The organism is Micromonospora sp. NPDC023644 (assembly GCF_040640115.1).
Lineage (GTDB): Bacteria > Actinomycetota > Actinomycetes > Mycobacteriales > Micromonosporaceae > Micromonospora.
This window is the reverse complement of sequence record NZ_JBFABA010000049.1, coordinates 1-42,243: the sequence shown is the minus strand read 5'-3', so window position 1 is coordinate 42,243 and position 42,243 is coordinate 1. Positions and strand designations below refer to the sequence as shown.

33 protein-coding genes are annotated in these 42,243 nt (G+C 69.0%); 10 read left to right on the top strand and 23 right to left on the bottom strand.

Features of this window, described 5'->3' with window-relative positions:
• Positions 1–398: 398 nt before the first annotated feature.
• Both AB0G08_RS25190 and AB0G08_RS25185 read left to right on the top strand, forming a co-directional pair.
• Positions 399–719, top strand: a complete 321-nt coding sequence (locus tag AB0G08_RS25190) for a WXG100 family type VII secretion target (protein WP_357872766.1) — start codon at positions 399–401, stop codon at positions 717–719.
• Positions 720–745: 26 nt separating this feature from the next.
• The gene (locus AB0G08_RS25185; protein WP_358092035.1) at positions 746–1,039 is read left to right on the top strand and encodes a WXG100 family type VII secretion target; all 294 of its coding nucleotides are present in this window, start codon (positions 746–748) and stop codon (positions 1,037–1,039) included.
• A gap of 157 nt (positions 1,040–1,196) precedes the next feature.
• On the opposite strand, the gene mycP is transcribed toward AB0G08_RS25185, so the two are convergent.
• Positions 1,197–2,468, bottom strand: coding sequence for a type VII secretion-associated serine protease mycosin (mycP, locus tag AB0G08_RS25180; RefSeq protein WP_358092033.1), 1,272 nt, complete (start codon positions 2,466–2,468; stop codon positions 1,197–1,199).
• 128 nt (positions 2,469–2,596) lie between these two features.
• Here mycP and AB0G08_RS25175 point away from each other — a divergent pair, with 128 nt between their 5' ends.
• Entirely contained in the window at positions 2,597–5,635 is a 3,039-nt protein-coding gene (locus AB0G08_RS25175) for an SseB family protein (RefSeq protein ID WP_358092031.1), read from the top strand.
• Positions 5,632–5,997, top strand: a complete 366-nt coding sequence (locus AB0G08_RS25170) for a hypothetical protein (protein WP_358092029.1) — start codon at positions 5,632–5,634, stop codon at positions 5,995–5,997. Before AB0G08_RS25175 ends, AB0G08_RS25170 begins: the two co-directional genes overlap by 4 nt.
• Position 5,998: 1 nt before the next feature.
• Here the strand turns inward: AB0G08_RS25170 and AB0G08_RS25165 are convergent, their stop codons facing one another.
• The 5 genes from AB0G08_RS25165 to acs form a co-directional block, all read right to left on the bottom strand.
• Complete coding sequence (locus AB0G08_RS25165) at positions 5,999–6,931, bottom strand: alpha/beta hydrolase (RefSeq protein WP_357869496.1); 933 nt, start codon at positions 6,929–6,931, stop codon at positions 5,999–6,001.
• Positions 6,932–7,142: 211 nt separating this feature from the next.
• Positions 7,143–9,539 (bottom strand): immune inhibitor A domain-containing protein, encoded by a 2,397-nt coding sequence (locus AB0G08_RS25160; protein WP_358092037.1) that lies wholly within the window; start codon positions 9,537–9,539, stop codon positions 7,143–7,145.
• A gap of 321 nt (positions 9,540–9,860) precedes the next feature.
• Complete coding sequence (locus AB0G08_RS25155) at positions 9,861–12,167, bottom strand: immune inhibitor A domain-containing protein (RefSeq protein WP_358092027.1); 2,307 nt, start codon at positions 12,165–12,167, stop codon at positions 9,861–9,863.
• A gap of 382 nt (positions 12,168–12,549) precedes the next feature.
• Positions 12,550–15,342: an immune inhibitor A domain-containing protein gene (locus tag AB0G08_RS25150; RefSeq protein WP_358092025.1), complete on the bottom strand. Its 2,793-nt coding sequence runs from the start codon at positions 15,340–15,342 to the stop codon at positions 12,550–12,552.
• Between the two features lie 268 nt (positions 15,343–15,610).
• The gene (acs, locus tag AB0G08_RS25145; protein WP_358092023.1) at positions 15,611–17,575 is read right to left on the bottom strand and encodes an acetate--CoA ligase; all 1,965 of its coding nucleotides are present in this window, start codon (positions 17,573–17,575) and stop codon (positions 15,611–15,613) included.
• A 253-nt stretch (positions 17,576–17,828) separates the two neighbouring features.
• Between acs and AB0G08_RS25140 the strand changes: the two genes are divergently transcribed.
• Entirely contained in the window at positions 17,829–18,575 is a 747-nt protein-coding gene (locus AB0G08_RS25140; protein WP_358092021.1) for an oxidoreductase, read from the top strand.
• Between the two features lie 189 nt (positions 18,576–18,764).
• Here the strand turns inward: AB0G08_RS25140 and AB0G08_RS25135 are convergent, their stop codons facing one another.
• The 6 genes from AB0G08_RS25135 to AB0G08_RS25110 all read right to left on the bottom strand — a co-directional run bounded on the left by AB0G08_RS25135 (position 18,765) and on the right by AB0G08_RS25110 (position 25,401).
• Complete coding sequence (locus tag AB0G08_RS25135; RefSeq protein ID WP_358092019.1) at positions 18,765–19,571, bottom strand: HAD-IB family hydrolase; 807 nt, start codon at positions 19,569–19,571, stop codon at positions 18,765–18,767.
• A gap of 172 nt (positions 19,572–19,743) precedes the next feature.
• Positions 19,744–21,162, bottom strand: coding sequence for a site-specific integrase (locus AB0G08_RS25130; protein ID WP_358092017.1), 1,419 nt, complete (start codon positions 21,160–21,162; stop codon positions 19,744–19,746).
• Positions 21,163–21,173: 11 nt separating this feature from the next.
• The gene (locus AB0G08_RS25125) at positions 21,174–21,467 is read right to left on the bottom strand and encodes a helix-turn-helix domain-containing protein (protein WP_358092015.1); all 294 of its coding nucleotides are present in this window, start codon (positions 21,465–21,467) and stop codon (positions 21,174–21,176) included.
• Positions 21,468–21,485: 18 nt separating this feature from the next.
• A complete protein-coding gene (locus AB0G08_RS25120) occupies positions 21,486–23,198 on the bottom strand; it encodes a replication initiator (protein ID WP_358092013.1) in 1,713 nt (570 codons plus the stop codon).
• Positions 23,199–23,263: 65 nt separating this feature from the next.
• Positions 23,264–23,971 (bottom strand): DUF2637 domain-containing protein, encoded by a 708-nt coding sequence (locus AB0G08_RS25115; RefSeq protein WP_358092011.1) that lies wholly within the window; start codon positions 23,969–23,971, stop codon positions 23,264–23,266.
• The gene (locus AB0G08_RS25110) at positions 23,968–25,401 is read right to left on the bottom strand and encodes an FtsK/SpoIIIE domain-containing protein (protein ID WP_358092009.1); all 1,434 of its coding nucleotides are present in this window, start codon (positions 25,399–25,401) and stop codon (positions 23,968–23,970) included. The genes AB0G08_RS25115 and AB0G08_RS25110 overlap by 4 nt, the downstream gene beginning before the upstream one ends.
• 54 nt (positions 25,402–25,455) lie before the next feature.
• On the opposite strand from AB0G08_RS25110, the gene AB0G08_RS25105 reads away from it, so the two are divergent.
• A complete protein-coding gene (locus AB0G08_RS25105; protein ID WP_358092007.1) occupies positions 25,456–25,584 on the top strand; it encodes a hypothetical protein in 129 nt (42 codons plus the stop codon).
• Between the two features lie 200 nt (positions 25,585–25,784).
• On the opposite strand, the gene AB0G08_RS25100 is transcribed toward AB0G08_RS25105, so the two are convergent.
• Positions 25,785–26,213 carry a hypothetical protein gene (locus tag AB0G08_RS25100; protein ID WP_358092005.1) on the bottom strand — a complete coding sequence of 143 codons (429 nt, stop codon included), beginning with the start codon at positions 26,211–26,213 and terminating at the stop codon, positions 25,785–25,787.
• A 150-nt stretch (positions 26,214–26,363) separates the two neighbouring features.
• Between AB0G08_RS25100 and AB0G08_RS25095 the strand changes: the two genes are divergently transcribed.
• On the top strand, positions 26,364–26,831 hold the full coding sequence (locus AB0G08_RS25095; protein WP_358092003.1) for a hypothetical protein: 468 nt from the start codon (positions 26,364–26,366) through the stop codon (positions 26,829–26,831).
• On the opposite strand, the gene AB0G08_RS25090 is transcribed toward AB0G08_RS25095, so the two are convergent.
• The 3 genes from AB0G08_RS25090 to AB0G08_RS25080 form a co-directional block, all read right to left on the bottom strand.
• Positions 26,832–27,557: a GntR family transcriptional regulator gene (locus AB0G08_RS25090; protein ID WP_117668737.1), complete on the bottom strand. Its 726-nt coding sequence runs from the start codon at positions 27,555–27,557 to the stop codon at positions 26,832–26,834. It lies immediately after the preceding gene.
• A 348-nt stretch (positions 27,558–27,905) separates the two neighbouring features.
• Positions 27,906–28,070, bottom strand: a complete 165-nt coding sequence (locus AB0G08_RS25085) for a hypothetical protein (RefSeq protein WP_358092001.1) — start codon at positions 28,068–28,070, stop codon at positions 27,906–27,908.
• Between the two features lie 70 nt (positions 28,071–28,140).
• Positions 28,141–28,398, bottom strand: coding sequence for a hypothetical protein (locus AB0G08_RS25080; RefSeq protein WP_358091999.1), 258 nt, complete (start codon positions 28,396–28,398; stop codon positions 28,141–28,143).
• Positions 28,399–28,781: 383 nt separating this feature from the next.
• Here AB0G08_RS25080 and AB0G08_RS25075 point away from each other — a divergent pair, with 383 nt between their 5' ends.
• Both AB0G08_RS25075 and AB0G08_RS25070 read left to right on the top strand, forming a co-directional pair.
• On the top strand, positions 28,782–30,005 hold the full coding sequence (locus AB0G08_RS25075) for a helix-turn-helix transcriptional regulator (RefSeq protein WP_358091997.1): 1,224 nt from the start codon (positions 28,782–28,784) through the stop codon (positions 30,003–30,005).
• Positions 30,006–30,029: 24 nt separating this feature from the next.
• The gene (locus tag AB0G08_RS25070; protein ID WP_358091995.1) at positions 30,030–30,497 is read left to right on the top strand and encodes an NUDIX hydrolase; all 468 of its coding nucleotides are present in this window, start codon (positions 30,030–30,032) and stop codon (positions 30,495–30,497) included.
• Between the two features lie 458 nt (positions 30,498–30,955).
• On the opposite strand, the gene AB0G08_RS25065 is transcribed toward AB0G08_RS25070, so the two are convergent.
• The 6 genes from AB0G08_RS25065 to AB0G08_RS25040 all read right to left on the bottom strand — a co-directional run bounded on the left by AB0G08_RS25065 (position 30,956) and on the right by AB0G08_RS25040 (position 38,656).
• On the bottom strand, positions 30,956–31,447 hold the full coding sequence (locus AB0G08_RS25065; protein ID WP_358091993.1) for a GNAT family N-acetyltransferase: 492 nt from the start codon (positions 31,445–31,447) through the stop codon (positions 30,956–30,958).
• A gap of 6 nt (positions 31,448–31,453) precedes the next feature.
• Complete coding sequence (locus AB0G08_RS25060; RefSeq protein WP_358091991.1) at positions 31,454–32,353, bottom strand: hypothetical protein; 900 nt, start codon at positions 32,351–32,353, stop codon at positions 31,454–31,456.
• Positions 32,354–32,558: 205 nt separating this feature from the next.
• Positions 32,559–33,068, bottom strand: a complete 510-nt coding sequence (locus AB0G08_RS25055; RefSeq protein WP_358091989.1) for a hypothetical protein — start codon at positions 33,066–33,068, stop codon at positions 32,559–32,561.
• Between the two features lie 1,687 nt (positions 33,069–34,755).
• Positions 34,756–35,823: an MBL fold metallo-hydrolase gene (locus AB0G08_RS25050; RefSeq protein ID WP_358091987.1), complete on the bottom strand. Its 1,068-nt coding sequence runs from the start codon at positions 35,821–35,823 to the stop codon at positions 34,756–34,758.
• Positions 35,814–36,515 carry a hypothetical protein gene (locus tag AB0G08_RS25045; protein WP_358091985.1) on the bottom strand — a complete coding sequence of 234 codons (702 nt, stop codon included), beginning with the start codon at positions 36,513–36,515 and terminating at the stop codon, positions 35,814–35,816. Before AB0G08_RS25045 ends, AB0G08_RS25050 begins: the two co-directional genes overlap by 10 nt.
• Positions 36,516–36,559: 44 nt before the next feature.
• Positions 36,560–38,656, bottom strand: a complete 2,097-nt coding sequence (locus tag AB0G08_RS25040; protein WP_358091983.1) for an ATP-binding protein — start codon at positions 38,654–38,656, stop codon at positions 36,560–36,562.
• Positions 38,657–39,067: 411 nt separating this feature from the next.
• On the opposite strand from AB0G08_RS25040, the gene AB0G08_RS25035 reads away from it, so the two are divergent.
• Complete coding sequence (locus AB0G08_RS25035; protein WP_358091981.1) at positions 39,068–39,961, top strand: hypothetical protein; 894 nt, start codon at positions 39,068–39,070, stop codon at positions 39,959–39,961.
• Here AB0G08_RS25035 and AB0G08_RS25030 read toward each other — a convergent pair.
• Entirely contained in the window at positions 39,958–41,397 is a 1,440-nt protein-coding gene (locus AB0G08_RS25030) for an N-6 DNA methylase (protein WP_358091979.1), read from the bottom strand. The two genes, AB0G08_RS25035 and AB0G08_RS25030, sit on opposite strands and share 4 nt — an antisense overlap.
• Positions 41,398–42,243 lie beyond the last annotated feature (846 nt).

The following is a 42,243-nucleotide window of genomic DNA, read 5'->3' as shown; positions in this document are numbered from 1 at the left end:
GGCGAACCGGGACGCCGCCGCGCCCGCCGGGCCGGGCAGTCCCACCGGGCCGGGCGGCGCCGGCACGAGGGCCGCGGCGGGTGGGCCGGGATCGTGGCCCGGGGCCGGCCGGTGCGGGCCCGCGCCGGTGGTCACCGTCACCGCGCCTCCTCGACCGGTCACTCGCCGCGACATCGACGCCGCCCATCGTAAGGGGCCTGCCCGGCGGGGTGGGGACCGCGGTCGTCCACAGGGGATCGCCACGGGGTAGCAGAACCGCGACCGGGCCGCTACCGTCAGCGACGAGTTTGCTGAGCCCGCGCCCGCCGTGCTCGACCTCCGGGCGGCGCGAGCGACGCGCCCGGTGAGCGGGCGCGCCGACGGCCAGCCACGACCGAGGAGACGAGGTGACGTCCCGGGTGTCCCAGACCCAGGCAGAAGCAGCGGTGATGCAGCAGACCGCCGCGAAGTTCGAGCAGGTCGACCAGTCCCTGCAGTCCATGCTGAGCAGCCTGATGGCCGAGTTGGAGGTGTTGCAGCAGGCCTGGCGCGGTGCCGGCGGGCGCTCGTTCGAGCAGGTCAAGCAGCAGTGGGCACAGGACCAGGCGGCGCTGCAGCGGGCGCTGCGGGAGACCGCCGGCGCCATCCGCACGGCCGGCCAGCAGTACGACGTCTCGGACGCCGAGGCCGCCAGCCGGGTGTCCACCACCAACCGCGGCGGCATCCAGCTGCCGCTCTGACCCGGTCTCGGGGGAGGAGACATCCGATGGACCACGGTGTACTGGTCGTCAACTTCGCCGCCCTGCAACAGGCGGGCGCCGACATCCAGAAGGCGCTGAACGCGCTCGACTCGCAGCTCGGGCAGCTCGAACGCGACGCCGCCCCGCTCGTGGCGAGCTGGTCCGGCGAGGCCCGACAGGCCTACGAGCAGCGGCAGGCCCGCTGGCGTTCCGCCTCGCAGGACCTCCAGGCCATGCTGCGCGAGATCAAGTTCGCGGTGCACGACTCCGCCGCCGACTACCTCGACACGGAGAAGAAGAACGTCGGCCTGTTCCAGTGAGCCTTCGCCCGGTGGTGGCGTCGACCTGACCCGGTCGGCGCCACCGTCGGCATTCGCGGGCCGTGCGCGACCGACGCGACCGGCCGAACCGTCGGGCGGGGTCACCGGGCCGAGCAGGGCGCCGGCGTGGTGACCGGGCCCGCGCGCGCCGGCCGGGTCAGGCGGGGCCGGCCGGCCGCCAGCGGCGGCGGGCGCCGCGCGGCACGACGAGCGCCAGCAGCGCCGCCACGGCCACCACCGCCCCGCTGACCCCCGCCACCAGCAGCGCCCGGTCCCGGGCCGTCGCCCGCCTGGCCCGCTGCGCCACCAACGCCGGTTCGGCCCGGTCGTCCGCGAGCGCGGTGGCCCGGTGCGCCCGCTCCGGCGTCCCGCCCCCGGTCTCGGTGACCGCCCGGTACGGGTTCAGCACCCCCGCGCCGTACCCGCCACCCCGCCCGTCGCCCGGGGCCGGATCGGCGGTCGCCACGATCCGCCGCGCCACCTGCGCCGCGGTCAGCTCCGGCCGGTACTGGCGCAGCAGCGCGGCGGTGGCCGCCACGAAGGGCGCCGCGTAGCTGGTGCCCTCGGCCCGGTGATGGCCCTGGCCGGGGGCGGCCATCAGCACGTCGCCGCCCGGGGCGACCAGGTCGACGTACGAGCCGGTCTGGGAGAACGGGGCGCGTGCCCCGTCCGCCCCGATCGCGCCCACCCCGAGCACCCCGTCGTACGCGGCCGGATAGGGCCGGGGATCACCGGCGTCGTGCAGGTTCCCGGCGGCGGCCACCACGACCACGTCCCGGTCGACCGCGTAGCCGATCGCGGCCCGCACCGCCGGGTCGTCCGCGTACAGGACGACGGAGAGGTTGAGCACGTCGGCGTCGTGGTCGACCGCCCAGCGGACGGCGCGGGCGAAGTCCTCGGCGCTGACCGTGCGCCCCGACTCCCGCCCCTCGACCACCTGCTGCTCGCTGACCCGTACCGGCAGGATCCGGGCGCCCGGGGCCAGCCCGCGGAACGCCACCCCGTCGCGGGGGGCGGCGGCGATGATGCTCGCCACGCCGGTGCCGTGGCCGGCGCAGTCCCGGCTGCCGTCGCCGCCTGGGTCGAGCAGGTCGGTGCCGTCGAGCACCCGGCCGGTCAACTGCGGGTGTCGCCGGTCCACCCCGGAGTCGATCACCGCGACCGTCACCCCGGCGCCGGTGGCCAGCGGCGCCAGCCGCTCCGGGGCGTACCGCTGCTGGGGCCAGGGACGGGCGGACACCGGCCGGACCGGGGCGAGGGGCGAGGCGCAGCCGGGGGCCGCACGCGCGGCGCTCGGCGCGAGTGCGGACCGGCCCGCCGGCACCGGGCCGGGGGCGGGTCCGGCCGGGCGGCCGGCGACCGTGGGGACGGCGGTCAGCAACGCCGCCGTCAGGACGGCGAGGAGCGGGCGCGCGGGGGACCGGGACATCGACCGCCTCCGTATCGTGTCGACTCCGGAACGGGATGTTAGCGCCTCCGGCCAGCGATTGTGGTCACGCTTCCACCTTGTAGGTTGTACGCGATACCTATGGCCTGTTCGCGGGAGGAGGGGTGGCCGTGACCGAGTGGGAGCCGGCCACCGACGCCGAGGCGGCGATGCGGGACGCGCTGCGCGCCAGCGACCAACAGCTCTACTTCCGCGTCCTGGCCCGGACCGAACTGCTGCTGCCGGTCTCCGCCGAGGCCCTCGCGGGCACGGCGCCGATGGGCTGGGGCACCTGGACCACCGGCGGGCGCACCCACGTGTTGGCGTTCACCTCCGCGGCGGCCGTACGCGCCTGTCTCGGGGAGAACGGCGGCGCCGTCCGACGCACCTCGTACGCCGAACTGGCCGACGGCTGGCCCAACCACGAGTGGTGGCTGGCGGTCAACCCCGGCCTGCCCATCGAGGGCTACCTGCCGGCCTGGTTCGTCGCCCAGCTCTCCCGGGGCGACGTCCGGCTGCCCGGCCGCACCATGGGCGCGCGGGCCCGGCTGGAACGGGTGGAGACGGCGGCCCGGGCGCGGGCCCAGGCAACCGGTCACGGCACGCCGGCGGGGCCGGAGACCCGGCCGACCACCGGTGTGGCCCGGTCCGACGGCACGCTCCGGCCCGAGCCCACGACCGCACCGATCACCGGCCGGATCCCCGCTCCCGCCCGACCCGCCGCGTCGGCGGAGCCGGCCCACCCGGCCGTCCCGCCCACGTTTCCGGCCGAACACCTCGACCCGCGACGTGGCGACCCGACGGCCGGCGGGCCAGCGCGGTTCGACGGCGTGGCGGCCCCCGACCGGCTCCCGCCGTCGCGTCCCGCGCCGCTCACCGAGCGCCCGAGGGGCCTGCCCACGCCCGACGCCCACCCCTCGCCGTCGACCAACGGCCGCCCGGCCGGGGAGGCCCCGGAGCGGCCGAACCGGTCGTTCTTCGAGCCGGCCTCCGGTCGCGCGGCCGCCTTCCGGCAGGAGGCGCTGCGCTCCGGCGAGCGGGCGGCCCCGCCGTCCCGCATCGCCCCCGGCAGCCAGCCGTTTCCCCGCCGCCGGCCGCTCGGGGAGCCGGTGCCGGAGGAGCCGACCCGGCCGATCCCGAGCGCCCCGGCCGACGGTGAGGCGACCCGGGCCTTCCCGGTGTCCGCGAGCGAGCCGACCCGGGCCTTCGCGATGCCCGGCGGGGAACCGACCCGGGCCTTCGCGGTGCCCGACGGCGAGCCGACCCGGGCCTTTACCGTGTCCGACGGGGAACCGACCCGGGCCTTCGCGACGCCCGGGGGCGAGGCCACGCAGGTGTTGCCGCCGCGTGGGCCCGACGAGGACGCCACTCGGGACCTCCGGGCCCCCGCTGCGGAGCCCGCCGCGCCACCACCGGCGTACGGCGGACCCCGGCCGGCGCCGGCCGAGGACGTCACCCAGGCGCTGCCACGCCGGGGGCCCGCTCCGGAGCCGGTCGAGCCCGAGCCGGTGGCGGCGTCGGACGCCGAGCCGGTGTCCGGACCGCCGTCTTCCCGGCGTGGGTTCACGCCGATCGTCATCGAGGGCACCGTCATCGAGTCGCGGGACCTCACCAGGCCGGCCGCCGCCGAGCCCGCCCCGGCCGCCGAAGAGACCGTCTCGCTGTTCGAGCCGGTCCGGCGTCGGCGGGAGCCGGTGGCCGGGTCCGCGTCCGCCGACCCGAACGAGGCCGCGCCCGCGCCGAGCCCGCCGACCGCGCCCGGTGTCCCGGTGGCGCCCGCCGGCCCGGGGTGGTCCCCTCCGGCGGCCACCGGGGATGCGACCGTCCCCATGAACCCGGCCTGGCCGGGCGACCCGACGGCGCCCGTCGACCCGGCCGCGCCCGTCGCCCCCGCGCCGCCCCGCGAGCCGGCGGCGCCCGTCGGTTCGGCGTGGCTCGGCAACCGGACGGCGCAGAAGGCGCCGGCGACCGTCGCCGCACCCGCACCGGCACCCTCACCCGCACCCGCACCCGCACCCGATGGTGCCGCCCCGGAGCCGGCCCCGCAGGCCCCGCAGGCCCCGCCGGCGTCGGCCGATGCCGGCGTTCCCGACGTCGCGCCGGTCGCGGTCGCGGAGGACCCCGGGCCGCCGGTCGCCGACGAGCCGACGACCGGGCCCGTCGCCGGGGACGTGCCGCCGGACGCCGGTTCCGGGCCGGTCGGCTTCCAGCCGGCCAACGAGGTCGAGGAGAACCTTCTCGACGCCGCCGGCGCCGGCAGCACCGACACGTTCCTGTCCACCCTGTTGCTGGCCCGCGTGCTGCTGCCGGTGGCGGCCGACTCCGCGCCGGGCAGCAGGCCCGGCGAGCCCGGCTTCGTCTGGCGTACGGAGGAACTGGACGGCGAGACGTTCGTCGTGGTGCACACGTCGCCGGAGCGGCTCGCCGACCACACCGACGCGACGGTCGAGACCATCGAGGTCAAGTTCGTCCAGTTGATCCGCCGCTGGCCGGACGAGTCCTGGTCGTTCGCGGTCAACCCGGGCACCCCGGTCGGGGCGAAGCTGCCCGGCGAGCAGATCGTCGGGCTGGCCAACTGGGCGGCCGAGGTGGGGCTCGGCGACGACACCGGGGCCGAGGCCGAGCCGCCCGCCGCCGAGGAGCCGGTCAGCCGCCCCCGCTACGACCCGCCCGCGCCCGACCCGGCGCGCCCGATCGTGATGCAGAAGGCGGTCGCCCCCAGCCAGCTCGCGTACTACCTGGAGCGGGGCTACGACCGGGTCTCCGGCTTCGTGCACCGGGCCGGCGAGCTGGCCCACCTCACCACCCCCGCCCAGCTGCACGACGCGCTCGGCCTGGGCTACCCGGACTCCCCCTTCGCCCGGGACGCCGGCGAGATCTACGTGCTGCGCTGGCCCGCGCACCGGCCGAGCCTCTACCGGATCCCGTACGGCGGGCAGAACGAGGCCGCCATGCGGGCCATGGAGGGCTGGGTCATCGAGCGCCCGCCGTTCCGGGGCAACGGGTTCGCGCCGGGCGAGAGCAGCGACGTGGTGGCGGAGTTCAAGGTGGACAGCGCCCGGCTGCCGCACGGCGCGCAGCTGTGGCGGATCGGCGCGGACGGCACCGAACGGGTGGTCGCCATCCTCGACACGGACGCGCTGCGGTGGCGACAGGTCGGTGAGCAGTGACGCGCGACGGTTACGTGGCCCGCTGGCAGGGCCGGGAGTACCAGGCGAGCCCGGACGGCGACGACGTCCGGCTCTACCAGCCGGAGCCGGGCGAGGGCTTCGAGGAGATCCGCCCCGGCCGGTACGTCCGGGTGCTGCCGGCCACCGAGCTCGACGACCTGGCGTACGTGCGGACCACCTGCACCTGGCAGGGGCAGCCGTTCATCGTCCTCGGCGAGCACGACGGCTGGCTGCGGGTGGAGTACACCGGCGGACGCTGGCCGGTGGCCCGGGCGATGGGGCTGGAGGTCTTCGACTTCGGCGTCTACCAGGGCTGGGCGCCCGCCGCGGAGGTCGCCGACCTGCGCGAGCAGCGGGTCTGAGTCAGGACTTCGCCCAGCGCAGGATCTCGCCCAGCACCACGTCGCCGGCCTCCACGTGCGGAAAGTGCCCGACGCCGTCCAGGAGCCGCCACTCGTAGGGCGCGACCACGTACCGACCGGAGCCCTGGGCGGTACGCGGCAGGGAGGCCTCGTCCAGCGCGCCGTGCAGCTGGAGGGTCGGCGTGACGAGCGGCTTCTGCATCAGCCGGACGAAGCGGTAACCGTGCAGGCGGAGCACCGAGCGGAACGCCCAGCGGTAGCCCTCCAGCGCGCAGAACGCCGCCTGCGGGATGCGCATGGCCTCCCGGCACCGCCCCGCGTACGCCTCGAAGCCCGGCCCGTGGACCCAGCGCGGCCCGCCCCAGCGGCGCAGCATCTCCTCCACGGCCGCCGCGTCGTCGCGGGTCAGCACGTGCTCGTAGCGGGGCAGCTGGAACTTGAGGGTGGGCGTGGCGGCGGCGAACTGCCCGCGCGGGTCGGCGAAGATGGCGGCCCGGAGCCGGAGCGGGTGGGGAGCGCCGAGCACCACCAGCCGGCGGACCAGGGACGGGTGGAACGACGCCACCGTCCACGCGATCATGCCGCCGACGCCGGTGCCCACCACGGTGGCGGAGCGCTCGCCGAGGGCCCGGATCAGCCCGGCGACGTCGGCGGCCAGCGTGTAGCCGTCGTACCCCCGGGGCGGCTTGTCGCTGGCGCCGTAGCCACGCAGGTCGACGGCGACGGCCCGGAAGCCGGCGTCGGCGATTGCCGGCAGCATCTCGTGCCAGGCCCACCAGTGCTCCGGGAAGCCGTGCAGGAAGAGCACCATCGGGCCGGTGCCGGCCTCCACGACGTGGAAGCGGCTGCCGTTGGCGCCGACGAAGCGGTGCGTCCACGGCCCCTCGGTGAGGACGCAGGACTCGTCGACGGGCCCGCCGCGCTGCTCGGTCATGGCAACAGCCTAGGACCCCGACACCGGTCGGTTCCGTCGCCGACCCGTGAGGTGGCCGGGATCGCTCGACGTAACTCCCCGACCCGGCTGCGCTCTGAAGCCGCCGTGCCGGGGCGCGGGTGCCGGCGGGCGGCCGGCGTGGAGACGGGCGATGCCCGGGCAGGAGACCTGCCCGGGCATCGCGTGGTGCGGGTGGTGCGGGATCAGCGGCTCAGGAGATGCGGATCTTGGTGTAGACGCCGTCCTTCTCCAGGACCTTGATCTTGGTGCCGGTGGCCGGGAGCTTGACGCCGTGGTTCGGCAGCTCCGGGAACCAGTACTGCTGGGTGTCGTCGAACAGCGGCTGCGCGGCCTGGCCACGGATGTACTGCGGTTGGCTGTTCAGGTGCAGCGTGAACGAGTCGGCCTTCTTCAGGCTGAACGGCGCGTCGTAGACCTGGACGCGGGCCCGCCAGGGCTGGCCGGTCAGGTTGTAGATCGGCCGCGGGTGCGCGTCGATGATCAGGTTGCGACCCTCACCCGGGTGCACGAACGTGTCGTTGTCCGCCCACCGGGTGTTCCAGTAGGAGATCAGCAGGCCCTCCTGGTACGCGTAGTGGTCCACGTAGTCCGGGCGGGTGTTCGAGTAGCCGAAGAAGTACGGGCCGGTCTTCAGGTACTTGTCGTACGAGATGTACTGCCGGGTGCCCGCGATGTAGTAGTTGTCGTACGCCTTGGTGTAGCTCTCCTCGGCGACCTCGAAGCCACCGGCGAGCGTCCAGCCCTGGGCGCCGGCCTCGGCACCGTCGGAGAGGACGGTCTGACCGTCGGCCGTCACGGTGATCGCGTCACCGTAGAAGCCACCCTCGGAGACGCCACCGTCGGTCTGGTAGCGCAGCCGGAACTGCGCGACCTTGCCCGCCGCCACGTCCATGGGGATGGCGACGTCGACCCACTCGCCGCCGCTGCTGCCGTCCAGCGCGTAGCGGCCGGCCGAGATCTCCTTCAGCGGCTGGCCGTTGGCCGTGCCGGGCAGGGTCACCCAGGACTGGCCGCCGTCCAGCGACGCCTCGAAGAACAGGTAGTCGTAGTCGGCCTCGATGTTGTAGCGGCCCTTCATCGACAGCGACGCCGACGACTTCCCGGTGAAGTCCAGGGTCCGGGTCATCGTGCTGTTGAGGTCGTCCTGGTTGCCGGAGAAGAACTGCTTGGTGCCCTCGAACGGCGCGCCGTGCTCGAACGTGTAGTCACGCTTCGGGAGCACCACGACGACGGCCTGCGCCTCGTCGCTGTTGTACTCCTGCGGGCCGAGGGTCATGGTCCGCTTCTGCCCCGCGACGACCACCTCGTAGTCGAGCCAGCCGAGCTGGAGCTTGTTCCAGGCGCCGAGGTCGCCACCGCGGTCGCCGATGCCGGCGTCGTTCTTGGCGCCGAGCCGGCTCTGGGCCATCAGGGTCCAGTGCTCGTTGTTGTTGTCCCCACCACTGGTGACGTTGTAGTCGTCCGGCAGACCGAGGTCGTGGCCGTACTCGTGGTAGAAGACGCTCCGGCCGCCGTTCTCCGGCTGGATGGTGTAGTCGCCGATCCAGATGCCGGTGTTGCCGATCTGGGTGCCACCCGCCGGGTTCCCGGACGGGCCGGTCGAGCCCTGGTCGGACGCGAAGGCGTACCAGCGGTGGCTCCAGATGGCGTCCTCGCCCTGGTACGGGTCGCCGTCGGCCTCGTCGCCACCGGAGTGGACGATCTGGAAGTGGTCGATGTAGCCGTCCGGCTCGTTGAAGTTGGCGTCGCCGTCGTGGTCGTACCGGTCCCACTGGTCCATCGCCGACAGGTCGGCGGCGATCTGGGCGTCGGTGCGGCCGGCGGCCTTCTGGTCGGCGACCCACTGGTTGGCGGCGTCGCGGACCAGCGCCCAGGTGTTGGTGCAGACGTTCGAGGCGCACGGGTAGCCGCCGGAGCGGCCGTAGCGTGCCTCGTTGTACTTCACCTTCACCCAGTCGGTGACCTTGCCGTCGACGCTGTAGCGACCCGAGGACTGGGCCTCGTAGTACTGCTTCACCGACTCGTCACCGGGGTTGGTGCCGAAGTAGAGCTTGCGGTAGTAGTCGGCGTTGTAGTCCGCCTGCCACACCGTGGAGTTGTCCACCGCCCGGTTGGGCTGGGGGATCTCGTTGTGCAGCGGCCCGTCGAACCGGGTCGGACCCGCGGTGTCCGGGTCGGTGTCCTGGTCCGGGTAGTTCGGGTGCCGCTCGTTGCCGAACTCGGCGAGGATGACGAAGATGCGGTCCGTCTTCTCCCGGGAGAGTTCGACGTACTGGTCCTCCGTCTGGGTGGCGGCGTTGGCCCGGGTCGAGCGGGCGGCTGCCCCCTCGGCCTGGGTCTTGCCGACCTTGACGACCGTGCTGCCGTTGACCTTCTGCGGCTTGGCCCGGCCGGAGAGGACGTCGCTCAGGCCCTCCTGCCGCAGGGCGCGACGCTTGTCCTCCAGCGGGTTCGGCAGGTCGTGGTCGACATGGGCGGGCTCGGAGACCGACGGAGCGGCCGTCGGCAACTTCGGCTGCGGCGCGGCGCTGGCGGACGTGCCGACCGCCAGTCCTGTCGCCGTCAGCGAAAGCCCGAGCAGACCCACTGCGACTTTGCGCACGTGGTACCTCCGGTGTGAGGGAACCGGCCCAACGGGGGTACGGGCCGGTGTGACCGGTCCCACTAGTGGGACCAATGGTGAACATAGACACTCGTGTGACCGGTGGGAAGACGCGTGCGTCGATTTGTTGCAAAGTTTTGTTGGGAATGCTTTTCACCGTCACATCCCCGCCGTTCACCAACGCCGTGAGCGGCGCGAACGGTCAACCGGGGGAAGAAAGAGACGGCTTTCGATAGGGATGATCGCGTACGCGAAAAAGTGGGGCCGGTGGCGTCACCGCCACCGGCCCCACGCGTGCCCCGATCGTCAGTTGCTGACCTTGACGACCATGTCGTCGGTCGGGTTGGTGCCCTGCTGAAGGATCTCGATCCGGGTGCCGGAACCGGCCACCTTCACCGAGTTCCACGGGTTGCCGGACGTCCAGTACTTGTTCGCACCGCTGTCGGAGAAGACCGGCTGCGGAGCGAGCGCCGGGAGCGTGACCGGGACACCGTTGAGGTGGAAGGTCTGCGCCGGCTTGGCGTACAGGCTGAACGTGGCGTCGAAGCCGTTGCGCCGGTTGGTGATGTTGCCCTGGCCGTCGACGGTGATCTTGTTCGGTCGGACGTCCACCGGGAGGTTCAGGCCGTAGCCCGGGTGCTCCGAGGTGTTGTTGTCGCCGTACGCGTAGTTCACGTACCAGACCAGCATGCCCGGGTGGTTCGAGAACCGCTCCACCCAGTTCGGGCGGGTGTTGTTGAACCCGTAGTTGTACCCGCCGGTCCGCAGGGTGTCGTCGTAGCCGACGTAGGACCGGTTCTCCGCGATGTAGAAGCGGGGGTACGAGTCGGTCACCGCGCCGGTCATCCGGGTGAAGCCCTTGGCGGTCCACTCGGCGGCCAGCGTCTCGGCGTCGTCGGTCCAGGCGACGGCGCCGCCCTTGACCAGCGACACGTTGTCCAGGAAGGCGCCGGCGAGGTGCACGCCGCCGTCGGTCTGGTAGCGGTAGCGGAACTGCACGGTCTGCCCGGCGTACGCGGACAGGTCGTAGGCCAGGTCCACCCACGCGCCGCTGGTCGAGCCGTCGACCCCGGTCTCGCCGGCGTCGACCGAAGAGTTGCCCAGCGCGGTCCAGGTGGCACCGCCGTTGGTCGACACCTCGGCGTAGAGGTAGTCGTAGTCCTCTTCGATGTCGTACCAGGCCTTCGCGGTAATCGACGCGGACGTCGTACCGGTCAGGTCCAGCTGACGGGTCAGCGTGGTGTTCAGGTCGTCCGCGCTGCCGCCCCACCACTCGTACGACCCGCCGAACGGCGTGTTGTAGCTGGTGGTCTGGGTCTGCGCCGGCAGGTTGACGACGACCGCCTGGGCCTTCGGCCCGTCGCTGTCGCCGGCCGGGCCGAGCGTGACCCTGGTGGTGCCGCTGTTCTCCTCGACCACCGAGTAGTTCAGCCAGCCCAGGTAGAGCTTCGAGTACGGGTCCATGTAACCCGGCGTGGAACCGATGTCGTCCTTGCCGTGGCCGAGCCACGAGCCGGACGCCATGAGGCTCCAGAAGCCCACGCCGTTGTCGCCGCCGGCGGTGTCGTAGTAGTCCGGCAGACCGAGGTCGTGGCCGTACTCGTGGGCGAAGACGCCCAGGCCGCCGTTCTCCGGCTCCGTGGTGTAGTCACGGATCCAGATGCCGGTGTCACCGATCTGGACACCGCCGGCCTTGTTCGCGCCCGGACCGGCGCTGCCGGCCAGGTTCGGGAACGCCGCCCAGCGGTGCGACCAGATGGCGTCCTCGCCCTGGGCGCCGCCGCCGGCCTCCTCACCCTCGCCCGCGTGCACCGCCTGGAAGTGGTCGACGTAGCCGTCGGGCTCGTTGAAGTCGCCGTCGCCGTCGAAGTCGTACCGGTCCCAGATGTCGAACTGGGCCAGGTACTGCTTGATCTGCTCCGGCGTCTTGCCGGCCGCCACCTGGGACTGGTACCAGGCGGTCGCGCTGTCCTTGACGAAGTTCCAGTACCCGTCGGACTCGGGGATGGCGTTGCTGCCGTAGCGGGCCTCGTTGAACGGAACCTTGACCCACTCGCTGACGTCGCCGTTGACGGTGTAGCGCCCGCCGGACTGCTTGTAGTAGAAGTCCCGCATCGACTCGCCCGGACCGAACATCATGTCCTGGTAGTGCGCCCGGTTGAAGTCCGGCCGCCACAGGGTGCTGTTGTCGTCGGTCGAGTTGCCGTCCCAGTTGCGGTCCGGCTCGGCGATCTGGTTGCGCGCCGGCCCGGCAGCTCCACCGGTCCGGGGGTCGGTCTGGTCGCCGAACTCGACCAGCATCGTGAAGATGGGGTCGGTCTTCGGCGCCTGCTGGTACTCGACGAACAGGTCGTCCTTGACCTGGATGACCTTCGAGCCGTTGCGCGTCTGAAGCTTGGCCTTGCCGGAGAGCAGGTCGGCGATGGCCTTCTTCCGGAGCTCCCGCTGCTGATCCGACTTCGGATCGGGGAGGTTGTCCCTGCCGTGCTTCGCCTTGTCGGAACCGGGGGTCGGGTCCGCGGCCGGTGCGCCGGAGGCCGGCGCCGACACGACTCCCGCCGCCAGCAGCGCGGCCGCGGCCGAGGCCAGACCGGCTGTGACTCGTCTCCTCAAAGGTCCTCCTCCTTTGTGGATCTGTTACATGACAGGCGTGGCCGAGGCCACGGCTGTCATGTGATGCGTTACTCACCCTGACAGAGGGGATACGCGCTTGTCACGGGTCAAATGCTGAATGGGGGCGCGTCTTGGGGCCTTCATATGCGCATAAATGCCGACCAAAAGGCGCGTCCGACGAACTCCAGTTCACGTTACGTTTTGGCCACGATCACTCTGTGTGGCCGGGGTTATGAGGTCCCCTTAGGGGAGCGTCGGAGGCCCGGAATTCGTCACGGGCGCCGATGGGCGGGCGACAGCGCCCGCGACACGGACGGGGCCCGCCCGGAGCAAGTGTGCTCCGAACGGGCCCCGCCGTGTGTCCCGTCAGTCGACCCTCGGGTCAGTTCCTCGCGGGGGTGACGTGCACCGTGGCGTACGAGTTGTCCTTCGCGGTGCGCTTGATGGTGATGGTGACGCCGTAGGAGACGCCCTGGTCACCGGGGTTGCCGGTGCCCAGCACGATGGCGCCGCCGCCCAGGGTGACCCCGTAGTAGGAGGGCGCGGGCGTACCGTCCGGGTTGGTGACCCGGGTCGTGTACGGCGCGTTGCCCTTCGACGGGATGACCACGGAGGCGTCGCTGTCCCGGGCGTACGGCGAGCCGTCGCGGATCTCGATGCCCGGGTACCAGCCCTTCGCGTCCGTGAAGGTCGGCACCGCCGGCTGGGCGCCGAAGTCGGTGCAGTACTCGCTGTACGGCTCGTCCGCCGCCTCCAGGCACTCCGTGAAGGGGTACGTGGGCTTGAGCGAGAAGGCCGCGTTCGCGGACTGCGGGCGGCTGGGCAGGTTGTCCAGCACCGACGGGTCCTTGACGGCCGCCTCGCCCTTGCGGCGGTACGGGTCGAAGTGCGAGTCGACGATCAGCAGACCGCCCTTGGCGCCGTAGCTGGGCAGCGCGGTCAGCTGCGCCGTCGTGTGGTTGACGTCGCCCAGCGCGGTGTCCCGGTACCAGACCAGCATGCCCGGGGCGTTGTAGGCGACCCGGTCGACCTTCCAGGCCTCGTGCGAGTAGATCGTGTCGTAGCCGTACTTCAGGCCCTTGTCGAAGCCGTCGAAGTTGCGCCACTCGGCCAGGTAGTAGTGCGCCTGGGTGGAGGTGCCGCTGTCGATGTGCCAGCCCTGGCCGGTGGTGTCGACGAAGGTGCCGCCGGTCGCCGTCCAGCCGTTGGCCCCGCCCTCGACGTCGTCGCTCCACGTGGTGGTGCCGCCGCCGGTCACCGAGAAGTCGTCGGCGAACCAGCCGCGCTCCGCGAACGCCTCGTCCGTGGCGTAGCGGAGCCGGAGCTGCACGGTCTGCCCGGCGTGCGCCGACAGGTCCACGTAGTCGTGCCGCCAGCCGTGGGTGTCACCGGTGAGGCCGTACTTCTTGTTGCCGAAGTCCACCATCCGGCCGTTCGGGTCGGCGTAGCCGTCGTTCGTGGTGACGAGCTTGCCGGTCGAGTCGTAGACCTTCTGCTCGGTCCAGGTGGCGCCGCCGTCGGTGGAGAGCTCGACGAAGCCGTAGTCCCAGTCGGCCTCGATGACGAAGTTGTTCCACATCCAGAACTTCGCGTCGGCCGCCGCCGGCACGGCCACCTGACGGGCGATCTTGACGTCCGCCCAGTCCTGGTCGGCGCCGGAGTACCACATGTTCGCGCCGCTGTGCGGCGTGGCCAGCGTGATCACCTTGTTCGGCAGGTCGATCTTGATGCCGTCCTTGGTGCCGCGCGGGGTCCGCGAGGTCTGGCCGAGCTGCACGGAACGCGGGTCGGAGCCGGGCGCGAGGGTCAGCGGGTCGGCCCAGCCGAGCACCCACTTGTCCCACAGGCCCATGTGCGTCGGCAGCGCCTGGAAGATCTCACCCGAGTGCGAGCCCGAGGCCATCAGGTCCCAGAAGTCGACGTCGGAGTCGGCGTTGCCGGAGGTGTCGTAGAGGTCCGGCAGGCCCAGGTCGTGGCCGAACTCGTGGGCGAAGACGCCGACGCCGGCATCCTCCGGCTGCACGATGTAGTTCGAGACCTGCAAATCGGTGCCGGGAATGGTGTAGCCGCCGGCGATCGACGACGAGTGCGCCCAGATGGCGTACGTGCCCTCGGCGCCGCCGCCGCGGGACTTGCCCTGCCCGGCGTGCACCAGCACCAGGTGGTCGATCACGCCGTCCGGCTCGAAGAGGTTGCCGTCACCGTCGCGGTCGCCCTGGTCCTCGATGTCGTAGTCGGCCCACGGGAAGTCCGGGTCCGTCTTCGCGAGGGTGTCGATCGCGTCGGTGGCCAGCCGGCCCGCGCCCTGCGGGTTGTCCGGGTGGCCGTTCATCGACTGCTGGCGGCCGGGGACCCAGTTGCCGGTCTCGTCCTGGAAGCAGCGCGAGGCCGCGTACCAACCCTCGGAGTGCGGCACCTTGATCCACGGGCTGGCCTGCCCGTCGACCGTGTACGCGCCCTTGGACATCTCCAGGTACATGTTGTGCATGGTCCGGCCGGCCAGGCTGACGCCCGGCTTGCCGTCCGGCCCGGTCAGGTCCGGACGGACCCGCTCGGTGATGCCCTCCTTGGTGTAGAGCATCTTGTCGTAGTGGGTGGGCGAGAAGTCCGGCACCCACATCGAGTTGTTGTCCTCGTGCGGCAGGTTCGCCGGGTTGGGGATCTTGTTGTGCAGGGGCCCGTTCTGCACGGAACCAAGGACGCAGCTCCGGTCCTCGAAGACCGTCTTGGGCACCATGACGTCGGTGAAGTCGTCGTTGGCCTGGTCGTTGAACTCCACCAGCAGGGTCAGCAGCTTGGCGGTCTGGGTGCTCGGGGCCTGCTTGATCTGCCGCGGGCTCTTGCCCGTCTTGATCGCCTTGGCCTCGGTCCGCGCGAGCTGCTCGGCCGTGACGGGGTTGCCGCGGGCGAACTTGCGGTCGTAGGCGCGCGCCTCTTCGACCGCCGGGGCGAAGACGCCACCCTTGCCCTTGACCTCGCGACCGCTGCTGTCCGGCTGGACGGCGGGCTCGGCGTAGTTGATGTAGTACTCGTCCGCGCCGATCGTGGCTCGGGCGGGGCCGGGCTCCGCCGCCGCCGCGCCGCCCGTCACGGTCAGTGACGTGGCGGCGAGGGCGATGGCGGGCAGCGCGACGAGCAGGCGTCGACGCGACCCGGATTGCGGATTTCTGTTCATGCCGCTCCGTTTCTCGGGCATGGGGGAGGAGGAAGTCGGCCGGCCCTCCATCGATGTGACGTCCATCGAACCGACCCGACCTGCGTGAACCTAAATCAGAAAACAGGCGAATGACAGGGGTCGACGACTGCCTGTGTCCGTTCAGCTTCTCCCGGCTCACCCGACCGACCGATGTGACAGCGCGCATCCGGCCGGCGCCGTATCCGTAAGAAACGACGATGGGTGACGGTCCGCGCGGGACCGCCACCCATCGGGGCGTACGTCTGCGTCAGTCCTCGTCGGACTTGCCACCGCCCATGCCGGACGAGATCAGGTCCATCACGGACGAGTCCTGGAGCGTGGTGACGTCGCCGAGCGAGCGGTTCTCCGCCACGTCGCGCAGCAGTCGGCGCATGATCTTGCCGGAGCGGGTCTTCGGCAGCTCCGGCACCAGCATGATCTGCCGGGGCTTGGCGATCGGGCCGAGCGTCTTCGCCACGTGGTTGCGCAGCTCGGCGATGAGCTGCTCGCCGGCGTCGCCCGCCGTGTCCGTGGTGCCGCGCGGAATGGCGAACGCGACGATGGCCTGACCGGTGGTCGGGTCGGTCGCGCCGACCACCGCCGCCTCGGCCACCGACGGGTGGGAGACCAGCGCGGACTCCACCTCCGTGGTGGAGATGTTGTGCCCGGACACCAGCATCACGTCGTCGACGCGGCCGAGCAGCCAGACGTGCCCGTCGTCGTCCTTCTTCGCCCCGTCACCGGCGAAGTACATGCCCTCGAACCGCGACCAGTACGTCTCGATGAACCGGTTGTCGTCGCCCCAGATGGTGCGGAGCATCGACGGCCACGGCTCGCGCAGCACCAGGTAGCCACCGCCGCCGTTCGGCACCGACTGGCCCTGGTCGTCGACCACGTCGGCGACGATCCCGGGCAGCGGCGTCATCGCGGAGCCGGGCTTGGCCGCCGTCACGCCCGGCAGCGGCGAGATCATGATCGCCCCGGTCTCGGTCTGCCACCAGGTGTCCACGATGGGCAGCTCACCCCCGCCGACGTGCTGCCGGTACCACATCCACGCCTCGGGGTTGATCGGCTCGCCCACGCTGCCCAGCAGCCGCAGCGAGGAGAGGTCGTAGCCGGCGGGGATGTCGTCGCCCCACTTCATCATCGTGCGGATGAGCGTGGGGGCGGTGTAGAGGATGCTGACCTTGTACTTGTCGACGATCTCCCAGAACCGGCCCTTGTGCGGGGTGTCCGGGGTGCCCTCGTACATGACCTGGGTGGCGCCGTTGGAGAGCGGGCCGTAGACGATGTAGGAGTGCCCGGTGACCCAGCCGATGTCGGCGGTGCACCAGTAGACGTCATTTTCCGGCTTCAGGTCGAAGACCGCGTGCGTCGTGTAGGACGTCTGGGTCAGGTAGCCGCCGGTGGTGTGCAGGATGCCCTTCGGGCGGGCCGTGGTGCCGCTGGTGTAGAGGATGAACAGCGGGTGCTCGGCGTCGAACGGCTGCGCGGCGTGCTCGACCGGGGCCGTCTCGACCGTCTCGTGCCACCAGTGGTCCTTCGCCGACCAGGCGACCTCCTCGCCGGTGCGGCGCACCACCAGCACGTGCTCGATCGACGGGCAGTTCGCCACCGCCTCGTCCACGGTCGGCTTCAGCGCCGACGGCTTGCCCCGGCGGTAGCCGCCGTCGGCGGTGATCACCACCTTCGCGCTGGCGTCCTGGATCCGGTTGGTCAGCGCGTCGGCGGAGAAGCCGCCGAAGACCACGCTGTGCGTCGCGCCGATCCGGGCGCAGGCCAGCATCGCCACCGCCGCCTCGGGGACCATCGGCAGGTAGATGGCCACCCGGTCGCCGGCGGTCACGCCCAGGTCGGTCAGCGCGTTCGCGGCCTGGCAGGTCAGCCGGTGCAGGTCGGCGTACGTGATGGTCCGGGTGTCGCCCGGCTCGCCTTCCCAGTGGATGGCGACCTTCTCGCCCAGGCCGGCCTCGACGTGCCGGTCCAGGCAGTTGTACGCCACGTTGAGCTGCCCGCCGACGAACCACTTCGCGAACGGCGGCTTCGACCAGTCGAGCACCTGGTCCCACTGCCTTGCCCAGGTCAGCCGCCCGGCCTGCCGCTCCCAGAACGCCAACCGGTCGGCGTCGGCGTCCGCGTACGCGTCGGCGGTGACGTTGGCGTGCGCGGCGAGTTCGGCCGGCGGCGGGAACTGGCGCGTCTCGTTCAGCAGATTGGCCAAGGCCTCGCTCATGCCGTGCTCCCTCGTCGCTCGGGTGACCTGCGTCTCTCTAGGGCACGAGGTTAGTCGGGGCGCACAGCACGGGCGAGCGCCGGTCCGGCCGACGCGCGCCGAGCGGCCCTCACGGCGCGCCGGACGGCGACGCGGGCCGCCGCGTCGACGCCATTCGTCCGGGCAGGCGCGCCGCCGACGGCTCGCGGGTGGCGGCGGTCGCTTCCGGGCGGCTCGTCGGCGGGGCGGGCCGGGCAGTCGATAGCGTGACGGGGTGACCGCTGACCCGCTCGCCCCGCTGCTCGCGCTCGCCGACATCGCCCCCGCCGTGGAGCGGGCCCGCGAGCGCTTCGACCAGGCCCTGGGGCACCGCTCGTTGCGCCGGCACGGCGGCCAGGTCGCGGCCGAGGTCAGCCTCCGGTGCGCGGTGGCCAGCGCCGCCCTGGAGGGGTACGCCCGCGAGCGCGAGGCGGTCCGCGCCGGAACGGTGACCGAGCCGGTGGTCCAGGGCGCGCTGCGGGTCGCCGGGGCGCTGCCGGGGCTGTCCGAGCTCTGGCCGAAGGCGCCCCGACAGGCGCTGGCGAAGCTGCACGTGCTCGCCGCCCGCGACGTCGTCGGCGAGGCCGAACTGGGCCGGCCGGTGGCCGACCCGGTCGTCGCCGCCCGGCTGGACGCGCTGGCCGGGCTCGTCGCCGGCGGCACGAAGGTCTCGCCGCTGGTGCTGGCCGCGGTCGTCCACGGCGAACTGCTGAACCTGCGCCCCTTCGCCGGGCCGTCCGGGGTGGTGGCCCGGGGCGCCGCCCGGCTGGTGCTGCTGTCCAGCGGGCTCGACCCGCGCGGCCTGCTCGCCGTGGACGTGGGTCACCACGAGCGCGAGCCGGAGTACGTCGGCGCGGCCGGCGCCTTCGCCACCGGCACCCCGGACGGCCTGCGCTCCTGGCTGCGCCACTACATGGCGGCGGTGGAGGTCGGCGCCGACCAGCTCACCGCCATCGGCGACGAGGTCCTCGCGGCGGCCTGACCCGCCCGGGTCTGGATCGCTTCGACGGGTCCCGTTCAGGCGGGTGCCGGGGCGGACGTCGCTGAGGCGGGCGGGCGTGATCGGCTCAGGCGGACGCTTCGGCGGTTCCGTTCAGTCGGATGCCGGGGCGGATATCGCTGAGGCGGGCGGGCGAGATCCGCTCAGGCGGAGGCTTCGGCGGAGGTTCGTTCAGGCGGGTGCGGGGGCGGAGCGGGTGCGGCGGTGGCGGCCGTACCAGGCGATGCCGATGGCGACGCCCACGCCCACGCCCAGCGCCGCGGCGGCGACCGGGACGGCGGGGCGCTCGCGCAGCCGCCGCCCGAGTGGGATCGGGTGCCGGAACTCCAGCACCGGCCAGGAGTTCTCGACCGCGAGGCGGCGCAGCTGCCGGTCCGGGTTGACCACCGAGGGATGGCCGACGCACTCCAGCAGCGGACGATCGCTGTACGAGTCGGAGTAGGCGTACGAGTCGGCCAGGTCGTAGCCGCGCTCGGCGGCCAGCTCGCCGACCGCGTCGACCTTGCTCGGGCCGGCCGCGTAGAACTCGACCTCGCCGCTGTAGCGGCCGTCCACCACGCCCATCCGGGTGGCGATCACGTCGGTGACCCCGAGCAGCACGCCGATCGGCCGCACCATCTCCTCGCCGGAGGCGGAGACCAGGACGACGTCCCGGCCGGCGGCCTGGTGCTCCTCGATCAGGGCGGCGGCCTCGGCGTACACGTAAGGGTTGATCAGCTCGTGCAGCGTCTCCGCGACGATCTGGCGGACCTGTTCCACCTGCCAGCCCTTGCAGAGCGCGGCGAGATAGTCCCTGGTCCTGGCCATGGTCTGCTCGTCGGTGCCGCCCAGCCGGAACATCAGCTGCGCGTACGCCGACTTGACCACGTCACGCCGGGTGATCAGGCCGTCCCGGTAGAACGGCCGACCGAACGCCAGGGCGCTCGACTTGGCGATGACGGTCTTGTCCAGATCGAAGAAAGCGGCACTTCGGCCCACGGCGCGAAAGTCTATCCGGATGGTCTATGGTCGGCGGGTGCCCGGGGCCCGGTGACCCCTCGGACCTGCGGGCCGGCCCCCGCCACCTTCGCGCACCGTGACGATGGTCACACTCTGCGAACATTAATTCGCAGGGAGTGGAGGCCACACCACTCGACGTATACAGGTCCGCTCAGGCAGACTTGTGGATGCGATGAGTGTTCACATCTCGTACAACAGGCAGACCCTCGGCGGTTGCACCCCCCGTGACCGCTGAGTGGGTTCGGCTCGACCCCCCCGGAGCCGAACCTTCGACGACCCCCGTCTCCCCCCGACGGGGGTCGTCCCTTTCCCGGAAGCGCTCCCGACCAGGTGGAAGCACTTCTCCGAGGTCGGTCGGGCGGGGCGACGGGCGGAAAGTCAGCGAATCGTCAGCGAACGTCAGCCGCACCCGATCGGCGTAGTCGTCCGGGGTGTGCGTATAACGATTGAGCGTCGTTGACGCCTTCTCATGCCCCACGACCCGCCGCACCACGTTGACCGGCACCCCGTCCGTCACCAGCCAGGTGATGTACGAGTGCCGCAGGTCGTGGAACCGCAGCCCGCCGAACGCCGAGGCCGCCGCGTGCGCCACCGCCGCCGCCTCGTCGGCGAACTCCGCCCGCTCCTCCCGGCCGTCCCGGTCCGGCCACGACGCCACCCACCGGCCCGGCGCCACCTCGACCACCCGCCCGAGCAGCCCGGCCCGCACCAACGACGGCAGCCACACCCGACGCCGGAAGTTCGACCGCCGCTGCGGCCCGCCGTCCCGATCGGCGAAGACCAACGCCCGCCCCTCCGGCACCGCGGCTCCGCGCCGCCGCCGCAGCTCGTCGACGAGGAACGGCGGCATCGGCACCGTCCGCACCCCGGCCCGAGTCTTCGGGTACGCCCGCAGCACGATTCCGCCGTGGGTCTCCACCGCCACCTGGGCGACGTGCAGCAACCCCTGATCGAGGTCGACCGCTTCCCACGGCAGGCCCGCGCACTCGCCCCAGCGCAGTCCCGCCCCGGCGGCGGCGCAGACGATGCCCCGGTGTTCGGCCGGCACGGCGGGCAGCAGCCGGCCGAAGAACGCCTCCCGGCTGATCGTGCCGGCCCGAGCCTCCCGCGCCCGGTTACGCGGCACCCGCACCCCCTCGCACGGGTTCACCGCGATCAAGCGCGCCCGGATCGCCGTCTGCATGATCATCGACAGCATCCCGAGGTGCTTCGCCGTCGTCGACGGCGCCAGAGTCCGGCCAAGGGTGGTCACCCACTCCTGTACCGCCAGGTAGTCGATCTTTGCCAACGGCCAGTCCGCCCACTGCGGCAGCAGGTGGGCCCGCAGCATGGAGTCTGTTCGCTCGGCTGTCCGCGCTTCCACCGACCGCCCGGCGAGCCACCGTTTCACGAACTCGCCGAATCGCATCCGCCCCGCGTGCGGGTCGACGTACGTCCCCCGGTTGATCGCGCCCTCCACCTCGGCCAGGAACGCGTTCGCCTCCTTTTTCGTGCGGAACGTCTTCGCCTTCTGCCGGTCAGCCGAGTCCCGCCAGTTCGCCCGGTACGTCCCGGCCGGCGTCTTACTCACGAAGCCCACGATCACCAGCTCCCGCGCGGCGCGTCAGTACCCGTTGCCGAAAGGCCGCCGGAGGCACCGTCCAGCCAGGCGTGGAAACGGCTACGCGGCACCACCCAGCGCCGCCCCAGCCGTTCGGCCGGGATCTGCCCGGCCCGGACCAGGGCATAGGCCGAGCTGACCGACAGGGACAGCATCGCGGCCACTTCCTTGACCGTGTAGACGGCCCGGACCGGCTGCGGCGGGCAGTCGCCGGGGGCGATGTCGCCAGTACGAGGCCCGGCCTGCCAAGGCGCGAACGGTACGACGATGGACAAGATTTCCTCCCCAGGGGTTCAGGCCGCGAGCGCGGCGGGTTGTGCGGTTGCCGAAACGGCGGCGGCTGTTCGTATCCGGGCGGTGTCGAGGTCTGCGCGCCAGCGGATGCGGGCGGATATCGCGCGTAGGAGTCGGTGTTCCAGGGGTGGCACGTCGGGGTCTTCGGGTCGGGCGAGTTCGAACCGGTACCGCTTCGAGCCGTCCGCGTCGTCGGCCGCCTGGTCGTGCTCGTCGGTGTCGGCCATGCCGCCGGCGAGGATGGCGCGGACCCATGACCGGTTGTCGGCGCGGTGGTCGGCGAGGGTCTTGCCGGACCACTGCCGGGAGACGAGGACGCGTCGGCCGGTGAAGCCGAGGGTGGAGCGTTGGTGGACCTTCCCGGTGCAGCGGCCGGGGGTCAAGCCGGCCTTGACCCCGTCGGGCTGGACGCCGTACAGCAGCCAGTTCGCGCACGTCGGCGAGCACGGCAGGACAGCGAGTTCCGCATGGAGCCGGTCGAAGTGTGCCTTCTGCGCGTCGGAGCGCGGCTTGGCCTGGTCGGTCAGGTCCTTGGTGACGTACTTGGTCACGTAGCGGATGGACCGTTCGGCGTCCTTGGTTCCCTGCTCGATGCCCCGAGCGTCGATCCGCCCGAGCCGGGCGACGTAGGCGGGTCGGCTGTCGGGCTCCTCTAGGGCGTCGAGGGCTTCACCCCAGGTGGGCAGGGGCTCGCGGGTCTTGGGGTCGACGTATGCCTGTTGGTCGACGTCCCAGACCGGTGGCTTGTCGACCGTGTAGGCCAGTTCGTCGAAGGGCGGCCACCACACCTGGTGGTACGTGGCCGCAGCGATCTGCTTGAGCAGCCGGCGGGGCAGGGTGCCGCGGATGGCGAAGTGCGCGTGTGGGGCGAGCCGTCGTTGCAGCTCGACGGCTCCGGCGTATTGGACGTTCCAGCCGGCGGCGCGGCGGACGTTCTGCCACCACCGGTCAAGGACCCGCGCGAAGTGGATCGCATCCAGGGCCGCGCGCCGGTAGTCGTAGCTGGCCGGGTCGACCGGAGTGCCGAGCACGTCATCGTGTTGGCCGTGGCGGGTGCCGCACTCGCACGGGGCGACGTAGGCGCCGCGCCGTAGGTGGGAGTGGACCGGCCCGTGCGAGCCCAGGGTGAGCGTGACGAGCATTGACGGGCGGTGGGTTTTACCTGCCTTGCCGGAGTAGGCGCGGCCGACGGTGCGCGGGTCGACGGGCAGGCGTGGCAGGTCTGGGGAGTCCTGCCGCCGCCTGGTCGAGCGCTTGCGCCGTGGCCGCTCGTCGCGCTCTTTCGGAGTGAGGTGCCCGCGCAGGCTGGTTTCGGCGAGCGCTTCGTCCAGCTCGGCTATCGCGGCGTCGATTTCGGCGAGTTGTGCGGTCCGCTCGTCGGGGGTCATCGGCTGGTACTGCACGGCTTCGCGTTCGAATTCCAGGTGTGCCCGGACTCGGACGAGGGCGAGGACGTCTTCACCGGGTTGGTCGGGGCGGAGGGCGGGTTCGTCGGCGAGGTGCCAGCCCTCGCGGATCTGCTGGATGCGCAGCCGCCGACCCCGCTCCGCGCAGGGCTTGCACTTGGCCGCCAGGGTGGCCCCGCAGGGCACTTCGACGACCTCGGTCAGGCCGGTGGCGGTGTCTGTACGACGCAGCGCCAGAGGCCGGACACAAACGCCGTTCTGTTCGGCGAGCTGCTTGAGCGCGTCCTTGGCGAGCGGCTTGCGCATCCGGTCCGCGCGCGATCCCGGTCGGGGCTGGTCGACGGGAGTCGTGGGGACGAGGTCGAGTTGGCTCACCGGTCACGCTCCCCACCGAAGACGCTGCCGTTGCGAGGCGCGAACGCCGCCGCCGGTACGGGCACCAGTCCCGGCCGCCGCTCCACCGGCACCACGGGAACCGAGCGGAGAGCCCCGGGGCGGGGCTGCTCGTCGGTGGCCTCCATGGCGACGGTCACCGCCTGGTCCTCGTCGACGACGGCGAGGGTCACCGCCTGGTTCTCGTCGGCGACGTCGACGGGCGGCCGGTCGTCGACCGGGTTGTAGCCGGGCGGGACGTCGCCCCAGTCGTCGGCGTCTGCCGGCTTGCCGACGGGCACCGCCGCCGGGGCGGCGGGAGTGGTGGAGAAGATGAGCTTGGACAGGCCGAGGAACGCCAGCGCCGGCACGGCCGACAGCAGCCACCCGGACACACCCGGCTTGGCCACGGCGAGCTGCGCGGACAGCGACAGGGCGACGGCGCAGACGAGCAGGAACATCGGGTACCCGATCGGCCCCCCGGTGCGGCGCCGCCGCCGGATGGTCAGCAGCGCCGCCAAGGGCAGCAGTTCGGAGATCGCGGCGTTGGCCCAGCCGAACCAGTCCCCCGTACCGGCCGGGGAGTTGGCCATGGTCCAGTCGTGCACGTGGGTGAACGACGCCGCCCCCGCCAGCCCGCCCACGGTCAGGACGATGAGGACCAGGACGACGCCCTCCACCCGGTCCGCGTTCGCGTTGGCCTTCACTTGGTCACCTCCTGCTCGTCGTTGGTGTCGTCGCAGAGCCGCCGGTAGTCACGGCCCAGCTCGCGGATGTCGTCGTCAGTGAGGTAGGAGAAGCGGACCCGGACCGGCTCGCGGACGCCGTCGAGGACGACGAACCCGACGCCGGGGGCCGATTCGGGGATGCGGTCGCAAAGAGCTCCCCGGTCACGCGCGGAGTCGCCGAGAACCATGTCCACCTGCTCCGGCTCGGTCAGCCGCAGCCCGATGCGAGTCGGGAACAGATCCCGAAACGGCAGCACGTCCTTACGCGGATCTTGGAGCGCGGCGACCACGTGCACGCCGACCGCCCGGCCCTGGGACAGCAGCAGGCCGAGGGCTTCCTTGATCCGGTCGCGGACCTTCCGATCGGTGATGTACGCCGTCAACGCCGCCAACTCGTCGACCACCAGGACGACCAGCGGCTCATCCGGCGTCGGCGTGTGCTGGCGGGCGACCCCGCGCAGCCGGGCCGCCCGCAGCCGCATCCGCTTCACGGCCTCTTCCAGGACGCCGGCCATGCCGTCCGGGTCGTCGTAGGAAAACCGGGCGAACAGCGGCACCCCGGCCGCCAACTCCATCCCGCCCTTCGGGTCGAACGCCCACAGCTCTACCAACCCCGACCGCACACCGCCAGCCAAGGACCGGACCAGCGACCACAACACCGACCCCTTACCGGAGTTCGTGGCCCCGGCGATGAGCACATGCGAGCCGGCCAGGCGCAGCCGGTAAGGCTGCCCGTCCTCGCGCACCCCGAGGGCAAGCCCGTCGAGGTCCGGCACCTGAGCCACCGGCATCGGGGCTACGGTGCCGGCCAAGGGGTCACGGCGCAGAAATCGGATCACCACCCGATCCGGGCGGACCGGCGAGCGGGCCTGCCCCTGCCGGAGGCGGAAGGCGTAGGCGAGGCGTTCCGCAGCCTGTCCCCAGTCGTCCGGGATCTGACCGGGCAGCATGCGGACGGTCAGTTCGTCGCCGTAGCGGTCACAGCGCACCCGCAGCAGTTGCGGCACGTAGCGGTCACCGGCGAAAGTCGTCGCCAGCCCGCACGTGGCCATGACCGATGCCCACCGAGGCCGGTAGATCACCAGGGCGCGGACGCGGCTGACGATCGGATACCAGCCGAACCGCAGCCACGACGACGGGTGCCACCGCCACCAGGCCGCACACCCCACGGCGACCGCCAGGACGATGCCGGCCAGGACCCGGCTGCCGTACTCGGCTCGCACCCACAGAACGGCCACAGTGGGGGTGGTGAGCCACCAGTACCGCACCGCCAGCGCGGTGAGGCGGAACAGGCCCCGGGCCAGCCACCAGAACACCAGCAGCCAACCCGGGACCCGCCACGCCGGCAGGCGCACGTTCATCGGCGCGACGGGGATCTTGTCGCCCGGAATGATGTTGATCAGAGGCACAGGTCACCACCCCTGCCAGGACGGGCCAGGGTCGAAATGCAGGAGCGGCAGGACATGCGACGTAGGTCGAAGCGGCGCGGCTTCACCCACTCCTCGCAGCGGGGGCAGCGGATCGCGCACACCCGCGCCGAGGCCGGCGGCAACCGCAGCACGGACCGGAGGGCCGCCTCCACCTCCCGGTAGGCGTGGCGTAGGCCGACCATGCTGGTACGGGACATCAGGACCACCACCCCGACGAGCAGCGGCCCTCAGCGCGCTTCAGGGCAGGGGGAACTACGGTGGGCATCACGCCCTCCTTCACACGTGAGGGATGGAAGAAGCGCGGGACGGGCCGGGACTCTTGGCGGGGAAACGACCCGCCCCGCGCGCCAAACAGCGACCAGTCAGGCCGCCACCGAACCGGGCACGCTCGACGCGGGGCGGATGGCGGTGGCCCGCAGGGAGTACGCCATGCGGGAGCGGCAGTCGCCCGACGAGCGGCCCGGCTTGCAGCGCTGCGAATCCACGTACGGGGTGAGGGTCAGGCCCTCGAACTCCACCGCCGGCGGGTAACCCGGCACCGTTGACGGCGGCGGCACCGGCTGCTGCGGCGCGACCACCTTCACCTTCACCTCGGTCGACCGACCGAACTTGCCAGCCTCCGGGTCCAGGTCCATCACCCGCACCACCCAGACCCGCTCCCCGGACTCCTTGTCCCGCGCCTGGTTGTCCGCCTCACCCCGCCGCTCAAAGTCGATCTGCGGCGACACACCAAGGCACAACGCCCCGGCAGGGAACACGTACTCGGACGGGACCGGCACCTTCAACGTCATCGGAACCACGTGGGCAGCCTCCTAGCTTTACCAGTCGCTTACCTAACAACCGGTTGAGCTTACAAGCTATGTCAGCTTGTAAGCTCAAGCAAGGGTCTAATGAGGTTGGTTCATGTCGGAGTGTCAGGGGGCGCTGAGAGTCTCAGCCGCGTGGAACCCCTTGCCGCGCACAACATCTCCGTCTCCGTCCACTACGGCCACTTCGTCCTTCGTGACGTGTGGTGCGATGCCGGCGACGGCGGCGAGTCATACGAGGCTTCCCAGGACCACGTGGCCGGCGCGTCCACGTACCAACTCGCGGTTCGGGCGCTCACACACAAGGTCGAGCTTCAGACGCGACTTTGGCCTGCCGAGCCCGAGCCCGAGCCGGACGGCGGCGCATGGAGCGGCTGGCGGCAGCTTGAATTGCACTGCCCAACCGGTGAACTCCTCGTCGAGCAGATAACCGCCGGAGCGGCGGCTGAGGTTGCGCTTCCCCAGGGGGCTGGGGTCTATGGCGTGCGGGTTCATGGAGGCGCAATCGACGGTACCGAGAGGTTCCTCATCGACCTCTGGTGGCAATCGCCGCTGCCGCCCGACGACGATGACGAGGACTTCTACGGCGACGACTGGAGCTGATCAACTCAAGGCGTAGGTGTCCTCGATCTCGTGGCGGCTGCCAGGCATCACCAGCACCGACGTCATGATCGGGTCGCCGGATGCCTGGTGGACGGTGATGACGACGCTCATCACCGACTCGTCGGCCGGCACCTCCAGGGCCTCAGCCTCGACGTCGCTCACCCGGCGGGCGGTCATTCGCTCGGTGGCGTAGTCGGGTCGCAGGCCCTTGTGGCGGGCGATGAGGTCCAGCAGGCCACCCGCAATCGGGTCCGGCCTGGTGATGTCGGTGCCGACCGCGATGTCCACCGGCACGAAGGTGGCGACCAGGTCCACCGGCCCCGCCTCCGAGACGGTCCGGCGGCGCCGTTCGTAGACCGGCGTGCCCTCGGGGATCTTCAACTCCGCCGCGATCCGCGGTGAGGCGAGCACTGGGCCGACGTGCAGGATCTCTGTCTCCCCGGTCTCGTCCAGCTCGACTGCGTCGCGGGCGTAGTCGGGCGAGGTGCGCCCGGAGGCGGGTCTACCGCGTACGAAACTGCCCTTGCCCTGCTGCGACTCGATCCAGCCGTCCTGCTTGAGGATGCCCAGCGCCTTGAGCACCGTCGGGCGGGACACCCCGAACTCCGTACAGAGCTGGTTCTCGGACGGCAGTGCCGCACCGGGGGCGTAGTCGCCGTCCTCGATGCGCTTCCGCAGCGTGTTCAACACGCGCAGGTATTTCGGCGTCGGAATCTCGTACGCCATCGCGGGCCACCCCACCTATGAACGCTGCATGAATCTCAGCAGCTTATGAGTTGTTTGCATGACAGGACAAGCAAGGTCAGCCGTTCGGCGTCCCATGCTCCACCGCTGCGGCCAGCCACCCCGACCACGACGACGGCGCTCCCACCGACTCCGGACGAGTCGCGCCCGGCCACCGACGTGGCAGGCAGCCGTACCGGCCGAACACCCGCAACGCTGCCTGACGCTGCGGGCACGGACCCTCCTCGCCGCAGGTGGCGCATCGCCCGTCCGCGCTCGACGGGGTGTGCTGGTCAAGCTGCGCCTGTGCCGCCCGGAGCTGGTCGCGTACCGCCTTGGACAGGTAGGTGCTCACCGGGCCGCCCCATCCGGCGGGAGCTTGCTGGCGCGCACCAGGATCTGCGCCTGCCGACCGTGGCGGCCGGACGGACCGAGCCTGAATCCCTCGACCCAGATCCACTCGTCCTGCGGCGGACGGTTGGCCACCAGCCGAACCCCGGTCACCCAGAACGTCACCGGCCTATCCGAGGGCAGGAGACGATCGGCTGCATCGATCGTCAGCACCGCGCCGAGTCGTACCCGAACGTCAAACACCGCGTCTCCTCATCACCGGCGCCACGTTGCGAGGCGGCGCGTTGTTGGTAGTGCGTCGCTGGATCTGAATGCCGGCGATCTGCGCGAAGACCTCCCGCCGCGCCAGCGCCTTACCGGTGGCCGGGTTGATGGAGTAGCCGGTGAGCCACACCCAGCCGTGGTATGTCGGCTTGTCGCAGACCGAGGTAACCCGCAGCCACAGCGCGCGGTCGCCGCCGAACTGCACCGAGGCCCGGCCGTCGATGAGCACCAGGTCGCCCGGTGCCGGGACACCCGGCCGGCGCGGCGCTGGTGTGCGAAGCGCCGAGGCGGGCGGGCCATTCACGGGCCGTCGTTCGGGTCGCGGTCCCACGCCAGCACCCACCCCGGGCCAGCCTCAGCAGGTCGCTGCGCGACCGGAACCCGCGCAGTCCAGGCAGGACCGCCGGGCCAGGGAACGGGTCCGCTCCGACCCGCGCCCTATCCCCCGGATGGCGGTGCGGGCGAGGGTGTACTTCCAGCCCGCGCCCGAGCAGGATTGGCAATTGCTCGATACGTTCAGCCCCGTCATGCAGACAGGTTGTGGCACATACCGCCCGGCGACCCGGAAAATCCTTCCGGGGTCGCAGTCGACCGAGGGGAGACAGTGAACCGGTGCGCGGGACAACCAACACCCTGACCATCGGCGAGCGCGTCGCCTGGTACCGCCGGCGACGCGGCCTGTCCCAGGAGGTCCTAGCCGGGCTCATCGGCCGTACCGCCGACTGGCTGGGCAAGATCGAGAACAACCGGATCGAACTGGACCGGCTCTCCGTCATCAAGTCCCTCGCCGAAGTCCTGGACATCTCCCTCGGCGACCTGCTCGGCGAACCCTCACTGCTCGACTGGACCGGCGACAGCGGCACCGAAACCGTGCCCGCACTCCGCGCCGCCCTGATGAACTACCGCGCTATCGCCCCGTTCGGCGGCGGCACGCACGCGGAGCCGCCGAGCGTCGCCGTGCTCAAGAAGGAGGTGGGCGCCCTCTGGGACGCCTACCAGGACTCCCGATTCGGATACGTCACCGGCCGCCTGCCCGACCTGCTGCACCGAGCCCAGGCCGCCGCCGACCACCACGACGGCGACGACCAGGACCAGGCCCGCCGCCTACTCGGCCTCGCGTACCAGCTCGCCGCGACCCAGCTCACCAAACTCGGGGAGAGCGACCTCGCCTGGATCGCCGCCGACCGCGGCTTGACCGCCGTCCGCCCCACCGGCGACCCGCTCATCACTGGCTCACTGTTCCGCTCCGTCGGCCACGCCCTGCACGCCACCGGCCGCTACGCCGAAGCCGTACGCCTCACCGAAGACGCCGCCGGCTACCTTGAGCCCCACCTCAAGCACGCCACACCAGCGCTGCTCTCCGTCTACGGCACCCTGTTCCTGTCCGGCTCGATGGCCGCCGCCCGCTCCAACGACGACGCCACCACCCGCACCTTTCTCACCGCCGCCGACCACGCCGCCGGCCAACTCGGAGCCGACGCCAACCACCTCTGGACCGCCTTCGGCCCGACCAACGTCGCCATCCACCGCGTCGCCACCGCCGCCGAGCTGGGCAACCTGCAAGTCGCCATCGACCTCGGCCCGCGCGTCGACACCGCCGGCCTACCGATGGAACGCCGCGTACGGCACGCACTCGAAGTCGCCCGCGCCTACAGCTCCTGGAACCGCATCGACGACGCCCAAGCCGTCCTGCTCGACGCCGAACAGATGGCACCCGAACAGGTCCGACACCACTTCCTCAGCCGACAACTCGCCCTGACCTGGGTACGCCGGCAGCGCGGCAAGCCCTCAGCCGAACTGGTCGGACTGGCCCGGCGGCTCAAGGTGCTCGACTAAACCCAGCCCATCTAGGCTGCCCTGGTGACGGCCAACGAGATGCCACCCATGGCAACCCCACGCGTCGCCGCCGGCGCCCTCTTCTTCGACAACCAAGGCCGCGTGCTCCTCGTACGCCCCAACTACAAGCAGCACTGGGACATCCCAGGCGGTTACGTCGAACCCGGCGAGTCACCCCGAGCGGCATGCGTGCGCGAGGTCCAGGAGGAGCTTGGCCTCACACCCGCGCTCGGACCGATGCTGGTTGTTGACTGGGCACCCGCCGAACACGAAGGCGACAAGCTCCTCTTCATCTTCGACGGCGGATCACTCGGAGCCGAGCAGGAGCGGAACATCCGCTTCGCGGACGGTGAACTCACCGAGTGGCGCTACGTGAGCGCCGAAGCCTTGGAGCAGCACGGCCCGCCCCGGCTCGCCCGTAGGATCCGCACTGCGATTGCCGCACGCAGTAACGGCGTCTCCGCGTATGCCGAACACGGCAGCGCAATTTAGAACAGATTTTCGATGCACGATCAAGGCGGCCCTGAACGGGCCGCACGCGCCGCCGCCAGGGCGCGCGGCCCGGCCCCTCTGCGTTGCGCCAGGGCCGGACCACGCCCAATGCCCGGCGGCTGGCGCGGACAGCGGGAGCCCGAGCGGGCCGCAGAGAACGACAGACCGTTGACGGTTGAGGGGTGGGCCGGCAGCCGGCCGAGCCGCGCGGCCAAGCGCCCGCGCGGCGCAGGGGAGCGCACGCCGGTCGCGTCGGCGAGCTGCCGGCGGTCGCGGGGTTGCGGCTAGTGCGCCTCCGGCGGGGGCGCTCCGGCTCCAGGATGGCCGGGGCTCCGCCGGCGGGTCACGTTCCGTGGGTGGTTGCGGTAGGCCATCCCGCCTGCATTGGGAGTGGTGGCGGTTGGGTCAACGTGTGCGGTCAACCGGCCAAGGGTGGTAGCCATGCCGCAACGCAATCTTCAGACTGAAGCCGTAGCCGATATGACTTCCACGAGACTGCCACCGATTACGTAAGTGGGGTCTTCTGGCTTCAAAGGCTTCAAGCCAGATGCGGCAAAGAAGGCCATTCGCTCAGAGGGTTCCGAGGTCAGGTCCGGGTAGCCGCCGACGTGCGTGCATCCGGCCTCGACGGCTTCCCTCGCGAATCGATTCAGCAGGGCCTTGCCAACCCCCCGTCGCCGCTTGCTGGGTATCACGCCAAGTCGATCGATCCATGCCTGTGGCCCCGGCCCCAGGCCTGTCGGCGCGATGGTCTCATCGAATCCGATATCCAGTCGACCATGAATTGCACCCATAGCCGACCCGGCAGGGTCTTCGGCGATGAGAGCTAGGTCAAAGACCTCCTCGTCTAGGTATTCGTCGAATTCGACATGCAGTCTTGACTGCTCGAAAATCCTGCGAAGAATTGGGTTCTCGCCGGTCAGGGCGGGCCGGATCAAGAGAGAGGACACTTGGATCTACCTATCCGACCTTCGCAGGCCAATGATGAGCCCCAAGACTGCAAGAGCAAAACCGATCGCCTTGATTTGATCGTCAACGAGCTTGTAAGGGTCGAATACTGCGCCGTCGACTGTGGCGACATTCGTTCCATGTAGCGCAGCGGCCACGACCAGGTAGGTAGCGATTGCGTAGACAACGGCCACCCGTCGGGTTTCGCCTCGTCCGAGACTGGCCTTTGATTCATCGGCGTCGTTGTCAACCCCAACCAAAAGCCCGGCAGCCTGTCGACCTTCCTCAGACGCTGCAAACCGGTCGAACGCTGCAGCCAACTCTAGGTCGTCTTGTGGGAGTGCGAGCGACTCGTCGTCCTCGTCGAATGCTGATGCGGCAAAAAGCTCGAAGTCATCCCGCAAGTTGGAAAGAACTGGAGCCGGCGTTGTGGAGATCGTTCGGTGCAGAGATTCCTGGAATTCTTCGTTGGTTGCAACAGCTCGAACCGACCGTTGAACATCTATCCGGACCTGCGACTTGCTTGCCAGCGTCCTAGAAGCGTCCCGTACGCGCTCCACCAGGGTTGGGTCTGCGGTAAAGGAACGCAACATCTCCTGCATGCGAACCTGGATGTCCGGGTTCGCCGCAAGCGCCCGCGACGCCTCTCGCACCTGTTCGGCGAAGCGCGGGTTCGCAGAGAAGGCTTCGAATGCCTCCTGCATACGCTCCTGGACGTGTGGGCTGCCTGCAAGGGTGCGGGACGCCTCCTGCACCTGTTCGGCCAGTCTCGGGTTCGTCGCAAGGGCCTGCATCATCTCTCGAAGACGGGCCCGGACGTGTGGCGTCGACATCAGCGTCTGGGCAGCCTCGCGGGCTTGCCCCGTGGCGAGTTGCTCTCTTGCGAGGAGCCGCGATACCTCCCTCAACCGTGCGAGGAACGTAGGGGTAAGGACGGAGCGCAAGCGGCGTAGGTCCTCTGGCCCGAATGGCACGTGCCCTCCAAGGCGGACAGCTGACGACCGGTGAGACTCCAGACGCTACCCCGCGCCAGCGCTTGTTGCTGCGTCAGCGACGTCGGCGTGGGAGCTGCTGCCATCTGCCCAATCATCGACCAGCCGATTGACCAGGTAGTCATAAACGGGGCTTCAGTGCGTCAGGGGGCAGGTCAGGGTCTGCAATCTTGGCGTACATCGCCCGGATGCGAGCTTCACGTACCTCACGCGGGTCGTTGTTGGCCAGCCCAGAGAGATACCGACGAAGGTCAAGGGCATCCTTGACGGCGTCGAGCAGCTGGCTCATCTTGAACGACCGAGTCAGGCCCTTAGCCGTCATGACCACCATGGGTGTCATCGTTCGAGCGTGGTGCGCTTCCGCATAGGCGATGAACAGGTCATTCGGCACTCCGTCAGCTCGGGCGACGGCACCGGCCACTAGGCCGACGCAAGCATCAGCCAAGCGAACGGGTGATCGGCGTGTCCACGGGTCCGAGGGCCGCTCGGCGAGGGTGTGATCGGGCGTTACGTGTCGCAGCAAGGACGCTGGGTTCGCGTGTACGAAGTAGGTCGAGGCCGGCACGTACAGTCGCTCGTAGAGGTCGCTGACGACCGATCCGCTGGTCTCGGTGTCGATCCGCTCTGCCATCTGCGGGATGGTCGGGATCCCGGTGCTCGGAGCGCCCAGGGCCGAGAGCGCCTCTTTGACTACCTCGTGAGGAACAACCTCAGCCCTGTCCAGGAAGGCTAGGAGCTTGCTGCTTGCCCTGAGGTGTTCCGTCTTCAAGCGGGCGACTACATCGGGGCTGTGCAGGCAGTACAACGCGAGGATGCATGCCTCTAGTGAAGATCTCCCCAGCAGAGCTGCTGCCTCGCGGTGACGACCACGTACGGCCCGCCGCGTCTGCTTCTGAAGCCATAGCAAACGCAGCAGGGCGAGCCGTGACACGTCCCTAGGGGTGGTCGCATCATCTGTCGGCCATGGCTCACGAGTTGCCAGGCGACGGGCCGTCTTGCGAACGCGCCACCGCCGCACCGGGTCTGGATAGGGCAGCAGACTTCGGACGGACACCACGAGTGCACGCATGATCGGACTCACACGTTCGAGGGTGCCAGGTGTAAGCATCACCCAGCACCCCATATTGGCCCGCCTAGCCGGGGCAGCAGCGAGGCAGCGAGAAGGCAGCGCAACCTCTGATCCGGATCGGATCGGTACCGAACGCCGAGCGACGGCGGCCGGTACCTGCTCGCCGACATGATCCGTTACCAGTCCGCAGCAACCGGCAACTTTAGTCCCTCTCCCCCCGACGGTGTTCAACTGCGAAAGCTGTCGGGCTGTGTCTCTATCGGGTAGCAGACATTCGGCCCAGAGTGCCGAAACCGACCACTGTCGCAGATCACCTGGCGGACGCGTCTCGCCCATCAGCTGACGGAGGACAAAGGCCCTACGGCCGACGTTGCCGAAACAGTCTCTTCAGGATCAAGGGCCGCGCAGGCGCGGCCCCGCCCGGCGCACTCGGCCTGCTGGCGGCCTCCGGCCGGCATCGGCCGGCACGCCGGGCCGTACTGGGACGGGCACGATCATAGCCAGCAATGCCGTGACGATCGCGAGCGGAGTGACAGCCGCCGAGGGCAGGGCGATCGCTGCCGCGCCGCTACGCGGCTTGCCGCCGAATAGCCGGCTTACGAGCGAAGCCGAAGCCCTGATCAGGCGACGGCAGAGGGTTACTCCGGCTCTTCCGAAGTGCTGTCGAATTCGGTGGCCCGCTGCCGGCGAAGTGATTCATAGTTTCTGTACTGCTTGAAGGCGGACCTCGACGGGCCGCACGCGCCGCTTGGGCTCCCACCGGCCGCTCCCGCTGTCGCTCCGCGGCCGTCACGCCGGATGCCCGGCGGCTGGCGCGGAAAGCGGAGAGCCCGGAGGGCCGCCGCAGAGCAACAGAACTGTTGGCCTGTGAGTTGGTGGACCGGCAGCCGGCCGGGCCGCGCGGCAACGACCCTCGCGTGGAGAGGGCGCACACCGGCCGCGTCGAGTAGCTGGTGGCGGTCGCGGGCTTGCGGTTAAGGCGCCTCCGGCGGGGCGCTCCGGCCCCAGAATGGCCGGGGCTGCGCTGGCGGATCCAGGTCCGTGGGTGGTTGCGGTAGGCCATCCCGCGCACTCGACCGGGCGAGCCGAGCAGACCAGCGCCCGACCCGCCAGCGTCCTGACGTGCGTCAAGATTTGCTTGACATGGCGGGTCGGGTGGCGGCCCGTTCCCCGGACGGGCGGGTCGACGGCGCAAGGGATGTCACTGCCCCAAGACATAAGGCTCGGTGAGCCCAAATTTCAGCAAGGATCAGTTCAGGATTGATGCGAGACGCGGAGCTGGTACCACCACATCACATCGAGGGGTCGCCACAGAGCCCCGAATGAATTCGAGATGCCGAGCCGCGGACGGTTCGAACATGATCGCCCCATCCAAGTACCGCACAACCACTGATCCTGAGCAGCAGAGGCCCTTCTCAGCTCCCGCCGACGGCCATGACTCCAACAGGTGCCCTTTGCCGGTGGGGAGTTCGTCAGATAAGTGGCAATTTTTGCTGAGTTGAGTGCAGGCGACACGTGCGCCAGGAGCTGCCTCCCGCACGCCTTCCAAAATCTGAGGCAGCGGATTCGCGAACCTGCTTCTACCGAGCGAAAAGACGACTAGTTCCGGTTGGACTGCAGCGCACAAATCCCGTGCAAAGGCCCGGTTGTCTCTGCCGCCCGAGCCACCATGATGCGGAAACACTAGGAGCGGAGCGCGTAGGTCGACGCCCCTGCTGAGAAGAGATCGGAACCCTGTGTCATCCAGATCCCCTGGCAGCAGCGCGATAGGTGTTCCGTCAAATCGAATGCGAAGTACTGCCGACATGCGGTTACCCGTGATCGGCCCGAGTCTGTGTCTCGCCGTTGTCGGGCCAATTCCAGCCATGACTATATCTGGGTGAAGTACATCAATAGAGACGCGGTCGAAGTCCAAGTCTCGGTCGGCTCCAACGTTCAAGTTGCTATGGTAGCGCAAGAGCCGCTGTTCATGTCGTAGTGCGGCTTGGTGGAGAAGGTCCAAGTACGTTTCCGTGTCCTGGATTGCTGTAGGATTGCACCATAGGTTGTCAATCGTCACCGCCGGATCCGCCAACATCTTCGCCGCGCCGCCGATGTGGTCCTGATCTGCGTGTGACAGAAGTAGATGAACTACGTCTGCACAGCCATTGCGACTCAAAGCGGGGATCAGCTGCTTCGTTTGCGGGACGTCAATCAGGGCGGAGCGGGACCCATCCCGGACCACCGTGCAGTTTCCGTGTCCGACGTCTAACACCACAAGTTCCAGGGCAGTCGAGCTGGAAACCGCCTTCACGTTGTCGGGTCCTTTCACCTCCATGCCTCCGGAAGCTTCGGCGCGGGCCGAATATTCTTAAAGTATAGGTCTCCGCCACTTTCTGCGTAGATATTAACGTCTGCCACGAAACGAGTCCCCCTAAGGCGGCCATCCTCAATCGAAAGGCCGTCGGTAATAATTGACGCCGGCACGTCAACGGCTTCACTCGGCCGCCAAGCAGTCACCACAACTTCAGCGACTGTGCCGCTAGGGCCGGCTCGAAGCCCCTTGACCCGAACCACGGCTTGGTAAGCGCGGCGCTCTTGACTGAACTCGCCGAGGCATTCCGCTTTCGCTTGCTCAAGGGCACCACGAATCTTTGTGGGATCACCAGCATCCGTTCCGCGGTTCAGGAGGCGAGGAATGTCGGCACGCCAAGCGCGAATCGACGTACTTTCGTCACTATTAGCATAGCTAGTCATGAGGACTGCCGGGACCTTACGCTGGTTGCTTCGTGCGACGAACTCGGCGCCATAGTAAGGGATGCTCATTTTCTTACCCAAGCGGTGGTCGCTGATCACTGCGCCGGCGACGGAGCGGACTCCCTCAATCAGAAAATCAACGCCCCGTGGGTCCGGTGGAACCCAGATCGGCTCGAGGTCAAGGTCTTCTAATGTCCAGACCACGGCGCGAAGGTTTGCCTCATCATCCTCGACGATGGCAACACGGTCTCCGGCGTGAAGTTCTGCGACCATCGCTGGCAAAAGATACTCCCTGCGGAATCATTAGTATCTAAAAACTAGCTACGCGAAATAACGCGAGGAAGTTCGATGTTGAACTCCGCCCCTCCGAGTTCGCCTTCCGACTTTCCATTGACCCGGCCGCCTAGGTCACGTGTCACGTCGGTGACGATTGTTAGTCCGAGGCCAGTCCCGTCCTCCCGGGTTGTGACACCAGGTAGCCAGATATCGTCGAGAGCAACTTTCGCTGTATCAATACCCGGACCGTTGTCGAGAACGCTCAGGATAACCAGGTCATCGGTGGTTTCTGTTCGAATTACGATCGTTCGTTGCTCCGTGCCTCCGCTATGCGGGTGAAGGAACGCGTAGGTTGCATTCGCTAGCAAGTTCGCGAGTATTGCCTCGATCGCTGAGACGCTTGCCTGAACAGGGGTTCCCAATTCGGATAGCTGACGCTCCACTGAAATAGCTGCACTGTTCAGATGTGGCTGAAAGATCGGAAGAAGGCCATCGACCACGTCGTTAACACTGACGATCTGAGGCTTGCGCTTTCTGCGATGCAAGAGTCGAAGAGGAATGTCAGCGAACGTCCTCAGCGACGTAGCGGCGGCCTGGATCGCGCTGACCTGGTCGCCGAGCCGTTGGGGATAGTCCTCGATCAAGGAGGCTCCTCGGCGGGCGATGACGCTCGCGGCCTGTTCGATGAGATCTACTGGCTGCCTCGTCTCATGGGCGAAGACCGCCGTCGTCGTGCCCACCGTGCTTAGGGTGCGATAGAGGACTAGATCACTTTCGACCGAACTTACCTTCTCATCGTAGGCCGATTTGAGTTCTTCTGTTGCGGCACGAACCAGGGCGCGCTCGAGTGGAGGTAGTGACTGGAGCGTATCCTCTAGGCGAGTCACTGCCGTCCGCACACGATCGCGGCTCTCCGCTTTCCGCTCCGCTCTACGCGCCTCACGATCCCGTAGACGTTCGTTGGCCGCCCAGTCGAGCACGTTTCGGCCAAATCGGGCGAGTTCTCGAAAGCTCGAGGTTTCGAGAAAGCCTGTCCGGTCGGTCTTAGGAATAAGTAGTTGAGCCTCATCAACGACGGAGATTCTGCCAACGGCCGTGTTGGTGCTGGGGCGCAGTTCTGGGCTGCGGACCCGCCGCAGGTTCATCTCAAGCCAGTCGTGGCCCGCGTCTCCATACGGGTGAACGCGGAGCCCGCGGTGATAAAGGTGGATGCCGCCGACCGCACGGAGCCACTTCTTTACCTCCGTCACCGTGCGCTTCGTATTGCGTACGATAAAAGCCTCGTTACTTAGTGCAAAGGCCCATAGCTCGAACGTAGCCGCCGGAGCGAGGTAGGCCAAGGCGGGTTGTTGGCCGCGTTCCGCGCCCGCCGAGCCGATTTCGAAGTGGTCGCCCGTCGCTACTTCTGATCCCCGCCAGTCCACCAACTTCGCAGACGCCTGCCCTTTATCGTCTAGCTCGGCTACAACCCGGTACTCGGCTTCTTCAAAGTAAGTAGTCCGGACGATATCCTCAAGCTTCCCGAATTCGGGCGCGTTAAGGATGGTTCGGAAGCCCTCTGGCCCGGGGAAAGGCCCTGTCAGCAGAACAAGCGACCGGGCAAGCCGTTCGACGTCCTGCGAGTCGAATGCCGTAAGCAGGTCAAAGATCTCGATTGTCGTGCCAGGAGGCTGCGTTGTTGGTCGTGTCTCCATCGCCAACGGAACGTCTTCGACTGCCTCGGCGCCATCGAACGCGGTCCAGTCGATGCGGAGGATGTACTCCGTGTGAGGCTGGGTTCTTGGGCGAGTAGTAAGCGTGACTGCGCGACCGAGCCGGAGGGCCGCTAGCCGGCCTAGGCCTTTCTCACCGACCTTTCGCCGGCCAGTACGACTGTGGGTGGCTTGAGCCTTGGAGGACTTTCCGAGGAGGAGCCAGCCACTAATGATTTCGTCCCCCGTCATACCGTCACCGTTATCAGTGACGGTTACACGACCGCCTGCCGCATCGACGCTATCTAGCTCCACCGCGCACGTCGTCGCATCGGCGTCGTAGGCGTTGCGCACGAGCTCGACGACTCCGAGGTCGGGGTGCGGAACGAGTTCCTCGCCGAGCCGGCGCAGGATCTCGGGGGAGAAGCGGAGGTTGACCTTGGTCATCTAACTCGCTCCCGTGAGGACGTTTCCTGCCTGCTGGCCAGCAGCGGGTGTTTCTTACAGTACGTCGATAGGTCCTCTGTGTACAGGTGGGTGCCGGTATCAGGGTTCAGGCCGGGCGGCTCCAAGCTTGCGAGGTCAGGACGCGCTCTCGCGGCGCTCGAAAAGTGATGAATTGTCAGCGAACCAGCCGGCACCTCCCTGATATGCCGCCCCATCCCTCGGCCGTGTACCTGGTCTGAGGTACCTTCATCGACACCATTGATGACTCGGGGGTGTCGCGTGAACTTCGCTGATATATCACTGCCTCCACGGGCTGTGAAGGCCCTGGCCCGCTGTGGGATAACATCGGCAAGCGACCTCTTGTCACTCAACCTTCGTGAGCTACGAGCCCTCCCCGGTATCGGTCCCGGGATGGTCGACCTCATTCTCACGGCCTTGGTACAATCGGAACTCTCGCTGGCTGTCGATCCATGGGCACCGTACGTCTGCGCACGGCACAACGAACAAGCGGGTGATGCCGCGCTGGCCGGATTCTTCTTATGCGTGAGTTGTCGGGACCGGTATTCCACGCGAGCCTTCAGTGGGAAAGCTCCGGAATGGGTGTCGGGAGAGGTTGTCGACGGATACTGCGGCCACTGTAACGAGCGATACGACGATATTCGACTTGCGCAGTGGTTCCTCTGCAACATATGTGAGCGCGTTCTCCGGTCCATCGGTCGGGGAATCGCCTCCGCCAAGTATGTCCACCAGGTTTGGGAACAGGCTATTCCAGCCGCCGCTCTAGGCTTGACGCTGGTCGAAACCGATCCGCCGCAGTTGCGTCCGCGTGGTCGTCGCACCGATGCAGATCGAATCAGCCTGCCTGACTTCACGCTCTATAGCGGGAGTGCTCCCGTCGCGGGCTTCGAACTGAAAAGTGGCAAGAAGGCTGCGACCAGGACCGGTGGAATCGGCGAGCCGATGGCGCGATTCCAACTTGATACCACCGACTGCGACGATATTCTGGCCGTTATTGCGCGTGAGGCCGTTCCGGTCTATTTGATCCACGTCCAGGTCCTTGGTCGAGCGCATCCGCCCACCGAACGTTATTACGGCGTGGGCCTGTGGTGGACGGACTTATGGACGATGGAGCAGCACTTCAAGAACGTAGACATCAGATCACGGGAGACTCGAAATGCCGCCTACTTTGACACGTCAATGTTCCGCCTACCTGACGCGTTTGCGGCACATCTAGGGAGCGGCGGATTAGAGCGCGACCGGGCACGCCTTGTCGAACGAACGCCGCAGTTGTATCGACCTGCCTAGGCCTCGATCGAGTCTACCAACTGGTCTATTGCGTCTTGTGTCAGCCCTGGCTTCCATTCGGCTGCGAGCTTTTGCAGCGACGCACGCTCCGGGTAGCGAAGGCTCCTCAGGTCGCCTGCGTTAACTTGTGTGTGCCCGTTGAACTGGCGGAAGTATTCATCGACGAGGGTCGAGTTGAGGAAGACGGATAGACCCTTGGCTACCTCTGACTCAAGCGGAGCCCCGCCTTGGTGATAATAGTTTAGGTGATTCTCGAAACCCAGCACGTCGCAGTCGGTTGAGCCATCATAGATGGCGGCGACGACGCGGCGTCGCTCTTCTTTCGCCGAGAACCTGCGAACAAGCGTATACCAGCCGTTGGTGTTCAATTGGCGCAATGTAGTGTCGTTGCGGACAATAGCGTTGTGCTTCTTGAAGCCAGGACGCGGCCACTGCAGTAGTCCATCGTCGCCGAAGTGCCCAGGGTAGATAAGTGGGACAGTGCTTGGTCCTGGGTCGCGGCGAAGGTGATCGCGGACTCGAAAGTCGACGACTCGACCCGTGGAGACGGTCAAACCAAGGGACTTCAAGTCGCAGGGTAGCCGGTTCATGCGATCTCGGACGATCTGGGCCTTCGGCTCCGCCGGGAGCCGAATAAAATGCTCACTATCGCCCTCATGTACAACATCGGCGGCGGCTAGTACCCGTTCCGTTGGTTCGTTCTCGAGACCGCGAGATCTAGAAAGCCTGACTGTCGTCGTGCAGGCTCCCCGGACCGCGCTGGTGATTACGTTCTCCTGCAGGACGTCGTCCTCGGCGAATGCTTTGCTTCGGCTCTCGAAGACATGCAGCCACTTGATCGCGGTCTTCTCCAGTAGATACTGCCGAAACTTCTTGAAGTACGTGCCATTGCAGAAGCTGCGTGGAGTGATAGTAATGATCTGACCGCCCGGCGCGGTAGCAGCGATGGCGCCAGCCCAGAAGACTGCGTATAGATTCGGCGTAGCTATGCCGGCTGCGCGTAGGCGTCCGTAGCTCTCCGATCTTGTGTTCAGCTTCCGGTAAGGAGGATTAATCACAGCGATATCGAACTCCGGCTCGGGGTCGCTGAGTGCGTACTCGATAAAATCTTCGGTCCGCAGCCGCAGTTCACATTCGATGCCCGCTGCAGCGAGCGCATCTCGGCAGAGGCGCAGTGTCGTGTTGAGCGCTCCGTGCATCAGTGGCTCGACCTCGAAGGCAGTCAGGATTACACGGCGCGGTCGAGTTGGGGACGTGAGTATGCGCTCTACAGCTGCCGCCGTCAGTGATCCAACCCCTGCACCGGGGTCGACAAGCCGGATTTCGTCACGGGTGACGTCAATCGAGGAGGTCATGAGACGAGCGATCGGAGCTGGCGTCATGAACTGACCGAGTTCAACCCGACGGTTGGAGCTAAGTAGCTTATTGACCTGCATGCGTAGATGGTCGGTCGCTGACACTAGGTCGAGCTGCGGCTCTGGGCTTGGTACCGCAGGCAAGGCCGAGGAGTTAGCGGGCGACGCGGTTGCCGAGGTCATGGGTTACATCCTCTCTCACAGATGAGGTGCGATCTGCATCGGTCATCCCGCGCGTCGGCGCCGGACGCTGGCGACGAGCACCTTGGCGAGGGCCGGCCTGGGTCGCCGACGGAACTGCTGCCGACAGCAACGCGCCAGACGGCGGCATGCTGACGGAGGCTGGCATGGACGAGGCTCCGAGCGTGCAGCCGATGCCGGACGCGTGCGGACGCGACGCACAGAGCTTGTAGGCGAGATGTCATGGTGTAGCGAGCCCGACGGGCAGGCCATGCGTTGGCCTGCGGCGCTGGACCCGGCGAAGTCAGCAGATCGTCAGCGAAGGCCGTACCACGTGGCCATACTCGATCATGATCGACGGCACGACCGGTGGGTCTGACCACGCGGTACGGCACTTGATCACACTGGCTGCTACGTCAGGTCACTTTCCCCCCGACGGGGGTCGTCCCTTTCTGTCGGAGCGCTTCGACGCAGGCCACAGGTCGCCTCCATCCCCGTGAAGCCCGCTTTCCGAGGGCGAATTCTCGACCGGAGGCAGCAGGGAGGCAGCAGGGCGGTCGAAGGCCGCCAAGACGCGACCGGCGTAGTCGTCCGGGGTGTGTGTAACGATTGAGCGTCGTTGGCGCCTGCCCGTGGCCCGTGGCCCGTGGCACTAAGGGACGTCTCGTAACCCTGGCGTCTGTCTGTTGAGGACGACGCGGCAGTATGCCCGGGTGCAGGTGATCACGGCAGCCTGCCCGGAGTGGA

What these genes read in the sequence shown, in the direction of transcription:
- AB0G08_RS25055 (WP_358091989.1), bottom strand. Translation starts at nt 33,068, where the DNA reads ATGGCAGAGCGGATCGACACCGAGACCAGCGGATCGGTCGTCAGCGAC.
- AB0G08_RS25120 (WP_358092013.1), bottom strand. Translation starts at nt 23,198, where the DNA reads ATGCGCAAGCCGCTCGCCAAGGACGCGCTCAAGCAGCTCGCCGAACAG.
- AB0G08_RS25045 (WP_358091985.1), bottom strand. Translation starts at nt 36,515, where the DNA reads ATGGTCGCAGAACTTCACGCCGGAGACCGTGTTGCCATCGTCGAGGAT.
- AB0G08_RS25090 (WP_117668737.1), bottom strand. Translation starts at nt 27,557, where the DNA reads ATGGCGTACGAGATTCCGACGCCGAAATACCTGCGCGTGTTGAACACG.
- AB0G08_RS25150 (WP_358092025.1), bottom strand. Translation starts at nt 15,342, where the DNA reads ATGAACAGAAATCCGCAATCCGGGTCGCGTCGACGCCTGCTCGTCGCG.
- AB0G08_RS25105 (WP_358092007.1), top strand. Translation starts at nt 25,456, where the DNA reads ATGCGACGTAGGTCGAAGCGGCGCGGCTTCACCCACTCCTCGCAGCGG.
- AB0G08_RS25100 (WP_358092005.1), bottom strand. Translation starts at nt 26,213, where the DNA reads ATGACGTTGAAGGTGCCGGTCCCGTCCGAGTACGTGTTCCCTGCCGGG.
- AB0G08_RS25185 (WP_358092035.1), top strand. Translation starts at nt 746, where the DNA reads ATGGACCACGGTGTACTGGTCGTCAACTTCGCCGCCCTGCAACAGGCG.
- AB0G08_RS25050 (WP_358091987.1), bottom strand. Translation starts at nt 35,823, where the DNA reads ATGGAGGTGAAAGGACCCGACAACGTGAAGGCGGTTTCCAGCTCGACT.
- mycP (WP_358092033.1), bottom strand. Translation starts at nt 2,468, where the DNA reads ATGTCCCGGTCCCCCGCGCGCCCGCTCCTCGCCGTCCTGACGGCGGCG.
- AB0G08_RS25040 (WP_358091983.1), bottom strand. Translation starts at nt 38,656, where the DNA reads ATGACCAAGGTCAACCTCCGCTTCTCCCCCGAGATCCTGCGCCGGCTC.
- AB0G08_RS25165 (WP_357869496.1), bottom strand. Translation starts at nt 6,931, where the DNA reads ATGACCGAGCAGCGCGGCGGGCCCGTCGACGAGTCCTGCGTCCTCACC.
- acs (WP_358092023.1), bottom strand. Translation starts at nt 17,575, where the DNA reads ATGAGCGAGGCCTTGGCCAATCTGCTGAACGAGACGCGCCAGTTCCCG.
- AB0G08_RS25035 (WP_358091981.1), top strand. Translation starts at nt 39,068, where the DNA reads ATGGTCGACCTCATTCTCACGGCCTTGGTACAATCGGAACTCTCGCTG.
- AB0G08_RS25030 (WP_358091979.1), bottom strand. Translation starts at nt 41,397, where the DNA reads ATGCAGGTCAATAAGCTACTTAGCTCCAACCGTCGGGTTGAACTCGGT.